The organism is Thomasclavelia sp. (assembly GCF_047249845.1).
In the GTDB taxonomy this organism is placed as follows: domain Bacteria; phylum Bacillota_I; class Bacilli_A; order Erysipelotrichales; family Coprobacillaceae; genus Thomasclavelia.
Genome location: NZ_JBKTWO010000006.1, coordinates 30659 through 87623 on the forward strand (window position 1 = coordinate 30659; position 56965 = coordinate 87623).

General features: G+C 28.9%; 42 protein-coding genes, 1 CRISPR repeat array and 1 riboswitch. Of the genes, 40 read left to right on the plus strand and 2 right to left on the minus strand.

Going from position 1 to position 56965, the window contains the following annotated elements; genetic code table 11:
* Positions 1-302: 302 nt before the first annotated feature.
* From ACLR9T_RS02570 to ACLR9T_RS02750, 37 genes are all read left to right on the plus strand, one after another.
* The gene (locus ACLR9T_RS02570; protein ID WP_413107971.1) at positions 303-3395 is read left to right on the plus strand and encodes a glycoside hydrolase family 3 protein; all 3093 of its coding nucleotides are present in this window, start codon (positions 303-305) and stop codon (positions 3393-3395) included.
* 521 nt (positions 3396-3916) lie between these two features.
* Entirely contained in the window at positions 3917-4156 is a 240-nt protein-coding gene (locus ACLR9T_RS02575; protein ID WP_413107972.1) for a hypothetical protein, read from the plus strand.
* Positions 4157-4957: 801 nt separating this feature from the next.
* The gene (locus ACLR9T_RS02580) at positions 4958-5176 is read left to right on the plus strand and encodes a DUF6465 family protein (protein WP_413107973.1); all 219 of its coding nucleotides are present in this window, start codon (positions 4958-4960) and stop codon (positions 5174-5176) included.
* 163 nt (positions 5177-5339) lie between these two features.
* On the plus strand, positions 5340-6761 hold the full coding sequence (locus ACLR9T_RS02585) for a hypothetical protein (RefSeq protein WP_413107974.1): 1422 nt from the start codon (positions 5340-5342) through the stop codon (positions 6759-6761).
* Between the two features lie 4 nt (positions 6762-6765).
* Complete coding sequence (locus ACLR9T_RS02590; protein WP_413107975.1) at positions 6766-7809, plus strand: hypothetical protein; 1044 nt, start codon at positions 6766-6768, stop codon at positions 7807-7809.
* An 88-nt stretch (positions 7810-7897) separates the two neighbouring features.
* Positions 7898-8038: riboswitch (cobalamin riboswitch) on the plus strand.
* 65 nt (positions 8039-8103) lie between these two features.
* A complete protein-coding gene (locus tag ACLR9T_RS02595; RefSeq protein ID WP_413107976.1) occupies positions 8104-8772 on the plus strand; it encodes a DUF4430 domain-containing protein in 669 nt (222 codons plus the stop codon).
* A gap of 22 nt (positions 8773-8794) precedes the next feature.
* Positions 8795-9634, plus strand: a complete 840-nt coding sequence (locus ACLR9T_RS02600; RefSeq protein ID WP_413107977.1) for an energy-coupling factor transporter transmembrane component T — start codon at positions 8795-8797, stop codon at positions 9632-9634.
* Positions 9627-11147 (plus strand): ABC transporter ATP-binding protein, encoded by a 1521-nt coding sequence (locus ACLR9T_RS02605; protein ID WP_413107978.1) that lies wholly within the window; start codon positions 9627-9629, stop codon positions 11145-11147. Before ACLR9T_RS02600 ends, ACLR9T_RS02605 begins: the two co-directional genes overlap by 8 nt.
* Entirely contained in the window at positions 11144-11830 is a 687-nt protein-coding gene (locus ACLR9T_RS02610; protein ID WP_413107979.1) for an ECF transporter S component, read from the plus strand. Before ACLR9T_RS02605 ends, ACLR9T_RS02610 begins: the two co-directional genes overlap by 4 nt.
* A complete protein-coding gene (locus tag ACLR9T_RS02615; protein ID WP_413107980.1) occupies positions 11830-12948 on the plus strand; it encodes a prenyltransferase/squalene oxidase repeat-containing protein in 1119 nt (372 codons plus the stop codon). The genes ACLR9T_RS02610 and ACLR9T_RS02615 overlap by 1 nt, the downstream gene beginning before the upstream one ends.
* Before the next feature lie 191 nt (positions 12949-13139).
* A complete protein-coding gene (locus ACLR9T_RS02620; RefSeq protein WP_004608954.1) occupies positions 13140-13409 on the plus strand; it encodes a phosphocarrier protein HPr in 270 nt (89 codons plus the stop codon).
* A gap of 43 nt (positions 13410-13452) precedes the next feature.
* Entirely contained in the window at positions 13453-13932 is a 480-nt protein-coding gene (gene ybaK, locus ACLR9T_RS02625) for a Cys-tRNA(Pro) deacylase (protein ID WP_413107981.1), read from the plus strand.
* Positions 13933-13934: 2 nt separating this feature from the next.
* Positions 13935-14432 (plus strand): cob(I)yrinic acid a,c-diamide adenosyltransferase, encoded by a 498-nt coding sequence (locus tag ACLR9T_RS02630; RefSeq protein WP_413107982.1) that lies wholly within the window; start codon positions 13935-13937, stop codon positions 14430-14432.
* Between the two features lie 103 nt (positions 14433-14535).
* Positions 14536-16230, plus strand: a complete 1695-nt coding sequence (locus ACLR9T_RS02635; RefSeq protein WP_413107983.1) for a phospho-sugar mutase — start codon at positions 14536-14538, stop codon at positions 16228-16230.
* A gap of 175 nt (positions 16231-16405) precedes the next feature.
* Positions 16406-20278: a SpaA isopeptide-forming pilin-related protein gene (locus tag ACLR9T_RS02640; RefSeq protein WP_413107984.1), complete on the plus strand. Its 3873-nt coding sequence runs from the start codon at positions 16406-16408 to the stop codon at positions 20276-20278.
* A gap of 107 nt (positions 20279-20385) precedes the next feature.
* Positions 20386-20904 (plus strand): signal peptidase I, encoded by a 519-nt coding sequence (locus tag ACLR9T_RS02645; RefSeq protein WP_413107985.1) that lies wholly within the window; start codon positions 20386-20388, stop codon positions 20902-20904.
* Complete coding sequence (locus ACLR9T_RS02650) at positions 20891-21577, plus strand: hypothetical protein (protein ID WP_413107986.1); 687 nt, start codon at positions 20891-20893, stop codon at positions 21575-21577. Before ACLR9T_RS02645 ends, ACLR9T_RS02650 begins: the two co-directional genes overlap by 14 nt.
* A gap of 158 nt (positions 21578-21735) precedes the next feature.
* Entirely contained in the window at positions 21736-21942 is a 207-nt protein-coding gene (locus ACLR9T_RS02655) for a hypothetical protein (RefSeq protein WP_413107987.1), read from the plus strand.
* A gap of 88 nt (positions 21943-22030) precedes the next feature.
* A complete protein-coding gene (locus ACLR9T_RS02660; protein WP_413107988.1) occupies positions 22031-22213 on the plus strand; it encodes a hypothetical protein in 183 nt (60 codons plus the stop codon).
* Between the two features lie 282 nt (positions 22214-22495).
* A complete protein-coding gene (locus tag ACLR9T_RS02665; RefSeq protein ID WP_413107989.1) occupies positions 22496-23287 on the plus strand; it encodes a hypothetical protein in 792 nt (263 codons plus the stop codon).
* Positions 23288-23314: 27 nt separating this feature from the next.
* Complete coding sequence (locus ACLR9T_RS02670; protein WP_413107990.1) at positions 23315-23935, plus strand: SipW-dependent-type signal peptide-containing protein; 621 nt, start codon at positions 23315-23317, stop codon at positions 23933-23935.
* 134 nt (positions 23936-24069) lie between these two features.
* Entirely contained in the window at positions 24070-24726 is a 657-nt protein-coding gene (locus ACLR9T_RS02675; RefSeq protein ID WP_413107991.1) for a hypothetical protein, read from the plus strand.
* Between the two features lie 11 nt (positions 24727-24737).
* The gene (locus ACLR9T_RS02680) at positions 24738-25409 is read left to right on the plus strand and encodes an LPXTG cell wall anchor domain-containing protein (RefSeq protein WP_413107992.1); all 672 of its coding nucleotides are present in this window, start codon (positions 24738-24740) and stop codon (positions 25407-25409) included.
* Between the two features lie 2 nt (positions 25410-25411).
* Positions 25412-26254: a MucBP domain-containing protein gene (locus ACLR9T_RS02685; protein WP_413107993.1), complete on the plus strand. Its 843-nt coding sequence runs from the start codon at positions 25412-25414 to the stop codon at positions 26252-26254.
* A 166-nt stretch (positions 26255-26420) separates the two neighbouring features.
* Positions 26421-27653, plus strand: coding sequence for a BTAD domain-containing putative transcriptional regulator (locus ACLR9T_RS02690; RefSeq protein WP_413107994.1), 1233 nt, complete (start codon positions 26421-26423; stop codon positions 27651-27653).
* Positions 27628-28041, plus strand: a complete 414-nt coding sequence (locus ACLR9T_RS02695) for a hypothetical protein (protein ID WP_413107995.1) — start codon at positions 27628-27630, stop codon at positions 28039-28041. Before ACLR9T_RS02690 ends, ACLR9T_RS02695 begins: the two co-directional genes overlap by 26 nt.
* 49 nt (positions 28042-28090) lie before the next feature.
* On the plus strand, positions 28091-28273 hold the full coding sequence (locus ACLR9T_RS02700) for a hypothetical protein (RefSeq protein WP_413107996.1): 183 nt from the start codon (positions 28091-28093) through the stop codon (positions 28271-28273).
* A gap of 199 nt (positions 28274-28472) precedes the next feature.
* Entirely contained in the window at positions 28473-30350 is a 1878-nt protein-coding gene (glgB, locus tag ACLR9T_RS02705; RefSeq protein WP_413107997.1) for a 1,4-alpha-glucan branching protein GlgB, read from the plus strand.
* 11 nt (positions 30351-30361) lie between these two features.
* Complete coding sequence (locus ACLR9T_RS02710; RefSeq protein ID WP_413107998.1) at positions 30362-32758, plus strand: glycogen/starch/alpha-glucan phosphorylase; 2397 nt, start codon at positions 30362-30364, stop codon at positions 32756-32758.
* Positions 32759-32997: 239 nt separating this feature from the next.
* Positions 32998-34347: a CRISPR direct-repeat array (repeat unit 30 nt; unit sequence GTTTAATAACAACATAAGATGTATTGAAAT).
* A 235-nt stretch (positions 34348-34582) separates the two neighbouring features.
* Positions 34583-35416, plus strand: coding sequence for a helix-turn-helix domain-containing protein (locus ACLR9T_RS02715; RefSeq protein WP_413107999.1), 834 nt, complete (start codon positions 34583-34585; stop codon positions 35414-35416).
* A gap of 39 nt (positions 35417-35455) precedes the next feature.
* Complete coding sequence (locus tag ACLR9T_RS02720) at positions 35456-35866, plus strand: VOC family protein (protein WP_413108000.1); 411 nt, start codon at positions 35456-35458, stop codon at positions 35864-35866.
* Between the two features lie 41 nt (positions 35867-35907).
* The gene (locus tag ACLR9T_RS02725) at positions 35908-36630 is read left to right on the plus strand and encodes a DUF5131 family protein (protein WP_413108001.1); all 723 of its coding nucleotides are present in this window, start codon (positions 35908-35910) and stop codon (positions 36628-36630) included.
* A 275-nt stretch (positions 36631-36905) separates the two neighbouring features.
* Positions 36906-38990 carry a type I pullulanase gene (pulA, locus tag ACLR9T_RS02730; protein ID WP_413108002.1) on the plus strand — a complete coding sequence of 695 codons (2085 nt, stop codon included), beginning with the start codon at positions 36906-36908 and terminating at the stop codon, positions 38988-38990.
* Positions 38991-39001: 11 nt separating this feature from the next.
* Positions 39002-39556, plus strand: a complete 555-nt coding sequence (pth, locus tag ACLR9T_RS02735; protein WP_413108003.1) for an aminoacyl-tRNA hydrolase — start codon at positions 39002-39004, stop codon at positions 39554-39556.
* Between the two features lie 8 nt (positions 39557-39564).
* Positions 39565-42993, plus strand: a complete 3429-nt coding sequence (gene mfd / locus ACLR9T_RS02740; protein WP_413108004.1) for a transcription-repair coupling factor — start codon at positions 39565-39567, stop codon at positions 42991-42993.
* A gap of 190 nt (positions 42994-43183) precedes the next feature.
* Entirely contained in the window at positions 43184-47947 is a 4764-nt protein-coding gene (locus tag ACLR9T_RS02745) for a right-handed parallel beta-helix repeat-containing protein (RefSeq protein WP_413108005.1), read from the plus strand.
* A 472-nt stretch (positions 47948-48419) separates the two neighbouring features.
* Positions 48420-48683, plus strand: a complete 264-nt coding sequence (locus ACLR9T_RS02750) for a hypothetical protein (RefSeq protein ID WP_413108006.1) — start codon at positions 48420-48422, stop codon at positions 48681-48683.
* Positions 48684-48868: 185 nt separating this feature from the next.
* Here the strand turns inward: ACLR9T_RS02750 and ACLR9T_RS02755 are convergent, their stop codons facing one another.
* A complete protein-coding gene (locus ACLR9T_RS02755) occupies positions 48869-49330 on the minus strand; it encodes a dUTP diphosphatase (protein WP_413108007.1) in 462 nt (153 codons plus the stop codon).
* A gap of 56 nt (positions 49331-49386) precedes the next feature.
* Positions 49387-49986, minus strand: a complete 600-nt coding sequence (locus ACLR9T_RS02760) for a YigZ family protein (RefSeq protein ID WP_413108008.1) — start codon at positions 49984-49986, stop codon at positions 49387-49389.
* Positions 49987-50081: 95 nt separating this feature from the next.
* Between ACLR9T_RS02760 and ACLR9T_RS02765 the strand changes: the two genes are divergently transcribed.
* The 3 genes from ACLR9T_RS02765 to ACLR9T_RS02775 form a co-directional block, all read left to right on the plus strand.
* Entirely contained in the window at positions 50082-50963 is an 882-nt protein-coding gene (locus tag ACLR9T_RS02765) for a DegV family protein (RefSeq protein ID WP_413108009.1), read from the plus strand.
* Entirely contained in the window at positions 50951-51397 is a 447-nt protein-coding gene (locus ACLR9T_RS02770) for an S-ribosylhomocysteine lyase (protein ID WP_413108010.1), read from the plus strand. Before ACLR9T_RS02765 ends, ACLR9T_RS02770 begins: the two co-directional genes overlap by 13 nt.
* A 150-nt stretch (positions 51398-51547) precedes the next feature.
* On the plus strand, positions 51548-56965 hold a 5418-nt coding region (locus tag ACLR9T_RS02775), incomplete at its 3' end, for an NPCBM/NEW2 domain-containing protein (RefSeq protein ID WP_413108011.1).

Consider the following 56965-nt stretch of genomic DNA (forward strand, 5'->3'; position numbering starts at 1 on the left):
CTTCACAAGTATTTAAAATATAAGTATAGACGAGATGTTACTGTTAAATCAGGCCTGACCTAAGTATAGATAAAAGCAAAAGATTTTTTTGCTTGCCTTACTTAGGTTTTCTTTTTAAAGAAGCAGCATCAGTTTACAGATTTTAATCAGGTATAAACAAAATATAAGAATAAGGAGTGTGAGAATTAAGTGGAGCGGGATATTGTTAGTACCTGGTTGAAATTCTCAAGTATGTAATACTTGTTAAGTTTTATTTAAACCTTTGATTTATTTTAAATGAAAGCGGGAAAAGGAGAATAAAAATGAAAAGGTTAGGGAAAAAGAAAGTTATTTCACTAATTATGGTTTTATCAATGGTTGTTACAACTATTTTTAGTGCTAAAATCTCTAATGTTAGTGCATCAGAAAATGCTGAAAAAGCAAAAGCTCTTGTAAGTAAAATGACATTAGAAGAAAAAATCGGACAAAAAATCATGTTGTCTTTCCGTAGTGGATGGACAATGAAAGATGGTACAAAAATATCAGCAGTTCAAAATATAAATGATGAAATTTATGAAATTATTGGTAAATATGATATTGGTAGTGTAATTTTATTTGCTGCTAATTTTGATCCTAATGCAACAGTAAATGTTGAATTAACTGATGGTTTACAAAGAGCTGCTATGGATAAAGGATTAGGTAAAAATGATATTCCTTTGTTGATTGGTACAGATCAAGAGGGGGGAATTGTTTATCGTTTAACTGGAGGTACTGCTTTACCTGGTAATATGGCTTTAGGAGCTAGTGGTGACACTGAAAATGCTGTTAAAGCTGGTAAGATTATCGGTAGCGAATTAAGTGCAGTTGGTGTAAATGCTAACTTTGGACCAGATGCTGATGTAAATAACAATGCTAATAATCCTGTAATTGGGCTACGTTCATTTAGTAGTAATCCTCAGTTAGCAGCACAGTTTACTACTGCATATATTGAAGGAGTTCAAAGTAAAAATGTGGCAACAAGTGCTAAACATTTTCCAGGACATGGTAATGTAGCAACAGATTCTCATACAGGTTTACCTTCAGTTCCTGCTACTAAAGAGGAATTGTATCAAACTGAATTAGTTCCTTTTCAAGCAGCGATTGAAGCAGGAACTGATATGATTATGACTGCACATATTCAATTTCCTAATATTGTTACAGAAGAAATTTATTCAGATAAAAAAGGTGAATTAATAAGTCCACCAGCTACATTATCTAGAGAAATCTTAACTGATTTATTAAGAGATGAAATGAATTTTGATGGTGTAATTGTTACAGATTCTATGACAATGCAAGGGGTAACTAATTATTTTGATACAAATGAAAGAAATTTATTAGCTGTTAAAGCTGGAGTTGATATTCTAGATATTCCATTTAATGATATATCTTCTATGAGTGATATGGAAACTAAATTAATTCCATTGATTAATGCATTTGTTGATGCATATACTAAAGAGGGTGGATATAATGGAATTGAGTTATCTGTTGATGAGTTGGATAAATCTGTTGAAAGAATTTTAACTTTAAAATATAATCGTAATATAATGGATTTAGCTAATGACACTACTACTTTAGAAGAAAAGAAAGCTATTGCTTCAAGTGTTGTAGGTTCTGTTGAAAATCGTGAAACAGAAAGATTAATTTCTGCTAATGCTGTAACAGTTGTTAAGAATGAAAATGATGTATTACCACTTAAACTAACAAATGAATCAAGAGTAGTATTTGCATCTACATATTCAAGAAATAACAATAGATTTGTTTTAGCTTGGCAAAGAGCTAAACAAGCAGGAATTATTCCAGAAGGTGCAGATTATAAAATTTTACAACATTATAACTGGACTGGATTAAATGATAATGTAAATAGTGCTATAAATTCTGATGGTACCAAATTTGTAGGAACAAATAAAGATGTTTTAGATTGGGGGACTGTTCTTGTTCATGCATCAGAAATTAGTAGTGCTTCTGGAATAGATGGATATTTAGTAGCATGTCCACAATTATTTACTAAATATTGTAAGGAGAATGGAAAACAAACTGTTGTTATTTCATTAAATCATCCTTATGATGTACAGGCATTCCCAGATGCTGATGGTATTTTAGCTGTATATGGTACTACTAGCCTAGGATTAGATATTACTGAATCATTTGGTGGTGGTACAGTTGGAGCAACTGCAGCATTTAGTCCTAACTTAACTGCTGGTACCGAAGTTGTTTTAGGTACATTTGGGGCTTCAGGTAAATTACCTGTAGATGTTCCAAAATATGTTCCTGGTTCTAAAGTATATTCTACTGATGAAAATGTTTATGAATTAGGTTATGGTATTCAATATGATGCAATTGCTAAAGATCCTGATAAAACAGCTTTAAAGGAAATGATTGAAGAAGTAAAAGCTTTAAAAGAAGATGAGTTTACAGCTGAATCTTGGACTGCTGCAGCTAATGCATTAAATGAATTAAAAGATGTATTAAAAACAGCTGAAAATATTGATTTAACTCATAAATTAGCTCAATCTGTGGTAGATGAAGCCAGAACTGATTTACAAAATAAATATGATGCAGTATTAGCATTATTAGTACCTAATAATACTAGTAAGGTTGCATTATCAATTGCTCTTGAAATGGCTAAAGAAGTAACTCAAGAACAATTAGGTAAAGTAGTTCCAGCAGTAGCTAATGAATTTACTGCTGCTTTACAAAACGCACAAGCAGTTTATGATAAAGGAAATGCAAGTCAAGAAGAAATTGATAATGCATTTAATCGTTTAGCTCAAGTGATGCAAATGTTAGAATTCTATAAAGGGGATAAAACACAATTAAGTGCATTAGTAGAAAAAATAGGTGGATTAAACAAAGAAGATTATTCTACTGTAACATGGGATGTTTTAGATCCTGTATTAACAGAAGCTAACGGCGTTTTAGCTAATGCAAATGCATTAGAACAAGAAGTAAATGAAACTTATGATAAATTAGTAAGAGCATTCTTACAATTAAGATTAAAACCAAATAAAGAGTTATTAAATGAATTAATTGGAAAAGCTGAAAACTTAAATCGTGCATTATATACTGCTGCATCTTGTCAACCGCTAGATGCTGCATTAAATGAAGCCAGAGCAGTTTTAGCTAATAATGATGCGACCCAAGAAGAAATAGAAGTAGCACAAACAAATCTTCAGGTTGCATTGGATAATTTGGTAGTAAAAGATGTTACACCTGATGTTCCAAGCACTCAAGCTCCATCATCAGATGTTAAACCTGTAAATAATGGTGATTCTTCAGCATTAAAGACTGGCGATAATAGTATTATTCTTCCGTTAGCATTTACGGGATTATTAGCACTTGCAAGCGGTGCAATATTAATTAAAAAGAAAAAAGATTAATAGCATGATTTATGCTGTTAATCAATGACACTTTAATTTATTAGGATTAGAGTAACAAATAGGGGTAGAAAATTTGGTGATTATCACTGAGAGTTTCTACCTTTTTTATTTAGTTCATTCGATTTGTTTTTTATTGTCTTAATATGTAGATTTGTATCTTTGATTTTATCGTTTGAAATTTTTTGAGTATTATAAGTAGTTAATGAATTAATAATTTTGTCAAATCATGATTCTAAATAAAAATTAACGTACTTATTTAATTGTAGCAGCTATGATATAAAACTAGATGATGGAACTTTACGTACTATTATTGCTGGCATCATAAACTAATTTAATAAAGAAGTTCAAACATTATAGCACTTCTTTTAATTTTTAAATACTTGTTTTATTGATAAAGAAATTTTAAGAATGTATAGTTTAATTTCTATTTTTATTGATTTATTAAAGTACATACTATAAATGTTTAGTTATGTATATATGTATAATTGGATTGAAAACAGTAATTGGCAAGAAGGCCTGGATTGTATTATATAATTCATTTTTATGGTATACAGATACAATTATATGGTAATAAAGCACCTAAATTAGGAAATTTTAAAGTTTATATAGATAGCGAGTATCAAGAAACTGCTTCTGTTTATAATGATAGCAGATTAACTCAGCAGTTAATTTTTTCTCAAGAAGAACAAAAATTCAAGGAGTTTATAATAGTGTTAATCTTCAATTTGATTATGCAAAGGACTTCTTTAATAACAAATTAATTAAGACAGTTATTGAGATAATGGATTTTAAACAGGGATAAGCAGTGAGATAATTATTAGTATTAAGGATATACTAGATTCTAAAAAATATTTAGCTGTTGAATTGAATTTAACATATGACACTGAATTTTTAGACATTTTAAGTAATCAAGAGGATGTTATTATAAAATCAAAGGATGAGGGGAATGGAGTTTTACGTATTGTATTATCAGCAAAAAAGGCATAACTTTGGATTTTAAAGTTATTTAATCAATAATAGTTCAGTAAAACCTGAAGATACAAGGAGTATAATTTTGCTACTTACAGGATTATTAGTAACTACATTTATATTTTATAAAAGTAGAAAAAAAGTGATTGATCTTCAAATATAGGGGTCAGGTTAAGTTTTCATACATTTTAAATCTTGACATAGTATCGGTTGATCAATATTAAGATAAGGAAATATTGTTATTTATATTAAAAGTTTTAAAATTACAATAGATTACTGAGAATTTTATGTCCAATGTTGCAAAAGGGGCGAAAAGAAAATCTTAGCCTCTATTTAATTATAAAGTATGATTATCTTAGCGAAATTGATGTTATAATGTGATAAAAAGAAAGAAAGCTATTTTTAAGAGGAAAAATATTTCTGTTTTTTTTATTGCTTTTGCTAATAAATTTAATCTTTTGATAAAATAATTTATAAAACAGCTTATATTTTATCTTTATGAAGCAAAAAAATGCGATATTCACAATAAAATTTGCATAAATTTAATATTTATGATATTATAAGAATTGTAGAAACGGGGGAAAGATTTAGAAATGAAATCAATATTTGAAGTTCAATACAGAGGTAAAAACGCTAATACAACTGAAATTGAAAAAATGGTAAAAGAGGACGTTAAGGCAAAGGGAGTTAAAATCTCTACTATTGATACGTTGAACATTTATTATACACCAGAAACTTCTTCAGCTTATTACGTTGTGACTACTAAAGACGGTGAATCAATTAATAATGAAGAACCACTAAGTGTTGAGTAGTCTTAATATAATATCCAAGTGATATATCCAAAAATAAAGAACAGCAGAAATGCTGTTCTTTATTTTAGAAAAATTAATAATTATTAAAGATTATTATCGTCAAACTTAGTGGTTAATCGACAAGAAACATGCTATAATAATTTTGTTTTAAGGAGTGGAAAAAATGAAAAAAATTATTGTAGGTGTTTTTGCACTTTTATTATTTACGGGATGTTCTGGCGATAATGGTAGTCAGACACTTTTTGTAGCTGATAAAAATGATCAATTTGGTCTTATTGATATAGATGGTGATAAATATACTAGATTTATTTATGATAAATATGAACCGATAGGGAAGTATGGATATATTGTTGTTAAAGATAAAAAATATGGTTATCTTTCTTATGATGGTGAAGAAATTATTGAATTAGGAAAATATAAAAAATTAGTATCTATTTCTAATATGATCGTTGCTTATGATAAAAATGATAATCTATCAATTTTAAATAGTGAGGGTAAGAAGTTATATGATGATAAGAAAACAGAAATAATATTATCTGGATTACCAATCATTCATAATAATAAAGATTACATAGTTCTCTATGATACTGGGGAAATACTAGTAAGTAGTAAGGATAAAATTATAAGTGCTAATGTGAAAAATGATAATTATATGGCGGTATGTTTTGAAGAATCTATAGAGATTTATAATCAGAAAATTCTTGAAAAAGTTGTTAAAGTTGATTCTGGTGGTAATTACCAATTAATGTCTCATAGTAATGACAAGGGTTATTTGTTTTATGATCGTGTAGAGAAGAATGCTCTAGCATGTGATAATGAGGGTAAAATCATTTTTAAAGCTATGATAGATCTTGATGATTTATATTTTGACAAATCTGATAATATTACTGGAGTCAAAAATCAAACAACATATTTATTTGATAAAAAAGGAACTGCCACAGCGATTAATAGTTATTATCGCAATCTTGATAGTTATGTAATTAAAAACAAAGAGATGATCTATGGACCTCATAAATTTGTATATAATGGAAAAGAAATAGAGGTAGATAATATCCAGTTGGATCCAATGGCATCATATATTAATAGTAAACTTTTTCCTGTGTATGTAAGAAATAAGGGGTATATGTATTATAATTTTAATGGTAAACCGGCTCTTAAAACTGTCTTTGCAAGTGCGGAAATTTTTGATCGTAATAAATTGGCTATTGTTTCTAAAGAAGCTGATGAATATTATTTAATAAATCAAAGTGGTAAAAAAGTTTCTAAAAAATATGATCGGATTATTCATATTGGTGAGAAGTATTATGCTGGATTTGTTTCAGGTAGTAAATATGAAGTGATAGATACTAGTGGTAAAAAAATTATTGATGATAATTTTATGGACGATGGCTATGTTTTTACGTATAATGAAATAGTCTACGGAATTTTTAATAAGAGTGGAACAAGCTATGTCTATGATATGAATGAACTAGAAGTTATTTTTTCAGTTGAAGGAAATTTAGAATTTGCGGATGATGGATATTTTGTTACTGAAAATAGAGATGGTTATTATACATTGACAGGCGAAAAAATTTATACGAGGTAATGAAATGGATTATTATATTTATATGCTTAGTTCCTTAGCTATTATGTTAGTGATTGTAAAATTTGTTTTTTGTGAATTGGAAGGACATACAGCAAAAAAAAGGAACTTATTAAATTGGTATTTAAAACTATCTAAACCATTTAAATATGTTCGGACACGAAGTATTATTTTTATGAGTATTATTTGTTATTTAGTTGCTTCAATGCATCCGTTGTTTTCAATGGAATGGGCTGTTGAATTGATTGGATTTGTTGCAGTTGGAGTTATATTTGATGGTATTAGTCAATTTGTTGGCTATTATTATAGTAAGATTCGTTTTAAGAAAGATATTAATAATGCTCTTAAAACTAAAAATGAAATTAATAAAGCTATGGAATTGAGTGATAATGATTTAGTACAACAGAGCATGCCAACATATTCAAGTCAAGAAATAGTTTCAAGATATTTAGATGATCAAAGTCATTTAGCTGCAATTTCACTTGATGGCGGTGAATATGTATCATCGTTTAATAGCTTACCGCCAATTACATATGCCGTTGAAGCGCAATATGAAAAAGCTCAAGACAAACTTAATGATCGTAGTGTAAAAGTAACGAGATTAACAGATGACGGTAAACTTCCTTTTAAAGATGAGCGATTAGATGTTGTGGTAAATGAATTAGCTAATTATGATAAATATGATTTATATCGAGTTGTTAAACCTGGAGGATATATATTAGTAAATCAAATGGGTAGTGATAACTACAAAGAATTAATTAATATCTTCTTACCATTTAAATTACATGGACGCTGGGATCTTGAATCTGGCTCTAAGACACTTAGTGAAATTGGATTGGAAATCGTTGATGGAGTGGAAGAACATGGTTATGTTCGTTTTAATACGTTAACTTCGTTCATCCATTTTATGAAGGGAATCACGCGTGCTGATATAACTCAGGATCGATTTATGAATTTTTATGGACAGGTTTTAAAACAAATCAAAGAAAAAAGCTATTTTGAACTTACAACACATCGCTTTATGATCGTGGCTAGAAAAAAAGAGCTTTAAAACATTGATATGATTAATAAAATGACAAGAAGTAAAATTCTTGTCATTTTATTGCTTTTAGAAATGATTGTTGTATAATGGTACTAACTTGATATGCATATTTAATGGCTGCTTTAAGCATTAATAAGGAATCCTGTTAAAACCAGGAACGGTCCCGCCACCGTAATGATAAATGGTCAATAATCATTTAAATCAGAGTCGGATACTTACCATTATCTTAGGATACACTTTACGGATGATAGAGTAGTTCTATTTATGAGATAGAGTCCTTTTATGCGCTTTTTGGAGGATGTAATGAAAAAAATATCAAAAATAATAATTATTATATTCATGTTATTGATAACTGCTTGTAAAACTAATGATAAACATGTTAATCTAATAAATACTAAGGCAGTGAAAGTAAATGAAAGTGGTGTGGTAGTTGAAAGTGGTAATATTGTTAGAAGTAATGAAAATACTTCTGATTCCGTAGTTGCAGCAAATAATAAAAATAGAAGTTCAATTAATGATACAAATAATAATCAATCAAATAATATAAAGAGTAATGATTCTAATAAAGTATCTAAACCTGATGAGCAAATGATAAATGTAAGTATTACAATTGATTGTAAAACTATTCTTGATAATATGGATGATTTAAAAGATGGTTATTTAGATTTTATTCCAAAAGATGGGATTGTTTTGGAGAGTGTTGTTATAAGAGTAAAAAAAGATAGTACAGTTTTAAATGTTTTAGAGGCAGTAAATGAAAAATATAATTTAAATTTAAAAATACGAAAGTCACCATTTGGTGCATATATAACAGGAATTAAATATATAGAAGAAAAAATTTGTGGTAATAGTAGTGGCTGGATGTATAGTGTTAATAATGATTTTCCTGGGCAAAATGCAGGATCTTATCGATTAAAAGATGGTGATAATATAAAGTGGCGTTTTACGTGTAAACCAGGTGATTTAAAATAAGTATGTTAGAAAGGAAATTGTTATGGTTATAAAAAGTTTTAAAGAGAGTCATCCGATTGTATTATTTAGTTATTTTTTATCAATTATTATTTTATCAATTATTCAACGTAATTATTATTTAATTGTTTTAATAACGGTTTTGGCTATCATAGTAGACTATTTTTATAATAAAGATAACTTTTTAAAAGACATGAGATATTTTCTTATTTTAGTATTACTTGTAACAATTACTAATCCTCTTTTTGTAATGGAGGGTAAAGATATATTATATCAAAATGGTTTTATCACTATTACACTGCAGGCATTAGTTTATGGTCTGGTTTTTGGAATGTTATTGGGAAGTATGCTTTTATGGTTTAAAGTAATGAAAAAGTGTATTAGTGATAGTCATATAGTATATTTGTTTGGTTCTATCTTACCAACTATGGGTTTAGTAATTTCCATGAGTTTTAACATAATTAATAAGTTAAAAAACCAGTATCAAAAGATAAAAGAAGCAAATTATCATATGCCATCTAAAAATAAATTTATTTATTATCGAAATGTTGTAGTGATTTTGGTAACTTATGCATTTGAATCTTCATTGGATATGATGAATTCTATGATATCTAGAGGATATGGGAAAGCTAAACGTACTAATTTTCATTTATATAGTTTTAAAAAAGATGATTTTTTTAAGTTATTAGTCATTATAATTCTTAGCTTATTATGTTTATGGGGATATTTTGGTTATTATCAAAGTTTTTATTATTATCCAATGATTCAAATTTATCAATTTAAACTAATTGATATAATATTTTTTATTTCGTATTTAGCTTTAGCAGCTTTTCCGTTATGGTTAGGAGGAAAAAAGAATGTATAAGATTGAAAACTTCAGTTTTACATATCCTGAAGAAGGAACAGTTATTAAAAATATTTCTTTTGGAGTAAATGAAGGTGATTTTGTAGTTATTTCTGGTAAAAGTGGATGTGGTAAAACAACATTATTAAAACATTTAAAACCATCATTAAAACCTAAGGGTGAGGTAGATGGATTAGTTATTTTAGATGAAGAGATAGAGAATGATGATACTAAGATAGGTTTTGTTTTTCAAGACCCTAATGATCAAATAGTAATGGATAAAGTTTGGCATGAGATTGCTTTTGGTTTAGAAAATATAGCTACTCCCTTAAAACAGATGAAGCGTAGAGTAGGAGAAATTGTTAATTATTTTAATTTGCAAAATATCATTAATAAAGATACGCAATCTTTATCAGGGGGAGAAAAACAATTAGTTAATTTAGCTAGTGTAATGGTAATGAATCCTAAAGTTATTTTGTTGGATGAAGCAACTGCACAGTTAGATCCTGTTAATAGAGAAGAATTTATTAAGATATTAAAACAAATTAATGATGATTTTAATGTGACAATAATTTTTGTTGAACACCAATTAGAAGGACTGTTAAATGTTGCAAATCGCTTGATTGTAATGGATGAAGGTAAAATTGTTATAGATGATGATATTAAAAGTGCTGTTAATGAAATGTTAGCAAAAGAAATATTTATAGAATCATTGCCAAATTATGTAAGAATCTCTTCTTTAACAGATGAGTTGTGCTTATCTGTTAAAGATGCAAGAAATGCATTATCTGATTTTGATGATTTTGATATTAAGGATGTTGAAGATGTTGATACTGGTATTTTGATGGAAATTAGAGATTTAAATTTTGGTCATGATGATATTGTTTTAAAAAATCTGGATTTAGATATTAAGCAAAACGAGATACTTTCAATAGTTGGTGCTAATGGAAGTGGGAAGTCTACATTTTTACGCTGTATAGCTGAATTAGTTAAATTTCAGGGAAAAATAACTAAAGTTGGGTATGTTGATAAAATTGGTTATTTACCGCAAGACCCAACAACTTTATTTTTAAGTGATAAGGTAATTGATGACCTGTTAGTGGTTGATGAGAGTATGAAAAGTGTTGAGCTTCAATTAAATAATTTAGGAATAAGTGATTTGAAGGAAAAACATCCTTTTGATTTAAGTGGAGGACAAAAGCAGTTAGTTGCTTTGGCTAAAGTACTCTTGACTAAGCCTCAATTATTGCTATTAGATGAACCGACAAAAGGAATTGATGCTTTTAGTAAGGAGCATTTAGCAGCTTTGATTCGTGGTTTAAGTAAACATATGACGATCGTAGTAGCTAGTCATGATTTAGAATTTGTTGCTAAAATTAGTGATCGTGTAGCAATGATCTTTAATGGTCAAATGGAATCTATAGATACAATGAGACAGTTTTTTAGTAATAATATATTTTATACTACAACAATCAATAAGATTATGAGACAAAATAATTCAGAAGTAGTCTTATTAGAGGATCTTGGATTATGAAAATAACTAAAAATATGATTATATTAATTTTAATTATTTTAGTAACATTGATCGGTGTAGTTTTATTTAAAGATCAAAAATATAATTTGGTTATTATTTTATTGGTTACATTATCTTGTTTGCCGTTTTATTTTAAATATGAACATGATAAACCAAAAACTAGAGAAGTTATAATTCTAACTATCATGATTGCTTTAACGGTAATCTCACGAATTATTTTTATGATCACTCCAAGCTTTAAACCAGTAACAGTGATGGTGATAATATGTGGAATTGTTTTTGGCAGGGCTTCGGGTTTTATGTGTGGTTCTTTGTCAGCTTTGATATCAGATTTTGTGTTTGGAATTGGACCTTGGACACCTTTTCAAATGCTTGTTTGGGGAATAATTGGATATATAGCAGGAATATTTAGTAAACGGCTTTATAAAGATAAATATTTTTTATATGGATATAGTATTGTTTGTGGTATTGGCTATTCATTGGTCATGGATCTATGGTCAGTTTTAGCAATTGAAAATAGTTTTAATTTTACAAGGTATTTGGCTATTGTACTAACATCACTACCAGTGATGTTAGTATATATTGTTTCAAATATAATTTTTATGTTTTTACTTAGTAGGATAATGTTTCAAATCCTGCAGCGAGTAAAAGTAAAGTATGGAATAATGGAGGGAAAGATTTAATGAAAAAAATAGTAAGTTTAATTGTATCGTTAGTGATTTTAGGGGGGATCATTACTCCTGTTAATGGACAAACTGATGCTTTGTTAAAAGCACAGAATTATTGGTTAAATAATAAAGAACTAAATAGTTTAGATGCTGTTTTAACAGTTGAAGCGCTTGGTTTAGATGTTGAAGATAATAAGAATGGTTTTGTTGTCAATTATGATTTTGCGGCACCTGTTAATAGTTATGGCGAGATGGTAAAATATGAGGATATGGATTGTGGATATTTATCAAAAAATATTATGGCTCTAGTATCAATGAAGATAGATCCTTCTAAATTAATGCTAGCAGATGGTTCAATTAAAAATTTAATTGAAATTTTAAAATCAAAAATAGATGATGAGGGTAATGTTTTTTATGGAAACGGAAATCTTGAGTCGAGTATTATTTATACAATGTATGCACTATCAATTGTAGAACCTAATTATAATTTAAGTAAATTAGGTGCAAAGTTAGCAGATTTACAATTAGATGATGGATGTTGGGGATATAATGGAGCCTGGGGTGGTCCGGATGTAACAGGCTGGGCAATTGGTGCTTTAGCTTTATGTGGAGATACTTACCAAAGTTCTATTGATAAAGCATTAACATATTTTGTTTCTATTCAACAAGATGATGGAGCTTTTGTACCAAATGATGGTTGGAGTGTTGCCAATAGCAATACCCAAGGTTGTGTTGTTTGGGGGCTATTAGAATATGATGTTAATAGTGTTAAAGCAGGTGTTTTAAAAAAATCATATGAATCATTAATGACCTTTTTGTTAGAAGATGGTTCATTTGCATATAAAGCAGATCAGGATTATGGTGATAATTATGCTACGATACAAGCAGGTTTAGCATTAGGGGTTTATGAAAATGGTTCGTTATTTTCAAATCTTCGTAGTCAATATAAAGAAATGTTAAATCCACAGCCTAACATTCCTGAAAATACTCCTACACCAGAAGAAAATAAAACTATTCCAACTGATAAAACAGTAGCAGCAGTTAAAACAGGTGATGATGCGTTGATTCTAACAGGAATGTTTATGTTCATAGTTAGTGGGGGGATCTTTTTATCTGTTAAAAAGGTATTTTAAAATAGTTATATATAGTGGAATTTAAATTTGCTTTTATTATTAAAAGTGTACAAAAAAAGTCTTAAAAGAGTAATTTTTGTTGATATATTGGGACAATCTGTAAGCGCTAAATTTTATTGAAAAAGTACTTTAAAACAAGTGATTTAGGTGGTATAATTGTTTTATAGAAATTTTAAGGAGGAGTCATAAAAATGGCAGAAAAATTATCTTTTGTAGTATCTGATCCAGTGGGATTACATGCTAGACCAGCTACTATCTTAGTTAACCAAGCTAGTAAGTTTACAAGTGATATTAAATTAGTTTATAATGGTAAAGAAGTAAACTTAAAATCTATTATGGGAGTTATGTCTTTAGGTGTTCCTACTAAAGCTACAGTAGAAATCATTGCTGAAGGTGATGACGAAAAAGATGTAATTGCTTCTATTGCTAAAGTTATTAAGGAACAAAAAGTAGCAGAATAAAAATGAGAAGTCTTGGGACTTCTTTTTATTTATGGGAGGAAATATGTCAAAATCAGTTAAAACTAATGCACTAAGATTATTAGATAAAGCTAAAATTAATTATGAGATAAAGGAATACCAGTATGATGAAAAACACTTAAGTGGTGAGCATATTGTATCTCAAGTAGATATGGAAGCTAAAGATATTTTCAAAACTTTAGTATTAAAAGGGAATCATGATTATTTAGTTTGTTGTATACCAGTATTAGAGGAAATTGATTTGAAAAAATTAGCTAAACTATCTAATAATAAAAGTGTAGCAATGGTTCAAATGAAAGAGCTTTTACAAATAACTGGTTATATTCGAGGCGGATGTTCACCAGTTGGAATGAAGAAAAAATTTGATACATATTTTGATAGTTCAATTAATGAGTGTACTAAGATTGCTCTAAGTGCAGGAAAACGTGGTTTTCAAATGATTGTTGATGCTAAAGAACTAATTGATTATTTAAATGCAATAGTTGGTAATGTGATAAAGGAGTAGTTATGATTCAGTGTTATTATGGAAATGGAAAAGGTAAAACGACTGCAGCTATTGGACAGGCTTTGAGAATGGTAGGAGCGGGCAAAAAAGTGATGATGATTCAATTTTTAAAGGATGGTTTTAGTAGTGAAAATAAAGTTCTTGAAAAATGTGGAATAAAAGTGCTGGCTCAAAAGATGCCGGCAATGTTTGTTAATATGAATGATCCTGAAATGATTAAAGAGGTAACTATGTTAGTTAATGATTTATTTTTAATGATCGATGAAAGTTATGATGGTATCATTTTGGATGAATTATTAGATGCTATTGCATTAAATTTGATTAATGAGGGAATGGTTTATGATTATCTAGTTGATTTAAAGGATAATCATGAAATTATTTTGACAGGAAGAATGCCAAGTCATAAAATCAAACCAATTCTTGATTATTCAAGTGAAGTAAAAAAACATAAGCATCCTTATGATAAAGGAATTAAAGCTAGAAAAGGAATAGAATATTAAGGACTATTTACTAGTTTAAAATATAAATTGTAATAATTTCATGGATAAAACAAGTAGTCAAATTTATAGAGATTTGTTATAATTAATTCAAGAGGTGAAAAACATGGATTATAATAATGAATATCAAAGATGGGCAGAATGTAAAGACTTAGATCCATCATTAAAAGCAGAATTAACTAGTATGACTGAAAAGGAAAAAGAAGATGCTTTCTATATGAATTTAGAATTTGGGACAGCCGGTATGCGTGGGATTTTAGGGGCTGGAACTAATCGAATGAATCTCTATACGATTAGAAAAGCTAATGTTGGTTTTGCAAAATACGTATTAGGTTTACCAGAAGGAAAGGAACGCGGTATTGCAATAGGTTATGATAATCGTCATATGTCATATAAGTTTGCAATTGAAAGTGCTAAAGTCTTAGCAACTTATGGAATCAAATCATATATTTTTGAAAGTCTAAGACCAACTCCTGAGTTATCTTTTGCGGTCCGTTATTTAAAATGTGCAGGTGGAATTATGATTACTGCCAGCCATAATCCTAAAGAATATAATGGATATAAGGTTTATGATGATACTGGATGTCAATTAATTCCAGAATGGGGAGATCAAGTAGTCGCTTATGTAAATGAAGTTAAAGATGAACTTGGAATTGAGGTAATTAGTGATGAAGAAGCTTATCCATATATTACATGGATTGGTGAAGAAGTAGATGAAGCATATTATAAAGAAGTAATGGCAATTGAGATTAATCCAGATATGGATAAAAGTGATTTTAAAATTGTATTTTCACCACAACATGGGACATCTAATTTACCTGTTAGAAATTGTTTGACTCGTTTAGGATATAATGTGATTCCAGTATTGGCACAATGTGCACCAGATCCGGATTTTTCTAATACAGCATCACCAAATCCTGAAGTAGCCTGTTCATATGATCTTGCGATTAGAAAGGCAAAGGAAGTAGATGCAGATGTTGTAGTAATTTGTGACCCAGATGGAGATCGTTTAGGGGTTGTTGCTAAACATGATGATGAGTATGTGTTAATGTCTGGAAATCAAAGTGCTGCAGTTTATTTAGAGTATATTTTAAGTGAACTAAAAAAACAAGATAAGTTGCCAGCTAATGCAGTAATGTATAATACTATAGTTACAAGTGATCTAGGGGAATTGGTTTCTAAATCTTATGGAGTTGAAGTAGAAAAGACTTTAACAGGATTTAAGTTTATTGGTGATAAGATTCGTAAATATGAGAAAACTAAAGAAAAAGAATTTATTTTTGGTTATGAAGAATCTTATGGTTGTGTAGTAAAAGATTTTGTTCGAGATAAAGATGCTGTTCAGGCAGTAGTAATGGCTGCTGAAGCAGGGAACTTTTATAAGAAACAAGGAAAAGATTTAATAGATGTATTAAATGATTTATATGCTAAACATGGTACCTTTAAAGAGTCTCAAATTGCATTAAGTAAGGCTGGGGCTGAAGGTGCTAGGCGTATTAAAGAAATCATGGATAATTTAAGAAAAGACGCTCCAGCTACTATTGGTGGTTATAAAGTTGTTGCGGCTGAAGATTATCAAAACAGTCAAAGAGTAGAGGCTGATAATATTACAACTATTGATTTACCAAAATCAAATGTTTTGAAATATTATTTGGAAGATGGTTCTTGGATCGCAGCTCGTCCAAGTGGAACAGAGCCAAAATGTAAGTTCTATTTCTCAATTAAAGGTACTAATGTAGAAGATGCTAGCAATAAAACAGAAGTCTTCCAAAAAGATGTTTTAAATATTATTGGAGAATAGTATTTAATTAGAAAATGATATATTATCATTTTCTTTTTTTATTGCTTATGATTATTTAATAAATCATTTTGTAACGTGACCACTGTGTGACTGAGGCTTGTTATATTATTAATAGATTAAATAGAATAGAACATATTTGTTTAGAATATAAAAATAATCGCAGGAGGTAATTAATATGATATGTCTTAGAAAATTAGGAAAGAGATTTTTAACAGCAGGGTTAGTAATAACAATGATTCTTAGTGTTGTGACAGTTAATCTTTCAATGGTTAGTGCTTTAAGTGAAAGAAATGTAAAGCCAACTGAAACAATAGAAAATCCTACACCTATAAACATCGCAGAAACTGATGATGAAAGTTATGTAGTAGAAAATATGTCATATGACTCTATTGAGGTTACAATAAGTCACTTATTAGATGGTGTTAAAATTTATAGTGATGATAATACAGAAATTAATTCTCGAGGAAAAATCAATAATTATAAAAAAGCAGCTAATTATGATATTGTTAATGCAATAGTAACGACTGCAGGTAAAACACAAACTTTAACTGGTGAAGCATTAAGACATTTAGAAGCAGATGATGATATTATAATTGTTGTAAATTATTCAAAGAAAACATCTACTCAAACTGGAAATACAGTTTTTTATGATTATGATGTAAAACCTCGTGTCGTAATCAATGGTAGTGATAGAGAATCATCAACTGGTAGATACTGGGGAGCATACTACAGCATTAATTATATTGATAATTACAGTAATAAAAGTAATAATGCAATTCGTTTTGCAATGGGTACAACTAATATGAACTATACAATTAACACGTATAATCATGTTTATAATGGCAAAAAGATCAATGCTTACGATCGAGGAACAGGGGCTAATTCAATTAAAAATGGTATAATTAAAGGTTTAAGTGAAGATTATAATGAAGTATTATTTAATGTTGATAATCCTGGTGTATTTACTAATACACCAACTAAAGGAAAAACAATCTATAATGATTATACTTTGCAATTTACAAAATCAGGTGATAATTATAAATTTGATGGTGTAAAACATCCAAGTGGTAAATTTACTAAAAGTGGAGCAAACTTTTTTCCACTAAATGAACATGTTAATGAAACTTATGTGGATCAGGCTAATACTGATGGAAATAACTGTTTCTTTGGAATGCGTTATGATGTTGAATTTACATTAGGTGATTATATTGGTGATTTAAATTATTCATTTACTGGGGATGATGATTTATGGGTTTTATTAGATGGAGAAGTTGTATTGGATATTGGTGGTATTCATGATGCAATTAGTAAAAATATAAATTTATGGAATGCTCTAGAACAAAAAGGAATTGTAAAAGGTAATTTGACAGAAAAACAAAAAAATGAACCTCATCGTTTAACTATTTTATATATGGAACGTGGAGCATATGCGTCAAATTGTCAAATGAATTTTACTATTCCAAATGCATATTTGGTAGATGTTAGTGATGCCCCTAAAACTGATCTAACAATTGAAAAAGTTTCAAGTGAAAGTTCAACTACATTATTACCAGGGGCAAACTTTGTTTTAACTAGTGATGATAATCCTAATGATATTAGAAATTTAGTAACCGATGAAAAAGGTCAATTACATTTAACTAATTTAACTAAAGGAACTTATACTTTAACAGAAACAAGTGCTCCTGATGGATATCAAATCAATGAAAAAACTTATAAAATTATTGTTGAAGAAGTTGGAGGAGAAGCAGTATCTAAATTGTATCAACAAAATGGTACATTAATAGGTGATAATAAGATTACTAATGTGCCAATTAAAATAACATCAGAAAATATTCAAACAAATAAGACAGCATCGTTAATTGATTGGGATGAAAGATTATATCAAGTTGATCTTTATGCAGCTCATAATATTCTTCCAGTTGAAAAACAACTTAATTTAGCATTAATGTTAGATTTTAGTGGTAGTATGCCTTGGTTTGTAACTAAACCGACAGGTGGTAATATTAGTTATAGTCAGTTAAATACAAAAGCTAATAGAGAAGCATATACGTTAAGTACAGGAGGTAGTAAAGGCGTAAGTGCATGGAGTGGATATAAATATTATGTTTTACGTGATGGTGAAGGATCAAGTAAGGAATATAAGCCGGTTGCATATTTGAGTAGTAAAGAAGCTGGAAATAATTATAGTGCAGGCTGGTATTCAATTGCATCAGGTTCAAATGGTGAAAAAGGGAGACAAACTGTTGTTAGTCCAACTGAACGAATTTATGTTAGAGGAGCCAATGATCAAACTAAATTAGAGGCTTTACAAACAGCAATTACAAATTTTATAGAAAATTTAAAGATCGTTTCACCAAAATCTAAGGTAGCAATCATTCCATATGCTGGTCAAATTATTACTGGTGTTGCTAATACTAATCAATTTACTAATATTGATAATATAAATATTAAAGATATTTTTTCAAAAATTACTTTACTTGGTGGAACTTATCAAAACTTAGCTTTAGATCAAGCTTATTCATTATTAAATAAAAGTAATTATGATAAAGCAAATACTTATGGTATTTTATTTAGTGATGGTGATGTAAGTGGTGGTAATGGACAGTTGGTTAATACAGCAGCAGATAATTTAAAGAAAAAAGTTAATTTATTATTTACAGCAGGTATTTTTGGTGATACAAAATCTAGTGGGACTGAAAATATGAAAAACTGGGCATCAAATGATCCAGTCGATGCTAGTAAGAAATTAGTTTATATAAGAAATACTTCAACTGACTTAATTGATGCTTTTTCTGAAATATTTGGCTATATTACAGTTCAATTAAACAATGTAACAGTAGTTGATTATATTGATAATCGTTTTGACATCACAGATGAAAATGGTAATAAATTAGATATAAAAGAGGGTAAAGAAATTGATTTTGCTGGTGGAAAAGTAGGTAAAGATGAACGTGGTGTATATATTAAATGGACAAAAGTAAATTTATCATATGCTCAAGACCTTAAATATGGATGGCATCGAACTATTTATGTTAAAGCTAAAGATGATTATATTGGTGGAAATAATGTAAAAACTAACATTGATAGTATTTCAGAAGTAAAAACTGAAGATGGAAAAGCAAAAGAATTTATTACACCTACTGTTAATGTTAAAATTGCATTAGAAGTTGGTAATAATAATGATGTATTATTTAAAGGTGAAGTATATGGTAATGAAAATATTGAAAAATTAATTGATAAGATGTTTGATTTAAGTAATTATAATCCTAATTATAAAGGTGTTGATTTAACTAATTGTACGTTTACCTGGTATAAAGATGAAACTTTAATGGAGCCTGTTGATCTTAAAGAGTTAACAGAAGATGGAAAATATTATTTGAAAGTAGTTTATAATGTTAAGGAAGCAAATGCTCAAAGCAATAATAATACTACAAAAGATGGTATTGTTTATAATAACGGAACTGGAGTTCAGGCAATTAATAAAGATGATGAAACAAAAAATTATGGTGTTCTAGCAATTAATTTTGTTGCAGGGCAATTGAAAATTGAAAAAACAATTGATAATCAGTATGTTACAAAAAATACTGCATCAAAAATAAATTCAAATCAAACTTTTGTGTTTAAAATTCAACAATATCAGGTTAATAGTGATGGTAGTAAGGGAAGCTTAGTAAAAACTTTCTATCAAACAATTTCTTTTAATGCTAATGAAAGTGAAGTTACTAAAACAGCTGTTATTTCTGAATTAGAAAAAGGTTATTACACAATTAGCGAAGAAAGTTCTTGGTCAACAAAATATGATTTGAAGAGCATTAAAGATAATTATGAAAATAATGATGTATCAGGTACAGATATCTTAATTGGTGAATTAACTAATATAGATAGTAATGGAATAAAGACAATGTATGGCTTAGACAAGTCATGTAATAATAATTATGAAAGTATGGCAAAAGGTGAAGCAGCAAAAGTATCATTTAAAAATGAAGTTAATAATTGGTCTAAATGGTATAGTGATACTGGTCTAGCTAAGAATATTTTTAATCAATAAGAAGTGTGGTTTATTCACACTTCTTTTTAAAACTCTTACAATCGTGACCACCATGTGACAGATAATTGATATTATTTTGGTAGATAAAAGATATATTGGGGGTTTATATGAAAAAGATATTTAATATTATTAGTACATTTATATTTATAATTTTAATTGCTTTAGCAGGAATCTTATTTGTTCCTAAAGCATTTAATATTCAGCCAACTGCTGTTTTATCTGGAAGTATGGAACCAACTTATCCTGTTGGGAGTTTGATTTTTGTTGATCATAATGTTTCTAAAGAAGATATTGTGGTAGGTAAAGCAATTACATTTAAAATTAATGATACTACTTTAGTTACACATAGAGTAGTTGAAATTAATGATGAAGGGAATTATATCACTAAAGGTGATGCTAATAATTCTAATGATGGAGATGCAGTGAAGTATGAAAATGTTGTGGGTATGCCAAAATTTGTAATTCCGTATTTAGGTTATATTGCAACATATGCAACTACTAAATCTGGTATGATTTTGTTAGTAACGATTATATTAGTATTGATCTTACTAACGTTTATTCCTGATTGGATATCATCTGATAAAAAGGGTAAAGGTAAGGGAGGAAATTTGAGTGAAAAAAAATAAAAAGTTTACTTATAAACAAGGAGTAATTGCTGCTGTTGCTTGTACTTTAACGATTGTAGCAGTGACTATGGCAGTATTAAAGGCTGATGTAGGCAGTAAAACAAACAAGTTTAGTAGTAATGGTAAAGTAAATGTTGCGGTAATTGAAAATGGTAATAAAAATAATTTATATGAAACAGGAGATGGACTTGAGCTGCCAGTAATTTCTTCTACGCCAGTTTTAAAACAAATTCAAGTCATGAATGTTGATAGAATAGATTATCCAACAACAAATACTTATGTTCGAATTAGGTTAATACCATCATTTGTATATAATGAAGGTGAAAATCATGCGGGAGAAACTGTGGCAGTTAATATAGACATAAATGAGATCCAATATAATCTTGCTCTTTCAAATAATTGGGTAGCAAAGGAAATTGCAGGGGAAACATATTATTTCTATAAAAAAGCTTTAGCGCCTAATGCTATTAGTGAAGTATTGATAGATAGTGTAGCATATACTGGAACAATACCTGAGGGTGCTCATTTTGAACTAGAAGTTTTGGTTGATGGTGTGTCTGCGAATGGATCAGGGACTAAATATAGTTCAGCAGTTGAAGCATGGCAATTGGAAACATATTTGTCAAATGAAGAAATTGCGTCTATATTTACTAATGAAGTCCAAAAAAAATAGTAATTTAAAATCCGAGAACTATTATAGTTTTCGGATTTTTGGTTTTTAAAACAAAATATCATGTGCTATATGCGTAGTTATAGCGTCTGAGTAAATAGGCCTCTTCGTGATAAAATGGTTGTAGCCTGACAACTACAAAATGACGAGGAAACAAATCCATGAAAGACACAAAAAGTTTATTACATATTTTAATAGTACCAAAATACAGAAGAATAGTAATATACAATAAATTGAGATATGATATAAGGTTAACTATAAAAACACCGATAAATAGAAAACCAGAAGAAGGAGAATTATATTCATCTGCTGTTAGAGATAGCGTTAAAATAATTAATTTCAAAATTTATGAGAGAGCTGAAGAATAAATTGTCACTAATGATTTTTGATTGACGTAAAAATATGAAAACTGGAAATTTTGTGCAAGAGGATATTTTGTTGATACAGTAGGAAAGAATGAAAAATAATAAGGGATTATATTTAAAATCTGCAGGCGAAGACAAATTAAGTGGGAGAAATTTATTGACTCGTTTACAAAATAATAAGTATAAGGGAATAAGAAAAAGAAAGCTTAAGGGGTTAGTAAATGATGTTATAGCTATCGAGTATTCAGTAGTCAAAGGACTAGTAGAACAATAGATTGTTACAAAGGGAGTACATACTACATCTTTTAATATATTGAATATCATATATTTAGATTGTAGATATCTAATGTAAGACAACATTGGAGTAGGTTTTAAAAGTAGAAAAGTTTTTTATGTACAAAAAAGTAAAAATGATATTGATATATATAAAGATTTATCTATAACTTTTTTAAAACAAAAATAATATTTAACAACTGTGTGACTGCTACGTGACCATATTAGGATATATTATGTTTGTAAAAAGAATTCAATATAAAAATACACGGAGGAAAAGAAAATGAAAAAGTATTTTAAAGTATTAGCAAGTATAGGATTAGTACTTGCAATCGCAGTAGGATTTACATTCGCATATTTAACAGCTGATACAGGGGAAAAAGTAAATAGATTTACTGGTGCTGATAATATCACTGGTGAAACAACCGAAACAGAATGGGAACATGGTGAAAATGGATGGAATGATTTTTTACCAGGAGATGCAACTTATAAAAACCCAACTGTTGAACTTACTGGTAAACAAGATGCTTGGGTAGGATTAAAGGTTTCTGTAATCGATAAAACAACAGGTAGTGATGTAGAAATGTCTTTAGCAGATTTTAATGCTAAATATGGTACATTCTATACAGATGAAAATGGAGCATATACTGATCCTATAGATGTGACTAAATTAGCAGAAGGTATGAATATTGGTGCTGAAGATAATAAATGGACTGAAGCTGAATCACAATTCTATGTATATAATACAGTAGTAAAAGCAGGAGAATCTGCAAAACCATTATTCGATGCTGTTCAAATTAATACAGGAGTTTACAAATATTATACAACTAGCAGTGATAAAGAAACAGTTTATAAATATGAATTAGATGAAAATGGTAATAAAATTGAATCAACTAAAATAAAAGTAACTGAAAATACATTTATTAGTGAATCAGAAGTATTAGTTGATGAAAATGGTAACGTAATCAATGATTTAAAATTACCTACATTTGATATCGTTCTTCATGGTTATGCTGTACAAGCAAATTTAGATAAAGATGTAGCAATTGCAGAATTAGTTAAATTAGCAAAATAATTATAAATATTTAGGAGGAAAATAGAAATGAACAAAAAATTAAAATTAGGACTTGCATCATTAGCTCTTGTAGGGGTAATGGTTGTAGGAGGGTCATTAGCTTATTTTACAGATACAGATACTAAAAATAACATTGTAACATTAGGTAAAGTTGATGGTAATCTTGAAGAAGATACAGATGAAGAAAATGTAACAAAAACAGAAGACGGTTTAGAATATGAAGATAATATTACACCAGGTAAAGAATTATCTAAAAAACCATATTTAGTACTTGATCAAGAATCAGAAGATGCTTATGCACGTGTTATGATCAGTGTTAGTGGAGTTAATGGGGATAGTAGTGAATTAAGTGAGCAGCAAAAAGCAAAATTAAATGAACTTACTTTTGATTACAATAATGCTGAAGGTTGGTTTGTAGCAGAAGATGGATATGTATATTACAATACTAAATTAACTCAAGAGAATTCTAAGACAGCTTATGTTTTTAAAAATGTAACTTTCCCATCTAGCTGGGGTAATGAAATGGCAAATGTAAAAATTACAATTACTGTTAAGGGTGAATTGATCCAAGCTGATAATTTTACTCCAACTTTAACTGACGGTCATATTACAAGCTGGGGTAATGTTGATATCGAAGCTGCAAATTAGTAATCTATTTAGAAGGCTTTGGCCTTCTTTTTATTATTAAAGAAATATGTTTTATAATATAGTCTCGTGACTAGTATGTGACTGTAAAGCTCTATAATTATGTTAGTAATATAGGTAGAGTAGGGAGTGATATAATGAAAACAAAAAAAAGAATGATAACACTATTAGCGTGTGTAGTATTACTTGGAATATCTGTCTTTTCATATGCTGCTATTGTTAATAGTACAGATACAACTAAAAATGTGAGTACTTCTAATTTAGATATTGAATTAGTTCAAATAAGTAAAGATGGAAATTTAATTAAATCTGAAGATGGAATACTTGGTTTTGATTATGGTAAAGTAGTACCTGGTACAACTATTGATGAAAAGGTAGCTATAAAAGCAGCTGATAGTTCAAAATCTGCTTATGTAAGAGTAACAGTAAATCGCTATTGGCAAAAAGATGGAAAAAAAGATAGTGAGCAGATAATTAAACCATCAGCGATTGAACTTATTAGTAGTGATGATAATTGGATTATGATGGAAGATCAAAGTGATAGTGAAGTAGTTTATTTTTATTATCGTTTACCATTAGATACTGGTGATTTAAGTAGTAATTTTATTGAAGGTTTTAAGATTCTTCCTAAGATTGAAGGAAATTCTAATCGTTATGCTGGTTATAGTTGTCATATTGATTTCTTTGCTGAAGGAGTTCAGGTTGTAGCTGGCAAAGAGGCAATGTTAGCCGAATGGGGTGTTGATGCTACAATTGATGATAATAATATAATTACTGGAATCGTGGAACAATAGGAGGGATTAGGATGAAAAAGAGAATATTTACAATGATGTTATCTATCTTTATTCTGATGTTGTCAAGTGGTCCGATTTATGCTCAGGATGATACACTAATTACGTATGAAGGTGATTCTGGGAAATTTATTACACAAGAGGGTACTAGTCAAGGATTTGAAGATATGATGCCTGGAGAGACTCGTAAAGTTTCTGTTAGATTAAAAAATGATCATTATGATAAAATGGATTATTTCATGAGTGCTGAGATTCTTGATAATATTGCAGAAAAAGGTAATCAAGATGCGGTATATGAATTTTATATTGCTCGTGATGATGAAGTGTTTTTTTCTACTGTAATTGGTGGAACTGGTAATAGTGTTGGACAAGAATATCTTACTGATGATAATAAGATCAAATTAGCTCAATTAGCGAAAGATGAAGAATGTTTAGTTACTGTTAGTTTATCATTAGATGGGGATTCAACTGAAAATTCATATCAAAATAAAGATGGACAAATTCAATTAAATTTTTTAGTTGGTACACCAGAAAGTACAATGGCAAATAAACAGACGATTATTAATCGCATAATTGAATATGTGAAAACTGGTGATAATGCCCCATTAATAATTATGGGGGGATTATTAATAATCTCAGCTAGTGTCATTGTATTTATAAAATATAAACGAAGAGAGGAGAATTAATGATGGAAAAGAAAATAAATTATTCATTGAAATTAATTAGTTCTCTTTTAATAGCTTTATTAGTAATACTGACTTTAATAGTGCCTGCTTATGCAATTAAAGAATATAAAATTTCTTTTAAATCAGGTTCTAAAGGTGTTTATCAAGATGGTACTACTAGTAAGAATCTAATGGTAGAAATGAATCAGAGTTTACCTGTAACCCCAGATACATTAGCGGCTGATTTAAAGATTGAAGATGGTTATTATTTTAACGGTTGGAATTATACTGTAAAGCAATCAGGAATTACTAAAAGTGCTAACTACGTTGCTCAATATAAACGGATTATCGATGAAGCAGTTTATCGAGTTAGATATGTTGATGATTTTGGAAATGAATTAGCAACACAAAAGGTTGTTACTAGTAATGTTGGTATCATAGTGGCAGAAAATGCTATTAATATTGATGGCTATGCTGTCGATCAGCTTACTAAAACTGTTAAAGTAGATAAAAAAGGAACAGAGATTACTTTTATTTATGTTTCAACTGCTAGTGGTGAAGTTGAAACAATCACTCAACATGATGTAGTAATTATTGCTGGTGGGGTATCAGGGCCAGGGCAAGATGCTACTGGTACTAATGGTGTTAATCAAGGAAATGTTGAAGAGAATAATCCAGCAGGAAATACAGCTGGTGGTACTGAGGGTCAAGAAACAGAAGAGATTACGGATGAAAAAACACCGTTGTCAAAAAAAGGTGATACTGAAAGTGATAGTGATAATTATGCTATGTTAATGGGGATTGGATTTATTATTATTGCAATTGCTGCTGGTACTGTGTATGTTATCAAAACTAAAAACTCATAAGATGTTATAGTGATACTAAAAACAGTATAACTTTTTATTTTGGTTATTTTTTATTGATAAAATAAAGATTTATTTTATCGAAAGATTTACTTTTAATCATATTGGTAAAGTGATACAATACGCATATAATTAGCTTTTTAAACATTAATGGATGGTGGGGAAATTAATGAAACATAAATTAAAAGTATTTTTTCTAGGACAATTTAAAATAATATTAGATGATAAATATGTAATGACATATGATGATATTGGCTCTCAAAAGAATGCCAGATTATTGTCTTATTTGTTAAAGAATTATCATGTAAAATTAAGTAGTCAGGAAATTCAAACAATAATGTTTTCTGATGATTCTTCTAATAACCCTGCTAATGCTCTAAAAGCATTAGTATATCGTTTAAGAACGATTTTAAAAAAATTTTTTAGTACAGTAAATATAATAGTATCTGGAAATTCTACTTATTTTATCAATCCGGATTTAGAGATTATACTAGATATTGATATTTTTGATAAATTGATTACAGATGGTGAAAATGCGCAAAGTGATGAAGAACGAATAGATTTATTTGAAGAAGCAATTAATCTTTATGAGGGAACTTTTTTACCAATGCTAAATGATGAACAATGGGTAATCATTACGGGCACATATTTAGAATCAATGTTCATGACGACTGCTGTATATCTATTGAAAAAATATACAGAACAAAAAATGTATGATAGTGTTGAAAAATTAAGTACTAAAGCTTTAAGCTATGATTCTCTTAATGAGAATTTGCATTATTACTTAATTAAATCGTTAATTAAACAAAATAAGATGTCACTTGCTAAACAACACTATTTAGCTACTGAGAAGTTTTTGTTTGATGAATTAGGTATTAATCCAAGTGAAGAATTACAGGAATTATATCAAGAAATTATTAGCAGTCAACGGGTTAAAGAGGCTACAATATTTGATGTACAAGATAATCTGATTGAAGGAGAAATAAAAGGAGCATTTCAATGTTCATTTGAAACATTTAAAAAAATTTATCAATTAGATGTAAGAAAAGCAATTCGTAGTGGAATTAGTGAATATATTGTCTTGCTCACAATTGAAGCAAATGATCATATAAAAAGAAATAGTGAGATTATTGATGCAATTATTGAAAGTACTTCTTCATTGTTAAGTCAAACAATATACTCAACTCTACGAGTTGGTGACAGTTTTGCTAAATATTCTAATCAACAGTATTTGATCTTATTACCAAATTGTAATGATGAAAATGCACGATCCGTAGTTAAACGAATTTTGGATAATTTTTATAAAGCTGATAAATATGAACGTGTAAAAATTAATTCAAAAATTGATGAAATTAGATTATCGGAGGTTAGTAGTGATGGTAATATATTACGCGTTAAATAGTTTTAGATTATGTATTGATAGGATTGAAGATAATCTTTGTATTGGACGGTTATATACGCCACTATATTCCAAAGTACTTGTTTTTAAAGATTTAACGAATATGGTTTTATTAATGGATGAGATCTTTGATAAAAATAATTATCCTCGAGCATATCAAAATAAACGTTCTTTTAAAAAATCTAACATAATAGAAAAAAAAGCTGAAATTAAATTTGAAATTGAAAAATTAATAAAAGAAAAAGGTGAGTTAGCTACCTTTGATATAATTGTTACTTCCAGACAACATACTTGTTGGCAGGGAATCATTAAAAATATGGATGGCAAAATTATTAGTAGTTTTAAAAGTGAATTAAATTTAATTGATTTTTTATTTAAGTTTTTGATATAACCAAAATATTACCATAATATGTTATTAATAGGCTATGGAGGCAATGAACATGTTAGATAGAGAAAAGAAAACTTTTATTATAGATATTAAAGATTGTAAGAATGATACATGGCAAGGTTCATTATCTTGGGTTCAAGGCAAACGTAGTGAAAATTTTCGTAGTGCTTTAGAATTGATTAAATTAATTGATTCAGTTGTGAGTAAAAATAATGATAAAGAAGATGTTGAATGATTATATATAAATGTCAAATGCTGTAGAGAAATAGCAATTGCTATTTCTTTTTTTATATTATTTAATCAGCTATAATGAAGATGTCATCATATAAATCAAAAGAAGATAATGAAAGCGCTATCTTTTTATGGTGAAATTATATTTAAATTATGATATAATATCATTGTCTAATTTAAATAGAGAAAAGGGGGAGTGACACATGCTCGATGATTTTTTAATACATGTATTTCATAAAGGAAATACTCTTGAGGCGTATAAACTTTTTGGTGCTCATTTTGAAACAAATAACCATAAAAAAGGTGTCCGCTTCACCGTATATGCACCTAATGCACGAAGTGTGCAGGTTATAGGTGAATTTAATGATTGGGATGGAAAAGACCATTACATGGAAAGATATACAGATGGTGGTATTTGGACTTTGTTTATTCCAGGAATTAAAGAGTATACATTGTATAAATACCGAATTGAAACACAAAATTTTGCAACTGTAGATCGTGCTGATCCATATGCTTTTTATAGTGAACTGCGTCCTGGAACAGCTTCGAAGGTTTATAATATTGAGCGTTTTCGCTGGTCTGATAAAAAATGGTTAAATAACCAGACTAAAAATTTTGATAAACCTATGAATATTTATGAGGCTAATATTGGTTCATGGAAAATGAAGAAAGACTTTACTGAAGAAGAAGATGGTGAATTCTATACTTATGAAGAAATGATTGATTTATTGATTCCATATCTAGTGGAAAATAATTATACTCATTTAGAATTAATGCCATTGACTGAGTTCCCATTTGATGGATCATGGGGATATCAAGCAACAGGTTATTTTAGTATCACAAGTCGCTATGGAACTCCCAAAGGGTTTATGGAGTTTGTAAATGCTTGTCACAAGGCGGGTATTGGTGTTATTATGGATTTTGTTCCTGCCCATTATGTAAAAGATGGACATGGATTATATAAATTTGATGGTGGTTTTGTTTATGATTATCCAGATATTAATCAAAGATATACTGAATGGGATAGTGTATACTTTGATGTAGGAAGAGATGAAGTTCGAAGCTTTTTAATGAGTAGTGTAGGATTTTTAGCTGAATATTTTCATATTGATGGAATTCGTTTCGATGCCATTAGTAATTTAATATATTGGAAAGGTAACAAGGAAGCAGGTATTAATGATGGTGCGCATGAATTCATGAAACGGATGAATAATCATATGAAAGGTTATTATCCAGGTGTCATGTTGATTGCTGAAGATTCTAGTGATTTTCCAGGAGTTACAAAATCACCAGATATTGGTGGTTTGGGTTTTGATTATAAATGGGATTTAGGGTGGATGAATGATACTTTGAAATATATGAAGTTAAATCCAATCTATCGTAAGTATGATCATAATTTATTAACATTTTCAATGGCATATTTTTATGGTGAGAATTTTATTTTGCCATTTTCTCATGATGAGGTAGTTCATAGTAAAGGTACTATTATTGATAAAATTTGGGGCAATAATGAACAGAAATTTGCACAATTAAAAACACTTTATACTTATATGATGATTCATCCTGGTAAAAAATTGAATTTTATGGGAAATGAATTAGGAGAGTATAAGGAATGGGATGAGAAGGTTTCTTTGGGATGGAATATTTTGACATATCCAATTCATGATTCATTTCATAATTTTATAATTAGATTAAATGAAATATATAAAGAATATCCTTGTATGTATCAACAGGATTATGGATTTGATGGTTTTGAATGGCTTGTAGTTGATGATAGTAACCAAAGTGTCTTTGCAATCGAAAGAAAAGACATGGAAGGTAATTCGTTGATTGCAGTAATGAATTTTACTGAAAATAAGCATGAAGGATATATGATACCGGTAAATAATCCTGGTAGTTATAAAGAAATTTTAAATAGTGATACAGATATTTATACGGGTGGTAATTTTGTAAATAAGAGAGCTATAAAAGCTAAAAATGGATCTGTATTAAATAAGGAGTATTATATACCAGTGTGTATTGCGCCTTTTGGTAGTATGATTTTTGAATATAAACCGATTAAAAGTAAGAGTGATAAATAAGGGGAGTTAAAATGTTTAAGACAAAAGAAGAATTTAAGTATGAATTTTCAAAAAGAATTATTGAGACATATGGAAGAACAGTAGAGGAATCGCATCTTACAGAAAAATTCTTAGTATTAGAATTAATGGTAAGAGATTATGCTTCTGTAAATTGGGCAACTAGTAAAGCTTTGATTCGTAATAATTATCAAAAACAAATGCATTATTTTTCAATGGAGTTTTTAATTGGACGTCTATTAGTTAATAATATGATGAATCTTGGTATCTACGATATTGCTAAAGATGGATTAGCTGAATATGGAATCAATATTCATGATTTAGAAGAATTAGAATCAGATGCAGGATTAGGAAATGGTGGTTTAGGAAGATTAGCTGCATGTTTTATGGATTCTTTGGCATCATTAGCTTATCCAGGTCATGGTCATACGATTCGTTATGAATTTGGATTATTTAAGCAAAAGATTGAAAATGGTTATCAACTAGAATTACCTGATCAATGGATGCAAACAGGATTTAATTGGGAGGTAAGAAAACCTAAACATCGTGTTCCAGTTAAATTCTTTGGTAAGATCGTTTACAATGAAGCAACAGGTAAATATGAACATGTAGATGCTGAAGAAGTTTATGCTGTTCCTTATGATGTACCAATTATTGGAAATAAAACGACAACAACTAATACACTAAGACTATGGGGAGCAGAAGCTAGTGATAATATACCAGCTAACCAAAACTTTAGACAATATATACAAAATGTAAGAGATATTTGTCAAATGCTTTATCCAGATGATTCAACTCCAGCTGGTAAGATGTTACGTTTAAAACAAGAATACTTTTTTACTTGTGCAGGTTTAAACTCAATCGTTAAAGCTCATTTAAGAATTTATCCAAATATGAATAATTTTCATGAAAAAAATGTTATTCAGTTAAATGATACACATCCAGTTTTAGCGATTCCAGAGTTAATGAGAATCTTAATTGATGAACAAGGTTATGAATGGGATGAGGCATGGGATATTACAACTCAAACATTTGCTTATACTAACCATACAATTTTGGCAGAAGCACTAGAAACATGGCCAATTGATTTGATGCAGTCATTATTACCACGAGTTTATCAAATTATTGAAGAAATTCATCGCCGTTTTATTGGATATGTAAAAATGGTAAGTAATCGGGATGAAGAATTATTAAGTCGAGTAATGATATTAAGAGATGGTACTGTATATATGGCTCGCCTTGCGATTGTTGGAAGTTTCAGTGTAAATGGAGTAGCTAAGTTACATTCTGATATTTTAGTACAACGTGAATTAAAAGATTTTGCAACTTTGTATCCAAATAAATTTAATAACAAAACAAATGGAGTAACACATCGGCGTTGGTTAGCGTATTGTAATCCAGAGCTTGCTTCGTTAATTACAGAATATATTGGAGATGAGTGGATTAAAAGTCCTGATAAATTAGAAAATTTAATGAATCATGTTGATGATACTACTTTACAAGAACGTTTTCTTGATGTAAAACGTGAAAGAAAACAAATCTTAGCTGATTACATCTTAGAGCATAATAAAATCAAAGTAGATGTTGACAGTATTTTTGATATTCAAGTAAAACGTCTTCATGCTTATAAACGACAATTGTTAAACGTATTACATATTATTGATTTGTATTTCAGAATGAAAGATAATCCAGATTATCGAATTGAGCCAAGAACATTTATTTTTGGGGCTAAAGCAGCTAGTGGATATTATTTTGCTAAAAAAGTTATTAAGCTTATTAACAGTGTTGGTGATATTGTAAATAATGATCCTGAAACAAATAAATATTTAAAAGTAGTATTCTTAGAAAACTATGGTGTTACTTTAGCAGAAAAAATTATGCCTGCTGCTGATGTTTCAGAACAAATATCAACTGCAGGTAAAGAAGCAAGTGGTACAGGTAATATGAAATTCATGATGAACGGAGCAATTACTTTAGGTACTTTAGATGGTGCGAATGTTGAAATATCAGAACTTGTAGGAGATGAAAACTGTATTATCTTTGGTATGAAAGATCATGAAGTAAAAGAATTACAAAATAGTGGTACTTATAATGCATGGGATATTTATAATAATAATCCGCATTTAAAACGTGTTATTGATAGTTTGATGGATGGCACATTTATTGAAAATAGAGAAGAATTTAGAGTTATATTCGAAGAATTAATGAATAAAAATGATGAATATTTTGTTTTAGCAGATTATGATGAATATTGCAAGGCTCAAATGAAGGTAAGAGATTTATATAAAGACCGTTCTAGCTGGGCTAAAGTATGTCTAATTAATATAGCTAAAAGTGGTTTCTTCTCGTCAGATCGAACTATTCAAGAATATGTTGATGATATTTGGCATTTAGATAAAGTTAAATTTTAAAAATATAAAAAGTTAGAGAAACTGGTTTATATAACAGTTTCTTTATTATTTATTATTAATATAAATTTACCAGGTAAAATTATTACTTAATCTTTTAAAAACATTGGGAGAGTAAGAGTTTAAGAGAATTTAACTTAAAATAATAAAAAAGTATAATTGCCTGGTAAAAAAATGAAAAAGTGTTGATATATATAGGTTTTGAGGTATAATGGGATATAGAAAGTGGCTTATTTACTAGGGTTTAATAACAACATAAGATGTATTGAAATTTAAATTTCATAGTGTTTCCTCCTTAAATTTCTTTAGTTTAATAACAACATAAGATGTATTGAAATACTACATCCTCTAAGTGCTTTACTTTGTCTACTGCTTGTTTAATAACAACATAAGATGTATTGAAATTAAATTTTGCTGTAGTTCTTCCACCATCTAAATTTAGTTTAATAACAACATAAGATGTATTGAAATCAGTATTCTAAATTTAAGACCTTAATTTCTTTCTTAGTTTAATAACAACATAAGATGTATTGAAATATCATCCTATCAAACTGCGCAATAAGCAAAATATCAGTTTAATAACAACATAAGATGTATTGAAATTCTGTAAAGTTTATATCATATGTTTTACTTCTCGTGTTTAATAACAACATAAGATGTATTGAAATCCACAAAAAATTTTATCGTTCATGGTAATGATAAAGTTTAATAACAACATAAGATGTATTGAAATGTTCCTGCAACAACTAGTTCTTTTGTTGTCTTATTTGTTTAATAACAACATAAGATGTATTGAAATTTGGTTGAATAACAAATAGAACCTACAATCAATAAGTTTAATAACAACATAAGATGTATTGAAATAAAAATACAAGGAATACTTGACAAATACAAGTAATGTTTAATAACAACATAAGATGTATTGAAATATATAATCCAGATTTAGACATTTTAGAAGTGTTTATGTTTAATAACAACATAAGATGTATTGAAATCAATTGATTTTGTTAATATACAGCGGAGGTGAAATTTGTTTAATAACAACATAAGATGTATTGAAATGTTAGAGCAATGCAGTATCAAAAGCCAAGTGAGTAGTTTAATAACAACATAAGATGTATTGAAATCTCTTTAAGTATTCTTGGTCTTGGTGCGGTTGCACTTGTTTAATAACAACATAAGATGTATTGAAATAATGGCACACAAAACGGAAAATACTCCGACCAATTTGTTTAATAACAACATAAGATGTATTGAAATCAAGAAATCTTGTTATTAACAATAGCCAATCTATGTTTAATAACAACATAAGATGTATTGAAATCCGCAAGTATGGCTTCGACATAATACTTATTGCACAAGTTTAATAACAACATAAGATGTATTGAAATGCCCAATTGTAAAAAGTCTGAGTGGTTATCCCTATAGGTTTAATAACAACATAAGATGTATTGAAATTTTAAGATTGGGTAAAGCACCGAAGAAATAGGAATTTGTTTAATAACAACATAAGATGTATTGAAATTACCATTTTATTCTGTCCTTGAGCACCTAAATACGGAGTTTAATAACAACATAAGATGTATTGATTTAAATTTTATATTTGTATATAGTCTAAATGATTAATTATAATTTAGTTTGGTATATGTCAGGAAAGCTATGTTTTTGTGAGGCTTTTGGGCATAGTTATTTTTAAAAATTTTTAATTAAAATATAATAAGAGAAGTGAACTATTATGAAAACACTATTATTAGTAAAAGAGTTACATATTTTACATTTATTAGATGTCTGATTTAGTATGTATCTTTTGAAAGGATAGAAATAATAATGATAGATAAAAGTAGTTTAATGTATATACCTGAAAATAGAAAGATACTTATTCAAGGAGAAGATTTTGTCTATTTATTACCATGTGAACAACTTAGTAGTTTGATATCTAATTTTACAATTACCTTCCCTAATGAATTAATTATATCAGATGATTATACTATAATGCCTCATGGCAGTGTTACGCTTGTACTGTTTAATTACAATGATGAAGTATATAGTTTTTTATTTGGACCAACCACAAAATCAATTAAAGTAGGCGAAATAGCGAATAAATGTGATGTCATATTTATTATTGAATTTCAACCAGCTGGATTTTTTCCTTTTACAAAAATAAATCAAAAAGAATTGACTGATAAAATCATACCTTTTTCATTAGTTGATGAATCATTAGATAATATTTTGAGTAATATTTTTAAAACTTCTTTATCTATAGAAGAATTATTATTTGAATTTGAAAAAATACTATTATTAAATATTCAATTTCAATATCCTAAAGAACTTTTATTAGCTATAAAAAACATTATTAAAATGGAGGGAGTTATAACTTCTGTGGAAATTTCAAATAATTCTTTTTATTGTTCAAGACATCTAAACAGGTTATTTAACTTTCATTTAGGTATGAGTATGAAATCTTTTTCAAGATTAGTGAAAATAAATAAATCTATTCATTTGTTAAATGAAAAGACGAATACATTAGCTTTAATATGTGAGAAACTTGGATATTATGATGTTTCTCATTTTGTAAAAGATTTTAAAATTGTATGTAATATTACACCTCAAGAATATAGAACTAATATGTCTGATTTTTACAGTGAAATAGCAAAGTTTTAAATTTATAATATTCTTATAATAGAAAGCGAGGAATATATAATGAAATTTAATGAAACAACAATTCGTATTTTAGTTAGAAAAAATTATGGAGAGTGTTTTGATTTTTATACAAAAAAATTAGGCTTAATTGCAATTTGGGGTGATAGAAATGGACCTTATACTTCATTTGCTGTAAGCAGCGATACACCACCATGTTTTGCTATCTTTTCAGGGGAAGCGATGTCTATGTTTCAGGGTTATCAACAGCCTGATATTGATAGTACAGTAAAAGATACTATTGTAGCGGTTATACCTACTCTTGATTTAGATGAAGATTATTTACGTTTAAAAGAAGCGGGAGTAAGTTTTATTGGTGAACCACAGTATATTGAGGCATGGGGGATGCGTTGTACTTATTTTAGAGATCCGGAGGGCAATTTGTTTGAATTAAATGATGCTAGTAGTATATAATTTAATTCGTAGTAAAAGATAGATTAAAAAAGGAGAATTATATGAACTGGGAGCCATGGACAGGATGCTATAAAACTAGTGATGGTTGTACAAATTGTTACTTCTATGGACCACATGCTAAACGCTATGGTCAAAATATTATTGAAAAAACAGATAAGTTTGATTGGCCAATAAGGAAGAATAAAAAAGGTGAATACAATATTAAAGGAAATAAAATACTTGCAACTTGTTTTGCAACTGATTTTTTTCTTCCTGAAGCAGATAAGTGGCGTAAAGAGGTGTGGGCAATCATTAAAGAAAGAAAAGATATAGAATTTCTAATTCTAACGAAGCGAATTGATCGTTTTCTTGTATCACTGCCAGAAGACTGGGGAGCAGGATATGATAATGTGAATATAGGATGTACTGTTGAAAATCAGGAATTAGCTGATTATCGGTTGCCGTTGTTTTTGTCTTATCCAATAAAACGACGTTTTATTGCTTGTGCACCACTTTTGGAGGCGATTGATTTAACTCCTTATCTTCATGGAGTGGATCATGTAACAGTTGGTGGTGAAACAGGTAAGCAGGCTCGTGAATGTAATTATGATTGGGTACTTGATATTCGCAAGCAATGTTTAAATGCAAACATAACATTTTGGTTTAAGAATACTGGTTCACTATTTAAACATGATGGTATAGTAGAAAAAGTAAATCCCTTTAAACAAGCTGGAAAAGCAAAAGAGCTAGGAATAAATATATCAGATGGTAAACCTTTATTTTAATATAACTGGTATTATTAAAGCAGAAAAATCTAGTTTAGTAATACTTAAAATATTTTAATATTAATTCTAGAATTAAAACTATTAATTTATTAAAAAAGTTTTAGTTCTTTTTTGTTTAAGTTATGATTATTTATAAACAAGTATAATTTAATTTAAATTACTGCATAATAAAACTATTATTTTAATTATATAAAAAAAGAAAAATAAGTAAGTTTTATTGCATTGCCTTAGTTAAGAAGATAGGCTATAATGAGGTAGAAAAATGGGGTGAAATTATGGAAAAAAGTGCCGTTAGAATGATTGCACAAATGGTTGCTTTGAAAAAAATAGAAGTATTACTCTTAAAAAAATACTATGAAGGTAATAGCCCAAGATTTTATTTACGAGATTTAAGTAACAATAATCTAAAAGAAATAAGAATTTCAGGTAAATATGTAGAAGAACAGTTTGTACATTACTATTTCGATGACATTGAAATAGATTTTTGTCGTGTTTATCAAATTGTTGATGCATATGGATTATCAGAGACTTTACAATATACAAACCTTGTTTATGATCATGATTTTTTAAAGCAAAACTATTATGATGGAGATGATTTAGGAAATCATTATTATAAGGAATATACAACTTTTAAGGTATGGGCGCCAACTGCTTTACAAATGAAAGTATCTATTACTAAAGGTGGTTGCGTATATACTTATGAAATGCAAAGAACTGATAATGGGGTTTTTTATACAAAAGCTGCTGGTGATTTTGATAATTGTAAATATGTATATCTAGTTAGACATCATGAAGGATTTTACCCTGCGCTGGATCCTTATGCATATAGTTCATCTTCAAATAGTTTAAGCAGTATGATAATAGATTTAAATAAAGTTAACATAGATTTAAATCGTAGTAGTCTTCCACCATTATTAAATAAGACAGATGCAATTATTTATGAGGTTAGTGTTCGAGATTATACAATGTATGAAAATAGTTTAAGCAGCTATAAGGGAAAGTTTAAAGGGATCTATGAAGAGGGGGTCAAAACTAAACATGGCAATAGTGCTGGTTTGGATTATTTTGTAGAACTTGGAATTACACATATACAATTAATGCCAATATATGATTTTGCAACTGTTGACGAAAATAACCCTGAAATATTATATAACTGGGGGTATGATCCAGCTCAATATAATGTCCCTGAAGGTAGTTATAGTAGTGAGCCTAATGATGGATATAGCCGAGTTATTGAATGTAAAGAGATGATTTCAAAATTGCATTCTAAAGGTATTAGAGTAGTTATGGATGTTGTTTATAATCATATGTATGATGTTAATGCTAGTGCTTTTGAAAGATTGGTACCAGGTTATTATTTTAGAAAAAATCCAGATGGAACATTATCAAATGGTTCCTGGTGTGGTGATGATTTAGACACAGGTGAATACATGGTTAGAAAATATATCCTTGAGATGTCAAAACGTTGGCAGCAGTTTTATGGTGTTGATGGTTTTCGTTTTGATTTGATGGGAATTATTGATATTACTACAATCAATCAGGTTTATGAGTTATGTTCAAGTTATGACAGTGCGTTTATGATCTATGGTGAGGGCTGGAATATGCCTACTAATTTACCAGATGATCAAAAAGCGATGCAAGATAATCATGATAAAATGTTAAATATTAGTTTCTTTAATGATGAATATCGTGAAATCATGAAAGGTGGAAGTGGTGATTTTGTTTTAGTGAATAAAGGTTTTATTACTGGGAATTTGTATGAAACTGAGCGTGCTAAAAATGTACTTTCTGGTTTGAATCGTTATTCTAAACCTGATCAAACAGTAAATTATGTTGAATGTCATGATAATGCTACGATTTTTGATAAATTATATATATCAAACGTTGAAGAAGGGTTATCAGGAATTTTAAATCGTCAGAAAAATTTAACAATCATAACACTATTAGCTCAAGGAATTCCATTTATTCATGCTGGTCAAGAATTTTATCGTACTAAAGGTGGAGTATATAATTCGTATAATGCCCCAGATAATATAAATTGTATTAATTGGGATTTTAGAGATATTTATAAGAATGATATTGATGATATTAAGAAAATAATTCAGTTACGTAAAAATAATAAATGCTTTCGATATGCAACAAGGGAAGAAATTGAAAAAAATATTTTAGTTGAAAATATAGATTATAAAATGCTAAAATATACTCTCAAACAAGATAGTGGTGAATATAAAGAATTTATTATTTATATTAATCCCTCTAGTTTTGCATTTGATTATCAGGAAAAAGATTATAATTGTATTTATGGTAATCTAAGTGATAATCAAATCGAACCTAAAACAATTGTTATTTTAGCCAAATGAAGGAGAAATAGATGAAGTTAATTGTAGGATTGGGTAATCCAGGTAAAGAATATGAAGGAACCCGTCATAATTGTGGATTCATGGTAATAGATAAACTTGCAGAAAAATTGAATGTTAATGTTGATCAGAATAAATTTAAAGGAATATATGTTAAGTTTAAATATCATGGAGAGGATATAATCTTATTAAAACCGCAGACATATATGAATCTTTCTGGAGAATCTGTCATTGCAACAATGCAGTTTTTTAAGATTGATAAAGAAGATCTGTTAGTGATATACGATGATTTAGATATGCCGGTTGGTAAATTACGGTTACGAAAAACAGGTAGTGCTGGTGGACACAATGGAATAAAGAATATTATTGCTCATTTGAATAGTCAGGATTTTAAACGAATTAGGGTAGGAATTGATCGGCATAAATATATGAAAGTAGTTGATTATGTTTTGTCAGGTTTTTCCAAATTAGAAATGGAAGCTATTACTCAGGGAATTGAAAATGCTGCAGATGCGATTATAGATTATCTTGATCATGATTTTGATTATATAATGAATCGTTATAATTAGAGGATATTATGAAACAGTTAGATGATATTTTAAGACAAAATGCAGCTTTTAAAACTTTGATTAATGGTAAAGGGAACATCGTTGTTAATGACATTAACGATGAGGCACTATTAATATCTAGTGCCTTTTTGACATTAAAAAAAGATATTGTAGTTGTTAAAGCTAATCAATATGAAGCGAATATGCTTTATCAGCAAATAATGTCAATAAATGAACAAGATATTTTATTATTTCCAGTTGATGAATCATATCGTATTGAAGCATTAGCTGCTTCACCAGAGCTATTAGGACAAAGGCTTGATACCCTTTATCAGTTAACTACTGATAAACCTAAAATTTTAATTACCCATAGCCAGGCTTTAGTAAGGTACTTGCCAAGTAAAAAAATATTTAAAGATAATTGTTTAAATTTAAAAATCGGGATGCAGATTGATATATATGATTTGCAAAAATATTTATTAAAAGCTGGTTATCAAAGTACTATCAGAGTTGATCAGCCATTTTATTTTTCTAAACGTGGTGGTGTAATTGATGTGTTTTCAATCCAACATGAATCTCCAGTAAGAATCGAATTTTTTGATGATGAAATTGATAATATTCGTTTTTATAATCAAAATAGTCAAAGAACTATAGAAAGTATTAATGAAATAACGATTATTCCAGCTAGTGATGTATTATATGATGATCAAGAAATATCAGCTGTAATTAGTAAAATTAATGATTTAAGAGATAAACAAGTTGAAGAATTAGATGAGGTTTATTTAGATGATTTTTTAAATAAGGTTTCTATTGATCAAGAAAATCTTCGCAATCATGATACGAGTTTTACGATGTATAACTATTATAGTTTATTTAAACAAACTACAAGTATTAAAGATTATTTAAATGACCCTTTAATTATTCTTGCCAATAGTCATGATATTAATTTTGCTTATAAAAATTATCTTGAAGAAAATCATTATTATTATCAAGAATTAACAGTAATTGGTAAAAGTATTAAAGGATTACAGCTATTTAGAGATTATTATGAAGTGATTGATGATGCTGTAATTGATTTTAAAGCTTTTGCAACAAATGATAAAGATGTATTATTTAATGCTCGTCATATAATGATTGATAATCAAGATGAAAAAATGATTATTAATCAAATCAGAACATATTTAAAGTTATCTAAAGTAGTCATTGCATTAGATGATGAACATCAATTACGTTTAATGTGTGAGTTATTTGATCGTTATGAACTATTATATACATTAGTAGGAACTAAAGATGAATTATATCCTGGCTTAAATATTGCTATTAGTAAGATAGGTTTTGGAATTGAATTAGTCGATGAAAATATTGTTATTATTAGTGCTAATGAATTATTTAAAACAAGAAGTATTAAAAAACCTAAGTATTTTAAATACAAAAATGCTAAAGTTTTAAAAGATTATCAGGAGTTAAGTGTTGGTGATTATGTTGTTCATGATAATTATGGAATTGGACAGTATTTAGGAATAAAGACACTCGAAGTACAAGGGTTTCATAAAGATTATTTATATGTTGCTTATGCTGGGGATGATACTTTATATATTCCTGTAGAACAGTTTAAGCTGATTAGAAAATATTCTAGTGGAGAGGGCAAAGTACCTAAAATCAATAAATTAGGTAGTTCTCAGTGGCAAAAAACTAAAGCTAAAGCAAAAAGTAAAGTTGATGATATTGCAGATAAATTAATTGAGATATATTCAGCAAGAATTAACCAGCCTGGATATGCTTTTTCACCTGATAATGAATTGCAGATAGAATTTGAAAAATCATTTGGTTATGAATTAACAATTGATCAACTTCGTTCTGTTGAAGAAATTAAAGCTGATATGGAAAAACCTCAACCAATGGATCGTTTATTATGTGGTGATGTTGGTTTTGGTAAGACAGAAGTTGCATTAAGAGCTGCTTTTAAAGCTATCTTAAGTAATAAGCAGGTTGCTTTTTTATGTCCCACAACAATTTTATCAATGCAGCATTATAAAACTATGATTGAAAGGTTTAAAGATTTTCCAGTACGGATTGCTTTGTTGAATCGTTTTACTTCAGCTAAGCAAAAGAAAGAAATTTTAAATGATCTTAAATTAGGAAATATTGATTTATTAGTTGGAACACATAGAATTTTATCTAAAGATGTTATTTTTAAGGATATTGGACTTTTATGTATTGATGAAGAACAACGTTTTGGAGTCAAACAAAAAGAAAAGATCAAAGAATATCGAAAAACCATTGATGTTTTAACACTTACAGCTACTCCAATTCCAAGAACTTTGCAAATGTCGTTGATGGGTATTAGAGGATTATCACAAATTGAAACCCCACCTAAAAACAGGCAGCCTGTTCAAACTTATGTAATCGAAAAAAATAATGTGTTGATTAAACAAATTATTGAGCGGGAACTAGCACGAGATGGACAAGTTTTCTATCTTTATAACCGAACTAATCAAATAGCTAATGTAGCTTATAATATTGAATTAATGGTTCCAGGAGCAAAAGTGGCTATTGGTCATGGTCAAATGGATAAAAATGAATTAGAAGATGTTATGATGCGTTTTGTGAATAAGGAATTTAATGTGCTTGTTTGTACAACTATTATTGAAACAGGGATAGACATACCTAATGCTAATACTATTATCGTTGAGGATGCAGATAAGTTTGGTTTAAGTCAGCTTTATCAAATAAAAGGACGAGTAGGTCGTAGTAACCGAGGCGCTTATGCTTATTTATTATATAATCCATCACGAGTTTTAAATGAGGAAGCTAGTAAGCGTTTAAAGGCAATCAAAGAATTTACAGAGTTAGGCAGTGGTTATAAAATAGCAATGCGAGATCTTGCAATTAGAGGATCTGGTGATATTTTAGGTGGAACTCAATCAGGATTTATTGATTCAATTGGATTTGAAATGTATATGAAGATCTTACAGGATTCTATAAATCAAAAAATGGGTAAAGAAGAGACTGTAGAAACGGAAGTTAAAAGTCTTAATATTAATGTAGAAGGGTATATTCCTCATGATTATGTTTCTAGTGATATTGAAAAATTAGAATTGTATCAGCGCTTAGATAATACTAAGACAATAAAGGGAATAGATCACTTAAAAAGCGAGTTTATTGATTATTATGGTAAATTACCTGAAGAAGTATCTACTTTAATAGAAAAACGAAAATTAGATATTTTAGCTTCATGTAAGATTATTGATAGTTTAGAAGAGAAGAAAGGTAAATTAGAAATTATTTTTAGTAAAGAATATAGTCAAAATGTTAAGGGGGATCGTTTATTTGAAACCGTTAATCGATTATTTACGAGACCAGTTTTTAAACAAATAGATAGTAAAATAATAATAATTTTACCTAAAGGTGATCAATGGTTAGAGAGGTTAAATGAATTGATTGTAACATTAAATTAATAATATAATTGGTAATCTTCTTATCATAATTTGATTTGATTAAAAGATTATGATATAAATATAATTGTAGGCACAGATTGTTACCATTAAATTAGGCAAGACTTGTGAACGAAATTCTTTTCGTTTGCGAGTCTTTTTAATTTATTATCTGTATCTCATTGTTAGAAATGGAGGAGGAAAGGAGATAGTAATGAAAAGATTTTTTAAAGTATTTATAGTATTAGCTATAATGGCCTCGTTTACAAGTCCAATTAGCGTTAGTGCTAATGACGTGGATGAAAATAGTTATGGAACAACTTACTATTTAGATTCTAATATTGATAAGGCTAATGGGGATGGATTAAGCCAGGAGAATGCCTTTGATAGTTTGGACGATGTAAATGAACATCTTTTTCAACCTGGTGATAAGCTCTTGATTAAAGCTAATTCACAGTTTACAGGTACTTTGTGGCCAAAAGGTTCGGGATGTGCAGGATATCCAATTATTATTGATATGTATGGACAAGGTGAAAAACCTTTAATTGACGGAAATGGTGCATATTTTATGCCTCAACAAAAGGATTGGCAGGGACCATTTACTGGTGAAGATGATAATCAAATTGGAGCTGCAGTATATTTATATAATCAAGAATATATTGAAATTAATAATCTAGCAATTAAAAATCAAGGTGATAATCAAAATCGTGATCGTAGTGGGATTAGGGTTGAAGGATATGATTATGGAGTAATCAATCATATTTATATCCGTAACTGTGATATTCGTGATGTTCGGGGATATAATGGGCAAGATGATATCTATTCAGTTATTCCTACTGATGAAGATGGGCGACCATTATTTGGATATGAAGGAGATAGTAATAATCCTAATACAACTAATACTTTTTGGGGAGCACGAACAACTCATCGAACGGGAGGAATCAATTTAAGTACATATACAGCACGGCTTTCAGAAGCTCGAAATGAGTATAATGTTCCTATACAAGAATTAGATCAAACAAAGAAAGTAACGATTTTTAATGATATTTTAATTGAAAATAATACGATTGAAAATTGTCAGGCTAATGGTATTACGACAACAAATGTTAAGGGAAGCTTAGATGATGAAGCATTTAGACATACAAATATAATTATTCGTAATAATTATATTCATAATGTTACTAGAGCTGGTATCGTTCCTTTATATACAAATGGTGTATTAGTTGAATTTAATAAAGTTGACACTTTTCAAAGTACTTATGAAGGATATGGTTGTGGAATTTGGTGTGATCGTGCTAATGATATGGTTTTTCAATATAATGAAGTATGTAATGGTCAAAATGGTAATGATGGAATGGCTTTTAATTTAGATGATATGACACAAAATGGAATTATTCAGTATAATTATACTCATGATAATTATGGGGGTGGTTATATGTTGCATGTACGTCAAAACTCATATAATCGTAATAATGTTATTCGTTATAATTTATCAATAAATGATAGTGGTGTTTTTGCAGCCCATAATGCTCAAATTGTAGCAGTTGGTGAAAATGAGACTACTAAGATTGAAAAATCAAAAGTTTATAATAATACCTTTATTTCAAATAAGGATTGTCATGCTGTTTATCAAGGGGATGAAGTTTTTTATAACAACAATATTTGGTATTTCACTAATCCTAGTGTCGCTTCACGACAAAAATGTTTTGAACCGGGAGCTAATTCAAATTTTAATAATAATGCTTATATTGGTTGTGTAGCCCCAAAAGATGAAAACATGTATTCTCAAATGCCACAGTTTGTTGGTAAAGATAATTTATTTGGTTTAAATAAAAGTAAAGCTTTAAAGGCAGCTGCCTTATTATCATCATCACCATATCTTAATAAAGGGGTTAACATTGATAATAATGGCGGAAAAGATATCTTAGGACGAAAGATCGACACTGATGTAAATTTAGGGGCAATTGATGGATTGGGACACGTTCGTGGTAATGAGGTGTCTACAACGGTTATTAATGCCAATGATAGTCAATTAAAACGTTATTTATCAGATGGTACATTACAGACCGATATAATAAATGAAACTGCCTCTGAATCAAATACTAAGTGGGTCAATACGACTTTTGATGGGACAACTTCTAGTCCTGCAGTTATCTATACAAAAAAATTAGATAATTATATCGAGTTTTCTTTTACTGGAATTGGGGGAAGTTTAACTCTAAAATATGGTGCCGGGGCAGGGAACGCAATTATTAAAGTATATCAAAAAAATGCACCTGACCAGGAAATTAAGTCTATTTCAGTTAATACATATAATCCAACACCAAGTATGAGAAAAACTTTTATAAGTAATTTAAGTGAGACAAATGAGGAATATATAATTCGTGTATATAACAACGAAAACGGTAAAGCTACTAATTTTTCATCATTTGTATCTGAAGTAAAAAATGCTGAACCCGATGTATCGGGGTGTAGTAATGATACTTTAGCAGGAGTAATATTATTACAGCCAGTAAATCTAACGATTCCGTATGAAAAGACAGAAGCTAGAGCAACATTAGAAACTTATGCATTTATGGACACATGTAATGAAGATACAGGAGAACCAGTAATTACTTATACTGTTGATAATGGAGGACAAATTGCTGGAAATACTTTAATTGTTGATGAAGCCGGGACATACAAAATAACAGCAACTGCTGTTTATAATGATGTTACAGTTTCTGATACAAAAGAAATTAAGGTTACTCAAGGAAAAGAACCCCAAGTTAATCTCCAACCAGTCGATAAACAAAGACTGACAGCATTGGTAAATATTTGTAGTAATCTAGATTTGGATTATTTTAATGATGAAAATAAAGAAGCATTTAATGTAGAGTTAGTTAAAGCAATTGCACTATTATTAAGTGATGATATAACTCAAGAGCAACTTGATACAATGGTTAAACAACTACAAAAGGCAAAAGATGCTTTGATTCAAAAACGTTTTGATGCCCAAGATCCTGTCATTGTTAAAACTGGTAATTGGGTGACAATAACAGATGCTACTTTACATAAAGGTTCCGCATTGAAATCTGGTGTTGCTGATGAAAAGATGTCGTTAGAATTTAATGGTAATGGAATTACAGTTTATGGTCGAAAAGCAGTTGGTACAGGTACGACAAGATTTATTGTTACAGCAATTGATGGTAACCAGGAAACAGTAGTTATTTCTAAAGATGTGGACTGTTATCAAACTGTTAAGGAGGACCAACAAGCGTTATTTAGCTGGGAGGGTAGTGAAAATGGTAATTATCGTTTAGATATTATCAATACTGGATATAAAAATCCAAATGCGTCTAATCGTGATATCAATACTATCATTGATTATATCGATGTAGAGCATGCTGAATCGATAGTATTGGATAAGACTTCTTTAATAAAATTAGTTAATGAGCTTAGTGAAATAGAATTAAATAAATATATTGATAATCAACCAAAATTAATCTTTATAGAGAGATTAAATGAAGCAAAATTATTACTAGAAACAGCTACAGACCAAAACCAACTAGATGATATGGTTATAGCTTTAAATGAAGCTAAAGAAAATTTAACTAGTAAACTAGTAACAAAGATAGAAGCAGAAAGTGAAGATGTTCTTAAAATAGGAAATGAAGCTAATTGGAGTAGTATCATTGGTGAAAATATTTCTAATTTAGCTATTAAAACTGATTTAGAGGGAAATAAAGCCGAATATACTTTTAATGGTGATGGTATTGAAGTAATTGGCAGAAAAGCGGTTGGTACAGGAATTGTTAAATTTACAGTTTACAAGATTGATGGACAGGACGAAACTATTGTTGGAGAGCCTAAATTAATTGATACTTATCAAGCTGAGATGGCAGATAATCAGTTATTATTTGCATATTATGGAGTTGCGGGAACATATCGTATTGAATGTGAGAATACTGGAACTTATAATGAAAATTCAAACGGTTCTAATAACATGATCGTTGATTATTTCAATGTAGTAAACAAATATGAGTTAGATATTAATAAACAATTCTTACAGATTGCAATAGAATTAGCAGATGGAATTACTGAAGCAGAATTAAGTGCGGTAGTACCAGCAGTAGTAACTGAATTTAAAGCAGCGTTAGCAGAAGCTAAAATAATCTATGCTGATGATACTGCAAATCAGCAACAGGTAGATATTTCAGCAATGCGATTAACTAAAGCAATGCATATGTTATCATTTATCAAAGGTGATAAAACTAAACTAAGTGAACTAATAAATAAAATCAAAGAGCTTAAAGAAAGCGATTATACAGTAGAATCATGGCAAAAGCTACAGATAGTATTAGCTAAAGCAGAAGTATTAATGCAAGATGAAAATGCATTAGAATATGAAGTAGAAGAAATGAATCAAGAGCTTGAAGAAGCATTTGATCAATTGGAAGAGATAAGTAAGAGTAATAAAGAATGGTTACAAGCAATTGTAGATAAAGTCATGAACTTGGAAGAAGAAAATTATACAGTAGAATCATGGCAAGCAATGAAACCATTATTAAATCAAGCAAATAAAGTTTTAAATGATTCAAATGCAACCCAAGAACTGATTGATAAAGCAAAAGAAGATTTAATCAAAGCATATTTAGAATTAAGATTAAAACCAAATAAAGAACTATTAGAAGAATTGATCAATAAAGCAAATCAATTAAATAAAGCCGGTTATAATGAGACATCATGGACAAGATTAGAAAAAGCTTTAATTGAGGCTAAAATAATCTTAAAAGATTCTAAAGCAAGTGAAGCTGAGATAAAAACAGCTTTAGAAGGATTGGCTATGAGTATTGAAAAATTAGAAGTTAAAAAAGCTGTAGATAATGTAACTAATACTAAAGAAGCAGTAGATACAGGTGATGCAACTAGCTTTATTAGTATAGTCAGTTTAGGTGGGGCTTTAGGTATCTTAGGATATTTAAAAAAGAAGAAATAAGCATAATTTATGTAGATAGGTCATTTAGTGGGCCTATCTTTTTGTTTGTATGATTAACAAAAAATGAATAATGTTCATTTTAAGGAGGTAAATATGCATAAAAAAACGGACACGCATTACATTTGATTTACAAACAAAAAATATGATACAACTTCTTATAGTAAACACACTAAAAGATTATATCCTTATATTTTTAAATGAGATTATTCATTTTCATGGAAATACTATTTTAAATTTAGGAGGCAATATAGGAATGCTGATGGGATAGTAAAAATTTGATGATTGGGTTTTATTATAATGATTCATTTTATCACTATCCTAATCCTAAAAAAGTAATTGAAGAGATAGGACGGATATTAAAATATAGAGGAATGTTTAAGACATTGGTCATTTGTCAAATTATGAGTTTGTTTATTCGATACAATCGAGGAGGGGTGTTAAAATTTATTCTAAAAAAGAAATAATAACGTTAATGAGTGAAATATTTTATGAGCTCGAATGGACTAAATTATTAAATAGTGCTTACATAATAAAAGGAGTAAAAAATACTTTAGCAACTAATAAAAAATATCTAAGAACAATATATCAGCTAACTTTACAGGATAAAAAAGTTCGTCAGATCAATTTAGCTTTATCTCTTGGTTATGCTTATTCTAGTGTTTTCATCATAATAAAACATCTTAGAAAGGATGGATTGATTATTATTAAAAATAATAATATATTTCTTACTTTTTAAGAAAAAAACTTGCTAAAGAGAGTTTAGTATTATACCAATAGGTTTATCTGTGGCTTGAAAAACATGAGATCTTATCTTGTGAAGCTTTATAATACACAGATAAAATAACAAATAATTATTGATAATAAATTTATTCTGTTATTAATAAAGAAATAAAAAGATTAAATGTTGTTAAATTATAACATTTAATCTTTATTGCTATAGTTTTGTAAAATAGTATCAAAATCTAAACCAATCTTAAATCCTAATGTAAAATAATCATCAATACAATTTTGAAAGGCTTCAAAATTATATGTCTCTATTACTTTTAATGCACTTTGATAAACTTTGATCAATTGCTTGGAAACATTGTTGGAGTCACTAATTTCCTGATAATTTTTTAGATTATCAACATGTAATTCAAAACCTACTGACATAAGCAAATGCAAACCATCAATATAATAGTCTAAAAGTTCTTTATCATTTGTTGAAGAGTTATCCCAAAAGCTAAATACCTTAGCTTCTTCACCAACTTTACCTAGTTCACAGAGAAATGCTAATACTTTGATATTAACTTTATCTTTGTTTAAAACAGCATGATTAGGATCAGTAACTAATTTTAATTCATTAGTCACATGTTTTTGATAAATTTTATTAATCTCATTCATTTTAATTAATCACCTCTTAATAATTATTATACTCTTATTTATGTCATTTTCATGAATTATAATAATTCAATATAATCATTTTTTATATATTCTTTATCGTAAGTATTATTTGTTAAGTCTTGAACAATTGTTAAAAAAGATTCATCAACAAGATAACACATATAACTAACTTGTTCACCATATTCGATATTGATACAGTTAATATTATGGATTTTAAGTAAATGTTCGAATTTTTTTGTAAATGAATAATCAATTGTTATTTTATATAAAGGAACGCTGTGTTTTTCAACTATTTCTGCCTGTTTTAACGCATCAGCAACACTTTGGCGATATGCGCGAGTTAATCCACCAGCTCCTAATTTTATTCCTCCAAAATATCTTGTAACTATAGCGATAATATTAGTCAAACTGTTTTTTTCTAAAACATCTAACATTGGAAGTCCTGCTGTGCCACTAGGTTCACCATTGTCATTAGCTCTTTTTTTATTTCCAACGATATATGCAATACAGTTATGATTTGCATCATGATATTTATCTTGATATTCATGAATAATTTGCTCTATTTTTTCTTCATCATTGCATGGAATTAAGGTACAAATAAATTCAGACTTTTTAATTATCCATTTGTAAGTAATAATTTTACGTATTGATTTCATTAAATCCCTCATTTCTTTATTATCATAACATATATTACTAGAAATATGGGAATAAATTTGATATATTAGTAACGTAACTATAGGAGGAAAGAACCATGAAAAAAATAGCGGTTTTAGCAGATAGTGGATGCCAATTATTAATTGGGTCGTTAGAAGATCAGGGCATTTATATTGTTCCTCTAACGATAACTATGGAAAATGAAACATATTTGGATTTAAAAGAGATAACTGCTCTAGAAGTTTTTAAAAGAATGGAAAAAACTGGCGAGATAGTTAAAACATCACAACCTTCGACCGGATCAATTCAAGAGGCAGTTCATAAAATTAAAGCAGCTGGATATGAGCATGTTATAGCTCTTTCAATTGCAACGGGATTATCTTCAACTTTAAGTGGGATGAAATTAGCTTGTGATATGGTAGGAATTCCAGTTACATTAATTGATACTAAAGGGACTGCAAGTAATCATCGTTATTTAGTTAGAGTAGCTAAAAAACTGATTGATGAAGGTAAAGAAATTGATGAAATTGAAAATATATTAACTGATATGGTTGAACAGTCAGGAACTTTAATCATGGCTCCAAATTTGGATCATTTGAAAAAAGGTGGTCGAATCACTCCTGCAGTGGCAATGCTTGGGAATTTGTTGAAGATTGTACCAGTAATGAAGTTGAATTACGAACTTGGTGGTAAAATTGATACTTTGGATAAGGTTAGAACAGTAAAAAAGGCTAATTTAAAGATAATTGATCACATGGTAGATGTATGTGGTGTCAATAATAAAGATTATATCATTGCTATTGAACATGTTTTAGTTGATGAATTAGCCAAAACAATGAAACAGACTTTGATTGATCGTATTGGAAAATGTCAAATTACAGTAAGAGAATTACCAGCTGTAGTAGGCGCTCATATGGGTGTCGGTGGTGTTGGATATCAGTATATAAAGAAGTATGAGGGACTATCATGGAACGAATAACAAGTTTTGGTGTTGATCATACAAAATTAACTAAAGGAATCTATATCTCAAGAATAGATGATGATTTGACAACATATGATATTAGAATGACTGAGCCAAATGTTGAACCTGCTTTAGATCCTAGGGCAGCTCATACAATTGAACATATTGGAGCAACACTGCTTAGAAATGGTGAATTTAAAGATAAAATTATTTATTTTGGACCGATGGGTTGTATGACAGGTTTTTATTTAATTACTAGAGAGTTAGATTTAAATCAGGTAATTATGATTGTTAAAGAGGTGTTCAAACAAATTGCTAATTGGGATCAAGAAATTCCTGGTGCAAAAGCTGAAGAATGTGGAAATTATAGTTTTATGGATTTAAATAAGGCTAGAGAGTCAGCTAAATATTTTATTAATTCTTCGTGGCAGCATCAATATCATTATTTATAATGAATAGGTAAAATATTATGATTAAGAGATAATATTTTACTTTTTTTTTGTTTTTAATGTTTGCGCTTACATGATTGGTTGACTTAAAGGATTTTAAAATTTATACTGAAATTGAGGTTCATAAGAAATATAAAAAGAGGAGGGAAAACAATGAAGTTAAAGAAAAGAATTAAAAGTATGTTTATTTTTAGTCTAGTTATTTGTATGCTTTTTTGTCAAGGAATGCCATTAAAAGCGGTGAATATTCAAAATGATGGTATACATATAAATGTACTAGATTATGGTGCTGATCCAACTGGAGTAAAGGATAGCACAACTGCTATTTGGGACGCTTTACAAGCAGCTAAAGAAGCTGAAGATGATGGTAAAAATCAGGTTATATTAGATTTTCCTAAAGGAGAATACCATATTTATAAGGATTATGCACAAGTACGGGAGTATCATACTTCTAATACTAATAGTATTCAAAGTCCTGAAAAGACAATTGGGATTTTAATAGAAGGGCATAAAAATCTTACAATCAATGGAAATGATTCATTATTTATGATGCATGGAAATATTATGGCTCTTGCTGTAGTTGAATCTCAAAATATTGTTTTACAAGATTTTTCTTGGGACTTTGCGGTTCCTACAGTTTCAGAAATGACAATTATGGAAATGGGAAATGAAAATGGTAAAGATTATACAGATTTTTATATTCCTAAATGTTTTCCATTTGAAATAGCTGGAAATACAATAAAGTGGTATAGCGAAAAAAGTCCCTATACAGGTGAGTATTATTGGAGTGAAACAGGGATTCACAATGCATATTCAATCGTAGGTTACTTACCTGAAGAGGAAATGACAAGAGCTTATTTTACTAATGAAACACCGTTTCAAAATGTATCATCAATTACAAAATTAGATGATACTGTTGTTCGAATAACTTATACTGGTAATAACCGACCTGCGATGCAAAAAGCTGGAATGGTTTTAGAATTAGCTAGCAGCGCTTATCGTGAAACAGCTGGAGCATTTACATGGGAAAGTAAAAATGTTGTTGCAAATCGTATCAATGTTCACTTTATGCATGGATTTGGCTGGCTGATTCAAATGAGTGAAGATGTTGCATATTATGATTGTAATTTTATGCCTCGTGAAAATTCTGGTCATATAACTGTAAGTTATGCGGATATTATTCATGCTTCAGGTGCGGCAGGAGAAATTATTATTGAAAATTGTAATTTTTCTAATTCACATGATGATCCAATCAATCTTCATGGAACATTTACTCGTGTTGAAAAACGCAAGGATGATCATACATTACAGTTAAAATATATCCATACACAACAAGGTGGTTTTCCACAATATCATGTTGGTGATAAAGTAGCTTTCTTTACACGTGATACTTTAGAATCAACTGATAATGAGAATTTATATACTGTAAAAGAAGTTATTTCTAATCCTGGAGAAAATGGTAATGATCTTCGAACGATGGAAGTTAGTTTTGAGGAAAGTTTACCAGCTAATCTTACTGATAAGATTGGTAATGAACCAAAATATGTGGCAGAAAATGTAACATATGCTCCAGCAGTAACAATTCGTAATAATACGTTTAAAAATGTTCCTACTAGAGGTATTTTATGTACAACAAGAAATAAAGTATTAATTGAAAATAATATCTTTTTAAATATGTCAATGGCAACAATATATTTATCAAATGATTCAGATGAATGGTATGAATCAGGACCAATTCGTGATATGACGATTAGAAATAATACTTTTTATATTAAAAGTATCGGAAGAACATCATGGGAGTATGCTCCAGCTGTTTATTTCCATCCTGTAACTAAAGGAGGAGGATTACCATCACAAGATAATCCAATTCATAAAAATATTACTATTGAAGATAATACATTTTTTATGGATGTTGATACTGTTGTAAAAGCTGAAAGTGTTGAGAATTTAACGATTCGAAATAATAAAGTATGGCGTACTGATCCAGATGTAGTAATTGAGTTAGAGACCAATAAGAATGAGTTAGATATTGGTGAAAGTCAACAATTAAAAATTCAAACTAATGGTGATAGTCATACTCGTCCACAAGATAATGTTTTTGAATTTACAAAATGTAAAAATGTAGTTTTAGAAGGTAATACTTATGATGATGGTTTAAAAAAGTATGCTGTTTTAAGTGGTATGGATGAGAGTAATTTAACTAATCATGATAAAGATATTAAAGTTGTAAATAATCGTAATGAAGCTGTTAGTAATCCAGTAGGAGTAATTAACTATGCAAGTAGTAATCCAGCTGTAGCTTCAGTGGATAATAATGGTAAGATTATAGCAAATAAACAAGGTAAGACAGAAATTTATGCTTATTATGTTTGGAATAATACAATTATTAAATCTAATGCTATTGAAATAACTGTAAGTAGTAATCAAATACCAAAGGAAACAATAGAAATTCAAAACAATCAACCGATCATTTTAAATCAAAAAGAACAACAAATTAAAGTGACAGCTACAACAAATTCTTCATCTAAAATAGAGTGGGAGATATTAGATTTTTTAAATAATGAAAATAGTTCAGTAGCTACAGTAGATGATGATGGTGTTATAACAGCTAAGAAAAATGGAATTGTTTGGTTAAAAGCTAAAATTGGAACTAGTGAGGATAAGATACCGGTAATTGTTTCTTTACCTGTAGTTGAAGGTTTATCACCTGCTTTTAGTGTTATAAGAGAAAGTAAGGGAAACTATGAATTAACTAAAACTGATTTGACTATTGATTTACAAAAAGGTGATTTATATCAAAGTGATAATACTGTTAATAACTTATTTTTGTACTCTATCCCTCAAGATATTGATAAGAATAATCTTAGAACAATTGTAAAAGTCACAAATATGCCAATTCGAGAAAATAGTCAATGGGATACAGCATCATTTATTTTGTATAAAAATGATGATAACTATATTACAATTGGTAAAAAATCACATTACAATGGAATTTCTAGTGTCAGTGAGACAAATGGAGCAGCAGTCGAAACAGGTGGCAATAGTCAGCAGGATAATGTTGCAACCGCATATTTAGGTTTTAGTAAAAATGGGAATTCTGTTTCACTAGATTTTAAAGTTGAAGGTGGAAGCTGGCAACATCTAAGGGATATCGATGGCAGCATGTTAGGTGCAAATTATAAAATCGGTTTTGCTGGATGGGAAACTAATGATCGTAATAAAAAAATCAACTTTTCAGATTTTAAAGTTGCAGAGAATACTATTAGCTATGAGGAATTAGAAAAACAAAATAGTGTTTTGTGGGGAGAATATGAAAATACTGCTCCAACAATTAATAATGTACGTTTTGAAAAAGATAGTTATAATGTAGGTGATCTAGTAAAAATTAAATATGATTTAAATGATAGTGATGGAGAAGGTAATAGTTTATATTTATGGACTTATTATCAAGATGGAAAGTTAAAACAGGAAGTTACAGATATTCCACAATTTAGAGTAAATTATGCAGGGCAATTAAAATGTGAGGTTTATCCTAAAGATAGTAATGGAACACCTGGTATAAGTAAATCTGTGCAGATAGAAGTAGATAAAAATACGATTGATTATAGTTTAGATGAATTAAGTATTAATGGTAATAATTTATTAAAAGATGATTTAAATCAAAGAGTATTTGACGTTTATTTGCCAGTAGATCTATCTAAAGTAGATTTAAGTTATCATGCAATCATGATTGATGAAGGGTCAACTGAAGTAAGAATTAATGATAAACCAGTTACAGATAAGTTGACTAATGTGGATAAAGTAGTTTTAGATATTAAAGATGGGGATATTGTTATTGTTAAAAGAGATGGTATTGTCTACCAGATTAATATTCATACAATAAAAAGTAATGAAACAACTACTAATAGTATTTCAATGCCTGAGATAGGATTTAATATAACGGATTTTTCAACTGATAATTGGGTAATAAATACGACTCAGCAAAGTTCCCAAATTCAAATTAATGTAGGAGATAATATTGGTAAAGTAGAATTAAAATCTGATTCTTATCGAAAACCAATTAGTTTAACTAAAGAAAATAATCTTTATCAAGCAAATATTAATTTTAATAATGGTCTAAATACGTATTATATTATAGTTACAGCAAAAGATGGAATAACAACAAAGCAATATATTGTAAATGTGATTTATCAAGCTGATTATAATATTTTAGTTAATGATATTAAAATAAATGATATATCATTATCAAATTTTAGTAATGATGTATACGAATATGTTTTAGATATTGAAGAAGATACTCAAGCATTAAAGGTAGCAGTAGATTATGATGGTGAGACAAAAATTGCCGTTAACAATGATACATTAGAAGGTAATACAATTGTATCAAGTGATTTAAAAGATGGAATTAATGATGTTTATGTCATGGTAACAGCTTATGATGGTATTACTAAAAAGGTTTATCATATTCAGGTAATTAAACCATATGCTCAAAATACAGAAGTATTAAAAATAGAACTAGATAATCGAGAAATTAAAGATAAATTTGATGAACAAGGAAATCTTGAAACTATTGTATCAAATGATCAAGTAGTTTTGGATATAGCATGTCAAGATAGTCAAGCTTTAATCGAAATTAGTAGTGGTAAGGAAAAATTTGAAAAGACGGGAGAAATTATTCAATCAATAAATATATATAAGGAATCACCAGTTATTGATATTGTAATTACTTCACGTGATGGTAATCATAAGAAAAAGTATCATCTTGATTTACAAAAAGCAACTTATCTATCAGATCTAACATGGAATGAAGGTGCGACAGTAGGTTATGGTGAGATTCAAAAAGATAAAGCATCAAGTGGTTCAGCAATTCGTTTACCAGATGAAAATGGAAATCCTGTTACTTTTGATAAAGGAATTGGAACTCATGCTCAATCAGTTATTTCATATGATGTAGAAGGTAAAGGGTATCAACGTTTACAAGGATATGTAGGAATTGATTATGCTAAGTTTAATGATGGCTATGATGGTGTACAGTTTGAAATATATGGTGACGACACTAAATTGTTTGATAGTGGTGTAATGTTAAGTAAAACTCCAATGAAATATTTTGATGTTGCAATTGGTGATGCAAAAGTAATAACTTTGAAAGCATTGCAGGGGAATAATAATTGGAGTGATCATTCAGATTGGGCGGATATTAAATTTACTTCAGAATTTATGACAGCACCAGTTAAATATTATAATCAGACTATAATGCCTAGTGAAAATGGTATAATTACTTCAAGTATACAAGATGATTTAATTGAGGAAAATACATCTGTAACATATACTTTTACTCCAAATGATGGCTATTATTTAAAAGAGGCTAAAATTAATGGTAATGTTGTGTCATTAGATAATAATCAATATACAATCAACGATGTTCAAGAAAATATTATTGTTGAAGCAGTATTTGAAAAAAATAATTTTGAAACAAATAAAATAGCATTATCAATCGCAATTGATATGGCTAATGCAGTAACTCAAGAACAGTTAGGTAAATTAGTACCAGCAGTAGCTGATGAATTCAAA

What these genes read in the sequence shown, in the direction of transcription:
- glgB (WP_413107997.1), top strand. Translation starts at nt 28,473, where the DNA reads ATGCTCGATGATTTTTTAATACATGTATTTCATAAAGGAAATACTCTT.
- ybaK (WP_413107981.1), top strand. Translation starts at nt 13,453, where the DNA reads ATGTCAAAATCAGTTAAAACTAATGCACTAAGATTATTAGATAAAGCT.
- ACLR9T_RS02640 (WP_413107984.1), top strand. Translation starts at nt 16,406, where the DNA reads ATGATATGTCTTAGAAAATTAGGAAAGAGATTTTTAACAGCAGGGTTA.
- ACLR9T_RS02765 (WP_413108009.1), top strand. Translation starts at nt 50,082, where the DNA reads ATGAAAAAAATAGCGGTTTTAGCAGATAGTGGATGCCAATTATTAATT.
- ACLR9T_RS02580 (WP_413107973.1), top strand. Translation starts at nt 4,958, where the DNA reads ATGAAATCAATATTTGAAGTTCAATACAGAGGTAAAAACGCTAATACA.
- ACLR9T_RS02745 (WP_413108005.1), top strand. Translation starts at nt 43,184, where the DNA reads ATGAAAAGATTTTTTAAAGTATTTATAGTATTAGCTATAATGGCCTCG.
- ACLR9T_RS02630 (WP_413107982.1), top strand. Translation starts at nt 13,935, where the DNA reads ATGATTCAGTGTTATTATGGAAATGGAAAAGGTAAAACGACTGCAGCT.
- mfd (WP_413108004.1), top strand. Translation starts at nt 39,565, where the DNA reads ATGAAACAGTTAGATGATATTTTAAGACAAAATGCAGCTTTTAAAACT.
- ACLR9T_RS02645 (WP_413107985.1), top strand. Translation starts at nt 20,386, where the DNA reads ATGAAAAAGATATTTAATATTATTAGTACATTTATATTTATAATTTTA.
- ACLR9T_RS02685 (WP_413107993.1), top strand. Translation starts at nt 25,412, where the DNA reads ATGGAAAAGAAAATAAATTATTCATTGAAATTAATTAGTTCTCTTTTA.
- ACLR9T_RS02635 (WP_413107983.1), top strand. Translation starts at nt 14,536, where the DNA reads ATGGATTATAATAATGAATATCAAAGATGGGCAGAATGTAAAGACTTA.
- ACLR9T_RS02660 (WP_413107988.1), top strand. Translation starts at nt 22,031, where the DNA reads ATGAAAAATAATAAGGGATTATATTTAAAATCTGCAGGCGAAGACAAA.
- ACLR9T_RS02585 (WP_413107974.1), top strand. Translation starts at nt 5,340, where the DNA reads ATGAAAAAAATTATTGTAGGTGTTTTTGCACTTTTATTATTTACGGGA.
- ACLR9T_RS02700 (WP_413107996.1), top strand. Translation starts at nt 28,091, where the DNA reads ATGTTAGATAGAGAAAAGAAAACTTTTATTATAGATATTAAAGATTGT.
- ACLR9T_RS02620 (WP_004608954.1), top strand. Translation starts at nt 13,140, where the DNA reads ATGGCAGAAAAATTATCTTTTGTAGTATCTGATCCAGTGGGATTACAT.
- ACLR9T_RS02680 (WP_413107992.1), top strand. Translation starts at nt 24,738, where the DNA reads ATGAAAAAGAGAATATTTACAATGATGTTATCTATCTTTATTCTGATG.
- ACLR9T_RS02690 (WP_413107994.1), top strand. Translation starts at nt 26,421, where the DNA reads ATGAAACATAAATTAAAAGTATTTTTTCTAGGACAATTTAAAATAATA.
- ACLR9T_RS02770 (WP_413108010.1), top strand. Translation starts at nt 50,951, where the DNA reads ATGGAACGAATAACAAGTTTTGGTGTTGATCATACAAAATTAACTAAA.
- ACLR9T_RS02670 (WP_413107990.1), top strand. Translation starts at nt 23,315, where the DNA reads ATGAACAAAAAATTAAAATTAGGACTTGCATCATTAGCTCTTGTAGGG.
- pth (WP_413108003.1), top strand. Translation starts at nt 39,002, where the DNA reads ATGAAGTTAATTGTAGGATTGGGTAATCCAGGTAAAGAATATGAAGGA.
- ACLR9T_RS02600 (WP_413107977.1), top strand. Translation starts at nt 8,795, where the DNA reads ATGGTTATAAAAAGTTTTAAAGAGAGTCATCCGATTGTATTATTTAGT.
- ACLR9T_RS02610 (WP_413107979.1), top strand. Translation starts at nt 11,144, where the DNA reads ATGAAAATAACTAAAAATATGATTATATTAATTTTAATTATTTTAGTA.
- ACLR9T_RS02720 (WP_413108000.1), top strand. Translation starts at nt 35,456, where the DNA reads ATGAAATTTAATGAAACAACAATTCGTATTTTAGTTAGAAAAAATTAT.
- ACLR9T_RS02595 (WP_413107976.1), top strand. Translation starts at nt 8,104, where the DNA reads ATGAAAAAAATATCAAAAATAATAATTATTATATTCATGTTATTGATA.
- ACLR9T_RS02750 (WP_413108006.1), top strand. Translation starts at nt 48,420, where the DNA reads ATGAGTGAAATATTTTATGAGCTCGAATGGACTAAATTATTAAATAGT.
- ACLR9T_RS02710 (WP_413107998.1), top strand. Translation starts at nt 30,362, where the DNA reads ATGTTTAAGACAAAAGAAGAATTTAAGTATGAATTTTCAAAAAGAATT.
- ACLR9T_RS02725 (WP_413108001.1), top strand. Translation starts at nt 35,908, where the DNA reads ATGAACTGGGAGCCATGGACAGGATGCTATAAAACTAGTGATGGTTGT.
- ACLR9T_RS02695 (WP_413107995.1), top strand. Translation starts at nt 27,628, where the DNA reads ATGGTAATATATTACGCGTTAAATAGTTTTAGATTATGTATTGATAGG.
- ACLR9T_RS02615 (WP_413107980.1), top strand. Translation starts at nt 11,830, where the DNA reads ATGAAAAAAATAGTAAGTTTAATTGTATCGTTAGTGATTTTAGGGGGG.
- ACLR9T_RS02755 (WP_413108007.1), bottom strand. Translation starts at nt 49,330, where the DNA reads ATGAATGAGATTAATAAAATTTATCAAAAACATGTGACTAATGAATTA.
- ACLR9T_RS02590 (WP_413107975.1), top strand. Translation starts at nt 6,766, where the DNA reads ATGGATTATTATATTTATATGCTTAGTTCCTTAGCTATTATGTTAGTG.
- ACLR9T_RS02570 (WP_413107971.1), top strand. Translation starts at nt 303, where the DNA reads ATGAAAAGGTTAGGGAAAAAGAAAGTTATTTCACTAATTATGGTTTTA.
- ACLR9T_RS02665 (WP_413107989.1), top strand. Translation starts at nt 22,496, where the DNA reads ATGAAAAAGTATTTTAAAGTATTAGCAAGTATAGGATTAGTACTTGCA.
- ACLR9T_RS02715 (WP_413107999.1), top strand. Translation starts at nt 34,583, where the DNA reads ATGATAGATAAAAGTAGTTTAATGTATATACCTGAAAATAGAAAGATA.
- pulA (WP_413108002.1), top strand. Translation starts at nt 36,906, where the DNA reads ATGGAAAAAAGTGCCGTTAGAATGATTGCACAAATGGTTGCTTTGAAA.
- ACLR9T_RS02655 (WP_413107987.1), top strand. Translation starts at nt 21,736, where the DNA reads ATGAAAGACACAAAAAGTTTATTACATATTTTAATAGTACCAAAATAC.
- ACLR9T_RS02760 (WP_413108008.1), bottom strand. Translation starts at nt 49,986, where the DNA reads ATGAAATCAATACGTAAAATTATTACTTACAAATGGATAATTAAAAAG.
- ACLR9T_RS02605 (WP_413107978.1), top strand. Translation starts at nt 9,627, where the DNA reads ATGTATAAGATTGAAAACTTCAGTTTTACATATCCTGAAGAAGGAACA.
- ACLR9T_RS02675 (WP_413107991.1), top strand. Translation starts at nt 24,070, where the DNA reads ATGAAAACAAAAAAAAGAATGATAACACTATTAGCGTGTGTAGTATTA.